Source organism: Pantoea sp. DY-15 (assembly GCF_019795935.1).
In the GTDB taxonomy this organism is placed as follows: domain Bacteria; phylum Pseudomonadota; class Gammaproteobacteria; order Enterobacterales; family Enterobacteriaceae; genus Pantoea; species Pantoea leporis.
Genome location: NZ_JAIMIF010000005.1, coordinates 1 through 57,671, shown reverse-complemented (window position 1 = coordinate 57,671; position 57,671 = coordinate 1). Strand labels below are relative to the sequence as shown.

The following is a 57,671-nucleotide window of genomic DNA, read 5'->3' as shown; positions in this document are numbered from 1 at the left end:
GTCGCCAAGCTTGCGCGCGCCGTCCAGCAGATCAGACACATCAACCACCATGCTGGTAATGATATCGGCCACCGCCAGCGTATCACTCAGCACTTTTTCGTAGTCAACTGCGTCGGTTTTGTAATAGTTAACCAGCTGGAAGTTGTAGAAATCGACGATCTCTTTCAGCTTCACCGCAAAGGTTTCTTTGTTGAAGAGATCGCTCACGCGCAGACCGCGACGTGCCACTTTATCTTCATAGGCAGGACCGATACCGCGACCGGTGGTGCCGATAGCTTTAGCGCCACGCGCTTTTTCGCGCGCCACATCCATTGCTACGTGGTACTGCAGAATCAATGGGCAGGCTTCAGAGATCAACAGACGTTCACGTACCGGCACACCGCGCTCTTCCAGACCTTTCATCTCTTTCATCAGCGCTTCAGGCGACAGGACAACGCCGTTACCAATGATGCTGGTGACGTTTTCACGCAGGATGCCAGATGGAATTAAGTGGAGGACGGTTTTTTCACCGTTGATGACAAGTGTGTGGCCTGCATTATGGCCACCTTGGTAACGCACGACGTAATTCGCGCGCTCTGTCAGAAGGTCTACGATCTTACCTTTACCTTCGTCACCCCATTGGGTGCCCAGTACGACGACGTTCTTACCCATTTTTTCAAAATCACCGATTGCTTAAAAATGGATTCTACCACCTGACTTTTACTCTTTCAGCACTTTTAGCATACGATTGCGCTGTTTTTTGCCTGAGTTTTGCTCAGCTCACAACATGTTGGGGGAACAGCGGCCAACAGACACAATTGAGTCGGGCGGCCTCACATAATTTCAGGCTGATTAACGCGCATGCATGCTGATCATGGCGTAAATCACTACGCCGGCCACCACTAAACCGCCACCAAAACGATGCAAGAGACGATCGGGCAACTGCGTCATCGCCAGAATCATCCGCCGCCACGCACGTGGCATAAACATCGGTCCAAGTCCTTCCAGCACCAAAACCAAAGCCAGCGCCATCCAGATGGTTGAATTCATGATTTTTTCCCAAAAAAAAGGCCGACAACATTGTCGGCCTGGACTTTATATCAGTTCTTAACGCGTGGCGTTAGAGGGCGCTTTCATATAGCGGAAGAAATCGCTATCCGGGCTCAGCACCAGCACATCCTGGTTGTCTGAGAAGCTATTCTCATAGGCGCGCAGGCTGCGGATAAAGGCATAGAAATCCGGATCCTGGCTGAAGGCATCAGCAAACAGTTTTGCCGCTTCACCATCACCTTCACCGCGCGAAATCAGCGCTTCACGCTGTGCTTCTGCCAGCGTGCGCGTAACCTGATAATCGGCCTGTGCACGCAGTTTCTCTGCCTCTTCCTGACCTTGTGAACGCTGACTACGCGCTACCGCTTCACGCTCGGCGCGCATACGGTTGTAGATCGCGTCAGACACTTCAGTCGGCAGGTTGATCTGCTTGATGCGTACGTCGACAACTTCAATACCTAACGCAGCCATGCTGTTCGGGTTTGGTGCCGGCTCACTGCTGTTGGTTTCACGTTCTACACGTGCTGCCGCACTCGCAATCGCATCATCCGCTGCTGGCGTCTGAACGTCATCATCATTGCCAGCGCTGCCGGTGTTCAGGGCATCACGCACGTCGGTGGTTAAACGGCCACGTGAATCAGTCACGATGTCTTTCACATCCAGACGACCCATTTCAGAACGCAGACGGTCACTGAACTTACGTTTCAGCAGCACTTCTGCCTGAGAAACGTCGCCACCACCGGTTGCCAGGTAGTAACGGCTGAAGTCACTGATGCGCCACTTGATGTAAGAATCAACGATCAGGTCTTTCTTCTCTTTGGTAACAAAGCGGTCAGCCTGGTTATCCATGGTCTGAATGCGCGCATCCAGTGATTTCATGGTTTCGATAAACGGAATTTTGAAATGCAGACCCGGTGCGTACACCAGCGGTTTGTTTTCGTCATCACGCAGAACCTTACCAAAGCGCAGCACGATGCCGCGTTGGCCTTCCTGCACCACGAACAGTGACGCGTAAAGCACCACCAGCACTACAATAATTACGGCGATGATTGGCTTACGCATCGATTACTCCCTCCCCTGGCGCTGGGTATCGTTGCGCAGCGCATTGGCGCGACGCTGATCCATGATGCTGTCTGGACTGTAAGATGAAGAATCTCCACGGCTCGCATTACTATCGGACGACGAAGGAGACTTCATTAAATTCGTCATTTTCTGACCGCCTTGGCCAGATGCCTGACCACCGCGCATCAGTTGATCCAATGGCAGGACTGTCAAATTATTACCACGATCGCTGATCAATACCTTGCGGGTATGACTCAGCACACGTTCCATGGTTTCAATATAGAGACGCTCTTTCGTGATTTCTGGTGCAGCTTTATATTCAGGCAGCAAGCGAGCAAAACGCGCCACTTCACCTTGCGCTTCTAACACCGTACGTTCTTTGTAAGCACGCCCCTCTTCGAGGATACGTTGCGCCTGACCATTAGCACGCGGCTGAACTTCGTTCGAATAAGCTTCAGCTTCACGGACGTATTGTTCACGGTTTTCACGTGCGGCAATCGCATCATCAAACGCGGCTTTTACTTCTTCTGGTGGGCGCGCCGCCTGGAAGTTTACGTCCAGCAGGGTAATACCCATGTTGTACGGACGGATAGTCTCGTCAAGCTCACGCTGAGTTTCGCTACGTACCACGGTACGACCTTCCGTCAGGATGCGGTCCATGGTTGAGCGACCAATAACGCCACGCAAGGCGCTGTCGGTGGCCTGACGCAGGCTGTCATCGGCACTGGTCACGGCATACAGATAACGCTCAGGATCGGTCACGCGGTACTGCACGTTCATCTCAACGCGCACTACGTTTTCATCCGACGTCAACATCACGCCAGACGCCGCCAGTTCACGTACGGCTTCTACGTTTACGGCGCGAACCTGATCGACGAAAGTCGGTTTCCAGTTGAGGCCTGGCTCAACCAGATGGCTAAATTTGCCAAAGCGCGTGACGACGCCACGTTCCGCTTCTTTGATGGTGTAGAAACCGCTAGCCGCCCAGATAACGACTGCCGCTACGGCAACAATGCCAACTACTTTGCCACCGCTACCGCCGCTGCGCTGGCCATTGTCATTCTGTTTGCCACCGCCCAGTCCGCCGAGTTTTTTACTCAACTTTCGGAAGATATCATCCAGATCAGGTGGTCCCTGATCGCGACCTCCTTTATTTCCCCCAGAGTTGCCGCCTTGATTATTGCTGCTTCCCCACGGGTCGCGGTCCTGTCCGTTATTTCCGGGCTGATTCCACGCCATGTTTCTACTCCATTTATTGTATTTACGTTTTTTACCCTTCATCTTTCGGATTGCAGCTTCGTTGGCTGCCTTCGTTCACCCCAGTCACTTACTGATGTAAGCTCCTGGGGATTCACTCAGTTGCCGCCTTGCTGGAATCCGAAATATTCGGGTAAATCCTGCACATACGGCCTGCAACGATAATGACGACAATCTAAAAGATATTGAGTAAAGGCGTTTGGGCAATTTCAAACAATATAACTGGCTAGCGACGGCTCTTGTTTACACAGACGACGCCAATCAACTATCGGCATACGCACGTGCAAACTCACACAGCCATCATCTTCATTCCATTCTTTTTCTATAGCATGCAACTGATAAAAACGACTGCGCAAACGGCCCGCTTCCGGCGGCAGACGTAAATCGTACTGCGCGATTTCACCGGCTAAACGCTCAGAGAGCGCCTGCCACAGCAACGGCAGACCCACGCCGCTCTGTGCAGATAACCACACACGAATCGGCTGGTTCTCTTCGTTGCGATCGATACGCGGCACAAAGTCCTCCAGCATATCGATTTTGTTCATGATCAACAGCGCCGGAATTTCGTCAGCTTCAATCTCTTCCAGAACTTCATTTACTGCATCAATGTTGTCATTCACACGCAAATCGGCGGCGTCAATCACATGCAGCAGCAATGTCGCCTGACGCGTTTCCTGCAGCGTGGCTTTAAACGCCGCGACTAAGTCGTGCGGCAAATGACGGATAAAACCAACGGTGTCTGCTAAAACCACTTCACCCACATCCGCCACATTCAAACGACGCAATGTCGGATCAAGTGTCGCGAACAGTTGATCCGCTACGTACACATCCGCAGAGGTAATCGCGTTGAACAGGGTGGATTTACCGGCGTTGGTGTAACCCACCAGCGAAACGGTTGGCACGTCAGCTTTGGCACGCGCTTGTCTGCCCTGATCGCGCTGTTTTTCGACGCGTTCAAGACGGGAGAGAATCTGACTGATACGGCCACGCAGCAAGCGTCGGTCCGTTTCCAGCTGAGTTTCACCCGGACCACGTAAACCGATACCGCCTTTCTGGCGTTCAAGGTGTGTCCATCCGCGAACCAAACGGGTTGCTAAATGGCGTAGTTGTGCCAGCTCGACCTGCAATTTACCCTCATGGGTGCGGGCGCGCTGGGCGAATATATCGAGAATTAAGCCGGTGCGATCGATTACGCGACATTCGCACAGCCGTTCAAGATTACGTTCCTGAGCAGGAGTTAAGGCATGATCGAATAAAACGACCGATGCTCCACTCGCTTTTACCGCATCGGCAATTTCAACTGCCTTTCCTTCACCGACAAAATATTTGGGATGTGGCGCTTTACGGCTGCCCGTAATGACTTGCAGCGCTTCAACGCCCGCAGAAGAGACAAGAGTTTCAAACTCCTGCAAATCTTCCAGCTCTTTGTCTTGGGAGAACCAGATGTGTACCAGTACGGCCTGCTCACCGGCATCATAACGGTCAAACAAGCTATAACCTCGCTAAAATAAAATAACCAGGACAGGAAAACGTGCTCGTTCTCCAGCCCTGGCTTTACGGCAGCGCAAAATTATTCTGCGTTATCGCCGTCTTGTTGTGGCTGCGACTGAGCGCTTTGATTGCTTCCGCTGTGATGATAGTTGCTGCTACCACCGCTGCCGCCCGCGTTATTGCTATGGTGCGACACTGGACGAGAAGGAACCACTGTAGAGATGGCGTGTTTATACACCATCTGGCTGACCGTGTTTTTTAACAGAATGACGAACTGATCAAAGGATTCAATTTGCCCTTGCAGCTTAATACCATTCACCAAATAGATCGAAACCGGTACACGTTCACGACGCAATGCGTTCAAAAACGGGTCTTGTAAAGATTGCCCCTTAGCCATTCTATCTTTTCCTTATATGCTTGTTGTTTGTTACTTTAAGAACCGTGGTTCAGAAAAACTGCGTAAAAATTTGCGCACGATAACGGACCAATTGTACACAATCATCCCTGCTACGCACTAACTACCTTAAGCACCGCATTACGCGCTAACTCTGGCTCATCACTGTTTAACCAGTGTACTTCAGGCCAGCCACGTAACCAGGTCATCTGGCGTTTAGCGAGCTGCCGAGTGGCGCAAATTCCCCGATAAACCATTTCGTCGTAATCGATTTCACCTGACAAATAAGACCACATCTGGCGATAACCGACACAACGAATGGAAGGCATGTCCGTATGCAAATCACCTCGCGCAAACAGTGCACGAGCCTCCGCTTCAAATCCTGACGCTAGCATCTGGTCGTAACGCAACGCAATGCGTTGATGTATCAGTTCACGACTCGCAGGTGCGATAGCAAACTGGTACACGTCGTAGGGTAACGCTTCGCCGGAGGTTTTTGTCAGTTCCGTTAAAGTTTTACCCGAAATAAAAAAAACTTCCAGTGCTCGCGAAAGTCTCTGCGGATCATTCGGATGAATACGACTACCGGCGACCGGATCGATTTCACACAGCTGACGGTGCAAGGCTTCCCACCCTTTCTCCGCCGCCATTTGCTCTATTCGCTGACGCACCTCGGGATCGGCCGAGGGCAACGGCGACAATCCTTCAAGTAACGCCTTGAAGTAGAGCATGGTTCCACCAACAAGCAACGGAATCTTCCCCTTCCGGGTGATCTCCGCCATTTCTGCCAACGCATCGCGACGAAACTCTGCGGCGGAATACGCTTCCGCCGGATCGCGAATGTCCAGCAAACGATGGGGCGCCAGTGCTAACTCTTCTGCCGACGGTTTCGCCGTGCCAATATCCATCCCGCGATAGATTAAGGCAGAGTCAACGCTAATAAGTTCCACCGGAAGTTGCTGACGCAGCGAAATCGCTAACGCCGTCTTACCGGAGGCGGTAGGCCCCATCAAAAAAATTGCCTTTGGCCGGCTAGCCTGGTTTAGTTCACTCATGCTTCAACGCGTTTAGCGCGCTCTCAATCTCAATGGTCTGTAACAGACCTGAAGGCGGCGACTTCAGCAGTTGCGGACAAAGCCTTTCCAGCTCTGCCAGCAGTGCAATCGCCTGCGAGTGATTCCAGTGAGCGTCTTCTGCATCATCTCGACGCGCCAGCCATTGGGCCAACGTGGATGCAGAAACCTCTTGCTGCCGGGCCAGGTAGCCTAACAGTTCTGGAATCAAGATTTGTAAATTTTGTGTTCGTAACGGTAAAGGCACCGCGTGCAACGTCACGTGTTGCCCTTCTCGTTGTAAATCAATGCCCATCTGGCTCAGCAGCGCGGCATGATCGGCGATGGCAGCCAGCTCGGGCGCAGCAATTTTCAGGCGCACCGGGATCAGCAGCGGCTGCGGTTTTAAACCTTCTTCCCCTGGTTCAAGCTGGGCCTGTTTTAGCCAGCGCGCTGCCACGGCCAGCGATAACAATTGCAATGCGCTACCACGTTCCAGCAGCGCATAACGATCCTGCAAAACGCTTAACACGCGGCCGAAGCTTTGCGCATGGGCGGCCAGCGGCGCTTCAAGCTTTTCCGGCAGACGTACCGGAGCCGCGGCAGGAACTGGCGCAGCGCGCGGCGTTTCTACCATCGGCGTTTTCATCAACTGCTTATAGGCATTACCTTCACGCGCACTGTAAACCGGCTCTTTGTTCTGCCAGTTCGCACTCGCGGCCGCAGAAGCGCCGCCGCTGCGTGGCGTGTTGCTGGGTTGTGCAAAGTGGTTCGCGCCTGCCGCCTGACGGTTTTCTGGCTGCCACTTTGGCGCTGGTTCTTCGGCATGGGCGATGGGCAATTCCGGCGCGCGGCTGGCTTGCAGCGCACTCATCACGCCTTGCCAGATAAAATCATGTACCAGACGGGACTGATGAAAACGCACCTCGTGTTTAGCCGGATGGACGTTGACATCCACCTGATGCGGGTCGATCTCCAGATAGAGCACGTAAGCCGGCTGCTGATCGTCACCAAGCTGCGTTTGATAAGCCTGACGAATCGCGTGATTGATGAGCTTGTCGCGCATCATGCGTCCGTTGACGTAGCAATATTGCAGATCGGTAACCTGGCGCGAACCGTGAGGATCGGCGACCCAACCGCGCAGCGCTAAATCATCGTGCTGCCACTCAATGCGTAAAGCGTGCTGCATAAACGTGGTGCCGCAAATGGCCCCTAAACGCCGCTCCCGCTGCGCATCTTCACTGACCGCGCGATACTGACGCATTAACTTACCGTTGTGGCTAAGCGAAATAGCGACGTCAAAGCGTGCCAGCGCAATACGACGAATCACCTCATCGATATGGGTAAACTCGGTCTTTTCAGTGCGCATGAATTTGCGGCGAGCGGGCGTGTTATAGAACAGGTCGAGCACTTCCAGCGAGGTGCCCACCGGATGCGCAGCCGGTTTCACCGTCACATCCATGTCGCGCCCTTCCGCGTAGGCTTGCCAGGCTTCGCTTTGGTCGGCGGTGCGTGAAGTCAGCGTTAAACGAGAAACGGAACTGATACTAGCGAGCGCTTCGCCACGAAAGCCGAGGCTCATGATCGCCTCAAGGTCATCAAGCGAAGCAATTTTGCTGGTCGCATGCCGCGCCAATGCCATTGCAAGCTCGGCTTTGGCGATACCGCAGCCGTTGTCGCGAATGCGGATGAGCTTCGCGCCACCTTTCTCAATATCGACGTCAATGCGCGTGGCGCCGGCATCAAGGCTGTTTTCCACCAGCTCTTTTACGACCGACGCCGGGCGCTCAACCACTTCGCCTGCGGCAATCTGGTTCGCCAGCTGCGGCGGTAAAATCTGTATTGGCATGGTGGTGATCCTTCTGGCTGGTTGGCTCACGGGGAGCCAACAATCAGGATTGCGGAATTTTTAAGTTTTGCCCCAGCATCACATTGCTCGACTTCATATTATTCGCCTGCATGATGGCTTTTGAGCTCACGCCATAGTGCGCGGCAATCGCCGTGAGGGAATCACCGCGCACCACTTTATGCCGGGTTGGACGACTCGCCGCCACGCTGACGCTGGATTTCGCGGGCACCTTCAGGCGCTGTCCCACCCAAACCACATCGCGCTTCAGGCTATTCATCTCACGTAACGTCGCCATGCTCACGCCATATTTTGCCGCGATGCCCGACAGCGTTTCGCCACGCGTGACGGTATGACGCTGCGTTGCGCCGGTATATTGCACCGTACCGGTCGCCGGGTTGCTGGCGACGCTAACCGCTGGTGCGCTGTCCAGCGGCCGGTTTTCCTCCTTTGGGATCGATTGCAGCGGATGCGTAAGGAAATAATTGCGCAGGCCTTTATAAATCGACTGAGCAATCTTCTCCTGATACGCGCTGCTGCCAAGCAGCCGCTCCTCCGCGGCATTACTAATAAAGCCGGTTTCGACCAGTAAAGAGGGAATATCCGGGGAACGTAAAACGCCAAGGCTGGCATGTTCCGGCAGACGCTTATGCAGTGGCGTAATACCGCGCAACTGCTGCAGGACTTTGACGGCGACGTCATAACCTACACGTTGTGAATGACCAAACTGCAAATCCAGCACTGCCTGGCTAAGATAGGGATCGGCCTGGCTGTTCGCCAGCAGATCCCCTGCGCCGCCCAGCAGCTCAGATTGTTTCTCTTTCTGTTCCAGCCAGTTCGCCATTTCGTTATTGGCGCGGCGGTTAGACAGCACCCAAACCGATGCGCCGGTGGCTGAGTGATTTGGCGCGGCGTCGGCGTGAATGGATACCAGCAGGTTCGCGTTCTCTTTACGCGCCACTTCTGAGCGGCCCATTACCGAGATGAAATAGTCGCCGTTACGCGTCAGCACCGGTTTGAACATCGGATCCTGATCCATCAGCGCTTTCAACTTACGCGCAATTGAGATGGTGACATTTTTCTCGTGCAAACCGTGCTGGCCGGATGCGCCGGGATCCTGACCGCCGTGTCCGGCGTCAATCGCCACAATGACCACATCGTTGCGGCTAACCGCGCTGCCAGGACGCACGGTGGTATTGCTGCTGGTCACCGCAGTCACCTGATTGGCGTTGAACGGATTGCCCTGGCTGCTGCTCTGCGGCAGGCTTTCATGCGCCGTGGTAACAGGTGCGGCAGCGGCCGGGCGCTTCGCTGGCTGCGTCCCACGAATGGTGAACACCACGCGATAATTACTGCCATCGCGCTGCGTGCTGGCGCGCGTCTGCGCGGGCTGCGTCAGTTCGAACACCAGACGCAGGCTTTGCTTATCCTTCGGCTGGCTATGGCGAATGCGCTGCACAATATTTTCGCCGCTAAAATTGAGCGGCAATCCTTTAATCGCGCCGCTTTGACGAATATCCAGCACCACACGATTGGGATTGTGCAGCGGAAAAAAGCCATATACGGGCTGACCGTTAAAGCTCAGCGTGACGGTAGCCTGGCTATCGCCATTTTCGACTTTGATATCCGATAACGTGGCAGACAACGCCGAGGCAGAAAACAGGCACAGCAAGCCCAGTACAATGATTTTCATCCGTGACATCATGCCGGATCCCTGCCTTGCTGGAATTGGGTTAACAGCGCTTCGCCCGTGGCGGAAATCGCGCTTATTTCGGCTTCACGCGCCGCATCCACGTAGCGCAACGTCAGCGCTAAATCGGGCTCAGGCAGCACGCCGGTGCCCCTCTGCGGCCACTCCACCAGACAGAGCGCATCGCCGGCGAAATAGTCGCGGATGCCCATGAACTCTAGCTCTTCGGGATCGGCAAGACGATAGAGATCGAAATGGTATAGCGTGCGAGAGCCGAGCTCGTAGGGCTCGACCAGCGTATACGTTGGGCTTTTTACATTGCCTTGATGGCCGAGCGCCTGCAGAAAACCACGGCTAAAGGTGGTCTTACCGGCACCCAAATCGCCATAAAGATAGATCACCAGCGCGCTGTTGCAGACGCGCGCCAATTGCGCACCCAGATTCAGGGTTGCCGCCTCATCGGGCAAAGGGATAACACAGGTCTTCATGCTTTATTGTTGGATCATCTCTGGATTAACAAACTGCCACAGCAGCTCGAACAAATCAGTGGCTAACATGCCGCGAGTACCGCGCTGACGCGCGACGGCATCGGCTGTTGCCCCATGCGCGACACAGCCTGCGCAGGCTGCATCAAGTAATGTAAGTTTCTGGCCGAGCAGAGCGGCAATAATCCCGCTCAGCACATCGCCCATGCCGCCAGACGCCATGCCCGCGTTGCCCACATCGGCAATGGCGATGTCACCCGCCGCGCTGGCAATCACCGTGCCCGCGCCTTTCAGAACCACCACGCCGCCGTAGCGTTTCGCCAAGGCGCGCGCAGCGTGTAAGCGGTCACTCTCAATCTCGCTAGTTTTCACCCCCAGCAAGCGCGCAGCTTCGCCGGGATGCGGCGTAATGATGCGATTCTGACGGTTATCCTGCTTGATTGCCAGCAGGTTAAGCGCATCCGCATCCCAAAGCATCGGCTTTTCACTGACCGCGATCTTTTTCAGTGCCTTCTGAGCCCAATCGCGCTGGCCGAGCCCCGGTCCAACGGCGATCACATCCGCCCACTCCAGCGCCTGATCCAGCCGTTCATCGCTCAGCGCATCAACCATTAACTCCGGTCGCGCGGTGAGAATCGGGCCAATATTATCTTCATGTGTCAGCACGCGCACAAGTCCGGCGCCGGTTCGCAGGGCGGCTTCACCGGTCATGCGAATCGCGCCCGCCGTGCCGCTGTCGCCGCCGACCACCAATAGCCGCCCCTGATCACCTTTATGAGAGGTAGCGCGACGTGGTTTCAGCCAGCACGTTAAATCCCCGGCGTCATAGCGTGAAATCGGTGCCTGCTCAGCGGCAAGATATGCCGACAAGCCCAACTCATGGTTGTGCAGAACGCCAACGTAATCGCGCGCCTTGCCGGTCAGTTGGCCGGGTTTCAGCGTAATCATGCTCAACGTGTGATCGGCGATGACCGTTTTGCCCGGCGCCGTGCCATTAGCCGCCAGCAAACCAGAGGGAATATCGATCGCCAGCACCGGTGCGGCATGCGCGTTGATGAGTGTGATCAGGCGATCGTAAGGATCGGCGGGCGCGCGATTCAGGCCGGTGCCGAGCAGCGCATCAACAATCACATCAACCTGCTCCGGCCAGGGCGCATCCGCCGCGTGAATCACACCGCCCGCCGCCAGCCATGCGTCCTGCGCCTGCTGCGCCTCTTCTGGCAACGCTTTACTGCCTGTGCACGCCAGCAGCGTCACGTTCAATCCTGCTGCCTGCGCCAGTCGCGCCACCACATAACCATCGCCGCCATTGTTGCCGTGCCCGCACAGGACCAACCAATGTTGCGCCTGCGGCCACAGCTGGCGGATTAATTCATAGCTGGCCTGGCCAGCACGTTGCATCAGCTCAAACAGCGTTAAGCCCAGGCTATCGGCGGCATCGCGTTCCAGTTGCGCCATCGCCTGCGCAGGCCAGACAGAGTGTGTTAAACTGCGCGCGTTTGCTTCAATTGCCTGGTTTCTCATGTCATATCCTCTCGATCTTCAACAGCTCGCTGAACAAATTAAACAGTGGGGACGCGACCTCGGCTTCCAGCAGGTGGGTATTTGCGATACCGATCTGAGCGCCGAAGAGCCCAAACTGCAGGCGTGGCTGGATAAGCAATATCACGGCGAGATGGATTGGATGGCGCGCCACGGCATGATGCGTGCGCGGCCGCATGAGCTGCTGCCCGGCACGCTGCGCGTGATTAGCGTACGCATGAACTACCTTCCAGCTAAAGCCGCCTTTGCCAGCACCTTGAAAAATCCGCAGCTGGGCTATGTAAGCCGCTATGCGCTGGGCCGCGACTACCACAAAGTATTGCGCAATCGACTGAAAAAGCTTGGAGAAATGATTCAGGCGCACTGTGGCGAACGCAATTTTCGCCCGTTCGTCGATTCCGCACCGATTCTCGAACGCCCGATTGCCGCTAAAGCCGGTTTAGGCTGGACCGGCAAACATTCGTTGATCCTGAACCGTGAAGCGGGTTCGTGGTTCTTCCTTGGCGAACTGCTGATTGATCTGCCGTTACCGGTCGATCAGCCCCAGGAAGAGCAGTGTGGACGCTGTGTCGCCTGTATCACTATCTGCCCCACTTCCGCTATCGTCGAACCTTACGTGGTCGATGCGCGTCGCTGCATCTCCTATCTCACCATCGAGTTGGAAGGCGCAATTCCTGAAGAGTTCCGTCCGCTGATTGGTAATCGAATTTATGGCTGCGATGATTGCCAGCTGATCTGCCCGTGGAATCGTTACGGCCAGTTAACCGATGAAGATGATTTCTCGCCGCGCGCGGTGCTGCATGCGCCGCCGCTCACCGATCTGTTCAAATGGGATGAAGCCAAATTTCTGCGTATCACCGAAGGTTCAGCGATTCGGCGTATTGGGCATTTGCGCTGGTTGCGAAATATTGCGGTGGCATTGGGCAATGCGCCCTGGGCAGAAGAAAATATGGCGGCATTAGCATTGCGCAGCGGCGAACATCCCCTGCTTGATGAGCATATTGAATGGGCGATTGCACAGCAGTTGCAGAAACGCGCGGCGCAAGCGGTAGAAGTGCAGCCAGCGAAGAAACAGCGGCTGGTGCGCGCGGTCGAAAAAGGCCTGCCACGTGATGCGTGATTGAGCAGTCGCACAGGATAAAACGCTTTTCCACATGCTGTGAATAAAATTATCCCACTGAATCGTGACGGAGATCGTAATTTCGTCTTAAGGGCAAGATCACAGTCTGAAATAGTTATAACCATTTACAAATCAATCAATTAAGCGATTATTGTAAATATTCACGTCGTATTTAGCGCGCAGGGGTTTGTCCAGAGCTTGTGGATAACTCTGTTCAAAACAGTTTTAAACAACGGGGAAAACGCCGTCAGAAGCTTGCAGGCACATTGTGGATAACCTGTAAGATAACTGCATCAGACAACAAGCATTATCGCTGCTAGCGAGGCGTGCAAAATTTCCAGAAAAAAACGGTGTCGCATGCGATCAAAAAGATCTGCAGCAGTTTTAATTCTGATTGCGCCTAAGGGCAAATAACATTAGTGAATATGAAAATCTGGAGCGGGAAACGAGACTCGAACTCGCGACCCCGACCTTGGCAAGGTCGTGCTCTACCAACTGAGCTATTCCCGCATAATCTTCGTATTTTAGTCTGCTACTGCGTTGGCTGCCTTCACTCACCCAGGTCACTTACTCATGTAAGCTCCCAGGGATTCGTTCAGTTGCCGCCTTGTTGCAAACTAAAATACTCGATTCTGACTCTTCGTATTTTTGTCACAACAATCACGCTAACGACTAAATCCGTGATTTGGATGGTTTACTACAAACTCTGGAGCGGGAAACGAGACTCGAACTCGCGACCCCGACCTTGGCAAGGTCGTGCTCTACCAACTGAGCTATTCCCGCATTAGAGGTTTACTACTCAACGAAAGTTTGGAGCGGGAAACGAGACTCGAACTCGCGACCCCGACCTTGGCAAGGTCGTGCTCTACCAACTGAGCTATTCCCGCATAATCATCGTATTTGTGTTGGTTACTGCGTTGGCTGCCTTTACTCAATCAGGTCACTTACTGAAGTAAGCTCCCAGATATTCGCTCAGTTGCCGCCTTGTACCCAACTCAACTACTCGATTCTGAACTTCGCCGTACTACTTTACTTCTCCGTTCCGCATGAAATTCTTCACCGGTACGGGGTGCGCATTATACGAGAAATCCTTTCAGTCGCAAGAGTCTAAAAGCAAAATTTTGCGCTTTCCGCGCGTTCGCTGCTTTTATCGACAACCTGATGATTTCCTGCGCACCCGCGATGTTTAAAGCTGCAGGAAGTGCTCGCGATAATACGCAAGCTCGGCGACGGACTCGCGAATGTCATCTAACGCTTGATGGCTACCTGACTTTTTGAAGCCTGGCAAGATATCCGGTTTCCAGCGGCGAGCCAGCTCTTTCAGCGTGCTGACGTCAAGATAGCGATAGTGGAAATAGGCTTCCAGTTCAGGCATGTACTTAAAAAGGAAGCGACGATCCTGACCAATACTGTTGCCGCAAATCGGCGAGGTGTTCGCCGGCACCCACTGTTTCAGGAACTCGATGGTGGCCAGTTCCGCCGCACGGTCATCGTGCTCGCTGGCTTTGACGCGCGCCACCAATCCGCTATTGGTGTGCGTGCGCACGTTCCAGTCATCCATCAACGCCAACTGATCGTCAGATTGATGCACCGCGAACACCGGGCCTTCTGCCAGGATGTTAAGGTTGGCATCGGTCACGATGGTAGCGATCTCAATAATGCGATCGCGTTCCGGATCCAATCCGGTCATTTCGAGGTCGATCCAAATCAGGTTGTTTTCATTTCCAGCTGTCATGCGTTTCCCGCCTGTTGCCAAAGTCGTCATTAAACTCATTTCAGGTGTATCATAGACGTTTTGCCCAGCAGGGCGAAACCTGGCGAAAGCCGTGAGAGGATGCGTGAGTAAAAACAAACTGTCGAAAGGTCAACAACGTCGCGTAAGCGCCAACCATCAGCGTCGTCTGCAGCAACGGAGCGATAAGCCGGAGCCGGATGATAGTCTGTTTGGAGAAGCGGCTGATGGCGTGGTGATCAGCCGTTTCGGCATGCACGCAGACGTGGAAGATAGCGAAGGCGTTGTGCATCGCTGTAACATCCGCCGCACTATTCGCTCGCTGGTCACCGGCGATCGCGTTTTATGGCGCGCTGCCATTGGCGGCGGCAAAGGGATCGTCGAAGCGGTACACGAACGTAAGACGGTGCTTACGCGCCCAGACTTCTATGACGGCGTGAAACCGATCGCCGCCAACATCGATCAGATCATTATCGTTTCGGCGATCCTGCCAGAGCTGTCACTCAACATCATTGATCGTTACCTGGTCGCCAGCGAAACTCTTGGCGTGGAACCGCTGCTGGTGCTCAACAAAACCGACCTTTTAGATGCCGAAGGCCGCGCGTTTGTTGATGAGCAGATGGAGATCTATCGCAACATTGGTTATCGCGTTTTGATGGTTTCCAGCCACGCCAAAGATGGCCTGGTTGAACTGGAAAGCGCCTTAACCGGCCGCGTCAGCATCTTTGCCGGCCAATCTGGCGTGGGTAAATCGAGCCTGCTGAATAACCTGCTTGGTCTGGAGGTAGCGGCTGAAATTCTGACCAACGATGTGTCGAACGTTTCTGGATTAGGTCAGCACACCACCACCGCGTCACGCCTTTACCACTTCCCGGCGGGCGGCGATGTGATCGATTCACCGGGGGTGCGTGAGTTTGGTTTATGGCATCTGGAGCCGGAACAAGTGACGCGCGGCTTTGTCGAATTCCGTGAATTCCTTGGCGGTTGCCGTTTCCGCGACTGTAAGCACGATACCGATCCTGGCTGTGCCATTCGCGAAGCGGTAGAAGAGGGCAAGATTGATATCTCCCGCTTCGATAACTACCACCGAATTCTGGAAAGTATGGCGCAGGTAAAGACGCGTAAAAACTTTTCCTCTGACGCAGATTAAGCAGTACAACGGCACATTCGCCAACGCGCTGGGGCGCTGCTACAATCCGCCCCCTTTTTTGTTAACGACACGTAATTAAGCCAGGAGGCAACGGTGTTTGATCGTTTTAAACTCGGCCTGAATCATATTTTGCCTAAAAAAGGGCTCACCGAGCTCGCCGGTTGGGGTGCCAGCCGCCGTGGTGGCTGGCTCACTAAAGCGGTCATCGACCTATTTGTCTGGTACTACAAAGTGGATATGGCGGAAGCCAGCAAGCCACATACCGGCAGCTACCGCACCTTCAATGATTTCTTCGTGCGTCCGTTAAAAGAGGGCGCGCGTCCGATCGATACTGATGCCTCTTTACTGGCGCTGCCCGCCGATGGCGCGATCAGCCAGCTGGGCCGCATTGCCGGCGATCAGATCTTCCAGGCCAAAGGCCACACTTACAGCCTGCAGGCGTTGCTGGCTGGTAACGACGATCTGGCGGATCAGTTTCATGACGGCGAGTTTGTTACCACTTATCTCGCCCCGCGCGATTATCACCGCGTGCATATGCCGTGTAACGGCATCCTGCGCGAAATGATCTATGTGCCGGGCGATCTCTACTCCGTCAACCCGCTGACCGCACGTAACATCCCGAATCTGTTTGCGCGTAACGAGCGCGTGATCTGCGTATTCGATACCGATCATGGCCCGATGGTGCAGATCCTTGTCGGTGCCACCATTGTGGGTAGCATCGAAACCGTGTGGGCGGGCACCATTACGCCACCGCGCGAAGGTGTGATTAAACGCTGGCGCTATCCGTCTGCCGATCATGATGGTGCGGTGGTGCTGCTGAAAGGCCAGGAAATGGGTCGCTTCAAGTTGGGTTCAACGGTGATCAACCTGTTCGCGCCAAATCGCGTGAAGCTGGCAGAAAGCCTTGAAGCCGAAAGCAAAACCCGCCTCGGTCAGCCGCTGGCCATCGCCCTGCCTCAGCCTGGCGACAGCGTCTCACTTAGCAAATAACCCGGAATCTCTCCCGTGCGTGTTTTCCTTTCCCTGCTGCTGAGCCTTGTGCTCAGCAGTTCTGTATTTGCAGCGACCGTTCCGCAATCCAGCCAGCTTAAGCAGGAACTGGATGCGGCTAAATCCGCGAAAAGCTCACCCGCGCAAACCGAACAGGTGCAGGCGCTCGAATCAGCGATCAATTTCCTCAACGAGCGCGATGAGTCGCTGGAGCGCGCGAAGCAGTATCAGCAGGTGATTGATGATTTCCCGCGGCTGGCGCGCGAATTACGTCAGCAGATCGCCACGCTGACGGACAGCAGCAAGGCGGTGCGCAGCAATATGAGCAGCGCCGAGCTGGATCAGGAGCTGTTACAGGTCAGCAGCCAGCTGCTGGAGGAAGGCCGTCAGGCGCAGCAGGAGCAGGATCGCGCCCGTGAGATCAGCGATTCACTGTCGCAGCTGCCGCAGCAGCAAACCGATGCACGCCGGGCGATGACCGAAAGCGATCGTCGCGCGCAGAGCGCTTCGACGGCGACTACGCCGCTGGCGCAGGCGCAGATTTACGCGCGTCAGGCGGAAAACGCCGCCAACAAAGCGCGCGTGGACGAGTTAGAGCTGGCGCAGCTTTCGGCGAATAACCGTCAGGAACTGGCGCGTATGCGCGCCGAAGTGCATCAGCGCAAAGCGACTCAACTGGATAACTATCTGCAGGCGCTGCGCAATCAGCTCAACAATCAGCGCCAGCGCGAAGCTGAACTGGCGCTGGAGCGCACCGAGCAGCTGGCGGAAAACAGCGGCGATCTGCCGAGTTCGATCAGCGATCAGTTCCGCGTTAACCGCGAACTCTCCGCAGACCTCAATCAGCAAGCGCAGCGCATGGATTTAGTCGCTTCGCAGCAGCGTCTGGCCACCAATCAGACCTTGCAGGTGCGTCAGGCGCTGAGCACGCTGCGTGAGCAGTCGCAATGGCTGGGGGCGTCCAATCTGTTGGGCGAAGCCTTGCGTGCGCAGGTTGCCCGTCTGCCAGAAATGCCGAAATCTCAGCAGATCGACAGCGAAATGGGCCAGCTGCGGGTGCAGCGTCTGCATTATGAGGATCTGCTGGAGCGCCAGCAGGAACTGCGCAAAGCCAAACAGGATGACGGCACGCCGTTCAGCAGCGATCAGGTACGCATCCTCGAAGCGCAACTTAAAACCCAGCGCGAACTGCTGAACTCACTGATTTCCGGTTGCGATACGCTGATTCTGGAAATCACCAAGCTCAAAGTTTCCAATACGCAGCTGCAGGATGCCTTAGCCGAAGTTAAAGATGCGACGCATCGCTATCTGTTCTGGACCGCTGACGTTAATACCATCGGCCTGAATTTCCCGGTGGAGATGGCGCAGGATCTCAAGCGTCTGTTGTCGCTGGATACCGCCGGCCAACTCGGCAAAGCGCTGGCGATGATGTTTACCAATCGCGAAACCGTGTTGCCGATAATTGGTGCGATTCTGCTGGTTGGCTTCAGCATCAGCTCACGTCGTCACTACAACGCCTTTATGGAGCGCTCCGCCAGCCGCGTCGGTAAAGTGACGCAGGATCGCTTCAGCCTGACGCTGCGCACGGTATTTTGGTCGATTCTGGTGGCGGTGCCGCTACCGGTATTGTGGGCCGCGCTCGGTTACGGTTTACAGCATGCCTGGCCTTATCCGTTCGCCGTGGCGATTGGCGATGGCATCACCGCCACGCTGCCGCTGCTGTGGGCCTTTATGATCAGCGCCGCGTTTGCGCGTCCCGATGGCTTGTTTGTGGTGCATTTCCGCTGGCCGCAAGCGCGCGTGGCGCGTGCCATGCGCTATTACTCGCTATCGGTAGGGCTGATTGTGCCGCTGATCATGCTGCTGATCGCCTTTGCCAATCTCGACGATCCGCAATTCTCCGGCACGCTGGGACGCGTGTGCTTCATCCTGATTTGTGGCGCGCTAAGTATCGTTACCGTTAGCCTGAAACGCGCCGGTATTCCGCTCTATCTGGATAAAGAGGGCAACGGCGATAACTTCGTGAACCGCATTTTGTGGAACCTGATGATCGCCCTGCCGCTGGTGGCTGCCCTCGCCTCCTGCATCGGTTATCTCGCCACCGCGCAGGCGCTGCTGGCGCGTCTGGAAACCTCGGTGGGCATCTGGTTCTTCCTGCTGGTGGTGTATCACATCATCCGCCGCTGGATGCTGATTCAGCGCCGCCGCATCGCCTTTGACCGTGCACGTCAGCGTCGTGCCGATATGCTGGCCAACCGCGCGCGCAGTGAAGAAGAGAAAGAGCAATCAACGCCAGCGAATGCCGACACCATCGAAATCGATGAGCCAAGCATTGATCTCGATGAGATCAGCGCACAGTCGCTGCGTCTGGTGCGTTCAATCCTGACGCTGATTGCGCTGGTTTCGGTGATTGTGCTGTGGTCAGAAATCCACTCGGCGTTTAGCTTCCTTGATAACATTCCGCTGTGGAATGCCAGCACTACCATTCAGGGCGTGGACAGCGTGCAGGCGATTACGCTGGGTGCGGTGTTGATTGCGATTCTGGTGCTGATCATCACCACGCAGCTGGTGCGTAACATGCCGGCGCTGCTGGAGCTGGCGCTGTTGCAGCATCTCAGTTTGGCGCCGGGCACCGGCTACGCCATTACCACTTTGACCAAGTATGCTTTGATGCTGATTGGCGGCTTGATTGGCTTCTCAATGATGGGCATTGAGTGGTCGAAGCTGCAGTGGCTGGTTGCGGCGTTGGGTCTGGGGTTGGGCTTTGGGATGCAGGAGATTTTCGCTAACTTTATCTCCGGCCTGATTATCCTGTTTGAGAAACCGATCCGTATTGGCGATACCGTGACCATTCGCGACCTGACGGGCAGCATCACGCGCATCAACACGCGTGCCACCACCATCACCGATTGGGACCGCAAAGAGATCATCGTGCCGAACAAGGCTTTCATCACTGAGCAGTTCGTGAACTGGTCGCTGTCGGATTCAGTGACGCGTGTGGTGCTGACGATTCCAGCGCCCGCCAGAGTCAACAGTGATGAAGTGACCAAAATTCTTAAGCAGGCAGCCGATCGCTGCACCTACGTGCTCGATATGCCAGCGCCGGATGTGTTCCTTGTCGATCTGCAGCAAGGTATTCAGCTGTTTGAACTGCGCGTGCATGCAGCGGAGATGGGGCATCGCATGCCGCTGCGCCATGAACTGCATCAGCTGATTCTGCGCGGCTTTGAGGAGCATGGCATTGAGATGCCGTTCCCGCCGTTCCAGGTGCGCATGGAGACGTTAGGAAAGCAAAACCCCGCGACTAACGGTGCGCCCGCCAACAAGACCTTCAAATCTGGCGGATTATAGAAACAAAACGCCCGGCAGTTGCCGGGCGTTTTTTATTGCCGCTCAGAGTGCATCACTTCACAAACTCTTCGCCCTGCGCGATATCTTTCTTCAGCGTTTCCAGCATGCCGTTCAACGCCTGCTGTTCGAAGGCACTCAGCGTGCCCAGCGGACGGCGTTCAACGATGCCGTTTTTGCCCAGCAGCAGCGGCTGCGAGAAGAAGCGGGCATATTCACCATCGCCTTCCACATATGCGCACTCAACTACGTTGGCTTCGCCTTGCAGGGCGCGAATCAATGAAAGGCCAAAACGGGCCGCCGCTTGTCCCATCGACAGCGTCGCCGATCCGCCACCGGCTTTGGCTTCCACCACTTCGGTGCCCGCGTTCTGAATACGTTTGGTGAGATCAGCCACTTCCTGATCGCTGAAGCTCACGCCTTTCACCTGCGACAGCAGCGGCAGAATCGTTACGCCTGAATGTCCGCCCACCACCGGCACTTCAATCTCGTTAGGCTGCTTGCCTTTCAGCGTCGCGACAAAGGTATTGGCGCGAATGATATCGAGGGTGGAAACGCCAAACAGGCGATTCTTGTCATACACGCCGGCTTTTTTCAGCACTTCGGCCGCAATCGCCACCGTGGTATTCACCGGATTGGTGATGACGCCAATCAGCGCTTTTGGCGCGGTGCTGGCAACCTGTTCGATCAGGTTACGCACGATACCGGCGTTAACGTTAAACAGGTCGGCGCGATCCATGCCCGGCTTACGCGCCACACCCGCGGAAATCAGCACTACATCAGCACCATGCAGCGCAGGCGTAGCATCTTCACCGCTAAACCCTTCCACGGTGACTGCCGTTGGGATGTGACTGAGATCTACCGCCACACCGGGCGTTACCGGGGCGATATCGTAAAGTGAGAGAGCTGAGCCTGCGGGTAATTGCGTTTTGAGCAGCAGTGCGAGCGCCTGGCCAATACCACCAGCGGCACCGAGAACGGCAACTTTCATCCTGAACTCCTTATTAAGGTGGGGCAGAGATATGCCGAAAATCCATCAGGTTACGAGTTTAATCAACTTCTCAGGCGATAGCGACTAAACCTGTCGCGCACTAAACACTACGCCGCAATCGGCTCCCGAGACATCTCCACTTCAGAAGTCGCCTGAATGATTCATTCGCAGCCAGAAGACAATGGACGGCAATGATCATCGATATTGTTGTTACCACTTCAATAATATAACAACTTCGCAACCTTCGCTTTGCGCGTCCACCCGCGATTTTGGTGCAACATCATATTCTGTTATGATGCCCGCCCCGCAGGTCATTACCGCGATTCTCTTACCAGACTTATTGCATAAAAATTCATCTAAATGCATAATAATTTATCTGCCGTGGGCCTGTTGCCCTCTGCAACCCTCTTTTAATTGGTAGCTTATGCGAAACCCATCGAAACAAGACGACTTGATCAAGGCGTTTAAAGCCTTATTAAAGGAAGAGAAATTCAGCTCCCAGGGCGAAATCGTGCAGGCGCTGCAGGAAGACGGCTTCGAGAATATCAATCAGTCCAAAGTTTCTCGCATGCTGACCAAGTTCGGCGCGGTGCGCACGCGCAACGCCAAAATGGAGATGGTTTACTGCCTGCCTGCTGAACTTGGCGTACCCACCACCACCAGCCCGCTGAAGAATCTGGTGCTGGATATCGATTACAACGATGCGTTAGTGGTGATTCACACCAGTCCGGGCGCGGCGCAGCTGATTGCGCGCCTGCTGGATTCGCTGGGCAAAGCGGAAGGCATTCTCGGCACCATTGCTGGTGATGACACCATCTTTATTACCCCCGCGCGCACCTTCTCGGTAAAACAGCTGTACGACGCGATCCTGGTTTTATTCGAACAAGAGCTATAAAACCCTGCTGCATACCGGCAGTTCCTCTGCCGGTTAATTTACCCTTTGCGCTTCATTCGTAACCATTCTGCTACAAATCCCTTTGTAAATAATAAGTTATCCATATGCCCAGCGGTTCTTTTCAGCCGCTATCATTGGTACGACCTTTATGCCTTTTTAACCTTATGCGCTATTTTACGCTGCTTTACACATTGTGCTCAGTGTCTTTCCCTTCTCTATGTGTATCAGCCAGCGAGATCAACCACGATCTTTCGCACTAAAAGATAATTTGATGTAGATCATTGTTTTTACGGTGAAATAACCACCTATGGTTAAGATCCAGGCGTTTTTTATAACTTCAGGTTCTAAAAAAGTGCCATAAGGATAAAGAATTACAACCAAACATTATTAGCTCGGTATTAATTTCATGGGTGATTAGATCTATACTTGTTTTCGTGATGCAAATCACACGAAAGAAAAAGATAAAAATAGACGACGAGGAAAATTATCATGAACGTTAAAACTACTATCGCGACTTTAAGTGTTCTCTCTGCCCTGTCATTTGGTGCTTTTGCAGCAGATTCTATTAATGCCGAACAGGCAGCGAATCTGCAACCTGCGGGCACCATTAGCGTCAGCGGCGTGGGCGGTTCTCCAATGGAGATCCGTCAGCAGTTAAACGATAAAGCCGACCAGCAAGGTGCGAAAGCCTATCGCGTGGTTGAGGCGAATACCGGTGACAGCTACCACGCAACCGCTGAGCTGTACAAATAAGTTATTGACTTAAAAGCAATGTGAACGGCGACCCGTTTGAGACGCTCTTGCGTCTCAGGTTGCCGGCCCCCATTTCAGGAGAGTGAATCATGAAAACCAAATTAGCTATCGCAGTACTGGGCCTGGCTTCTGTTCTTTCTTTTGGCGCGAGCGCCGCCAGCCTGGTTTCAAACCAACAAGCTGAACAGTTGCAATCTCTGAACCAAACCATCAGCGTGAGCGGTGTTGACGGCGACCAAACCAACGTTCGTCAGGAACTGTCACAGAAAGCCGATGCGCAGGGTGCCAGCCATTACCGCATCATCGAAAGCAACCGTGGCGATACTTTCCACGTAACTGCTGAACTGTACAAATAATCACTAATTGAACGTCCGGTGTCTTGATGGCGCCAGGCAATAGATCGACGACCCGCCACCCCTTTTCTGCCGCAGGTTGTTGATTAAACGAGGAGAAAATTATGAAAATCAAAACAACCATCGCAACTGCTACCCTGCTTTCCCTGTTCGCCTTTGGTGCTTCTGCAGCACAACTGGTCACCGAACAACAGGCGCAGAATCTGCAACCTACCGGCAGCACCATTTCAATCAGCGGAACCGGCGGTTCGCCAATGGATTATCGCGCCGAGCTTTCTCAGAAAGCGGATGAGCAAGGTGCCAGCGCTTACAAAGTGATTGAAGCGAAAACCGGCGACAGCTACCACGTGACAGCTGAGCTGTATAAGTAATTCCTCGTCAATTAAGACGAACCCTTTGGCCCCGCTCGCCGGGGCCCTTTTTACTTTATATTGAAGCGGAGCTGGCCTTCCAGCTCCTCTTCTGCTTCATCAAATAGCAGGATCAATGCGCCATACCGGCGTTTCTGCCCTTTCCCCAGATTTACAAATTCAATCTCCAGCGGCAACGGCAGTTGCTCACCGACAATCGCATCCCAAAGATCGTCAAGATCGTTGATGGCGAGATCGGCTAGCGCAAAACGATCGCTAAACTGTCGATAAAAATGGGCTTGATCGACAATCTCGTCGAAATCGAAACGCTCGGTTCTCATCATGACGCCCTCTTGGTTGTTGCGGCTAGCTGAGTCCGCCGAGGTGCAACGCTTTAACTTCCAGATACTCTTCCATCCCCAACACCGATCCTTCACGTCCCAGTCCAGACTCTTTCACGCCGCCAAACGGTGCCAGCTCAGTGGATACCGCGCATTCGTTAATGCCGATCATGCCCGCTTCCAGCGCCGCTGAGACGCGGAACACCCGTTGCAGATTCTGCGTGTAGAAGTAAGCCGCCAGGCCAAATTCGGTATTGTTGGCACGCGCAATCACCTCAACTTCGTCGTCAAAGCGGAAGCAGGCCGCAACCGGACCAAACGTCTCTTCCTGCGCCAGCTTCATCTCTTCATGCGCTTCGCCAATCACCGTTGGTTGCCAGAAGTTGCCGCCAAGAGGATGACGTTCGCCGCCGACCAGCAATTTGCCGCCTTTACTCAATGCATCTTTGACGTGCTCTTCCACTTTCTCCAGCGCGGACGGCTCAATCAGCGGGCCAACGATCACGCCTTCTTCCACGCCATTTCCGACTTTTAGTTTGCCCACCGCATCGGCCAATTGATTAACGAAGCGATCGTAGACCGCGTTATGCACATAGAAACGGTTGACGCTGACGCACACCTGCCCGGCGTTGCGGAATTTGTTGGCAATCGCGCCCTGCACCGCCGCATCAATATCGGCATCATCAAACACGATGTAAGGCGCGTTGCCGCCTAACTCCATCGAGACTTTTTTCATGGTTTCAGCCGCATTACGCATCAGCGTTTTGCCTACCGCGGTGGAACCAGTAAAGGAGATTTTGCGCACCGCCTTGCTGGCCATAATCGCGTCGCTGATGGCATGCGTATCGCCCGCCACCGCATTGAGTACGCCATCAGGCACACCGGCTTTCTGCGCCAGCGCCAGCAACGCGAAGGCGCTCAGCGGTGTGTTGTTAGCGGGTTTGATGATGCCGGTACAGCCTGCGGCCAATGCGGGGCCAAGTTTGCGCGTCAGCATCGCCATCGGGAAATTCCACGGCGTGATCGCCGCGACCACACCAATTGGTTCGCGCGTCGCCAGAATGCGCGAGCCTGGTTTAGCCGGCGGGATGATTTCACCGTTGGCGCGTTTCGCCTGCTCGGCAAACCACTGAATAAAGCTGGCGGCGTATTCCACTTCACCTTCGGCTTCTTTAAGCGGTTTACCCTGCTCGGCGGTCATCAACTGGCCGAGCCAGCTTTTGTTCTCGATGATCAGCTGATACCAGCGATAGAGGATTTCGGCACGCGCCTTGGCGGTTTTATCGCGCCAGGCGGGAAAGGCACGCTGCGCGGCGGCAATCGCCTGTTCGGTTTCTTGCTGGCCGGCTTTCGCCACGTTAGCGATAACTTCGCCGGTGGCAGGATTGGTCACCTCAAAGGTGGCGCTGGCGTTATGCCACTGACCATCCGCGAAATAGCCGGTCTTGAAAAATTCGTGTTGTTGCAGGGAAGTGGACATCTGTTTTCTCCTGTCAGTTTGCGTCCTGTCAGGAAAGTATAGATGCCAATATCAGAGGTTTTTGTGTCAGCGTGGGATCTAAAAGGCCGCTGCAGGTTGCAGCGGCCAGTTTCAGATTTGTATTAAGGTGTTCTGATACTTATCCAGCATCAGTGCCAGCCGTTTCACCGGCTCGGTGACGTTATCAGGCGCAGCATAGTGCTGCAGCTTCTCCTGATACACATCCAGCTCCTTCAGCAGCCGCTCGAAGTAATAGCGCCGCTTATCATCGCTGGTCGCGGAGATAATGCGGTCGGCGGTGTAGCGCAGCTGGCGGTGATAGGCCGAGAGATCTGCATTCACCGGCACTTCGGCATTGCGCAGGCGTTGATGGCCGATAATCAGCGTCAGCGCGATCCGGTATTTATCGATATCGCCGGGGAACAGGTTGAGCAGCAAAAACAGTTGCTGATACAGCGCCGGCAAGTGGTTTTCACGACGACGCGCCTGATTAGTGGTCAGCGCAGCAACTGCGGCATACATAAAGCGATTCAGCAGTTTACGTCCGGTACGCTCTTTGGATTTATCGCGAATCAGCAGAATCACCATCATCGCTACAAAGCAGCCAATCACCTGGCCCAGCACGTTATCGAGGAATACGTTGAACTCGAACTTCATCGGGTTATCCAGCACCAGCACGTTGATGGTACCAATCAACGCACCCAGCGTACCCAACTGACGACGCTGCACGAAGATGCCGCCGATAAAACCCAGCGCGCCGATGGCGATACACAACAGCAGCGCACTTTGCTGGGTCGCGGGCAGAATAAAGATGAAGTAGAGCGCGCCGAGCGGCACCGCAACCGTCATGCCGTAAAGGAAGTCTTTCGCCATCATTAACGGATTCGGCATACGCATCGCCAGCGCGGTAATCACCGCCAGCATCACCATGCAGCCGCTGCCTGATGTCCAGCCGGTATACAGCCAGAACAGCGATCCCAGCGCGGTGGCGACGAAGGTACGTATACCGTTGATCATCGCGTGATGGGTTTCCGCAGAGCGCGCCTGAATCACTACCTCACGCTGCAGAATGCTCTCTTCCAGCGTGGTGATACGGCTATTACTTTTAATGCCGTTAATCAGCAGCAGATATTCAGTGGCCGCGCCGACCCAACTCGCCAGCGTCACCGGCACGGTTTTGCTGCTCACGCCAATCAGGCGACGCATCACCTTCATGCGCTTATGCACATCATTGACGCTGTTGACCTCTTTTTCGATCAGCAAACGATAGTGCGGCGGAATGAATTCCGGGCGCGAGTTTTGAATCAGGAAAGTTTCGGCGGCCTGCGTGATCAGCGTCAGCGATAAGGTGTTGAGCATTTGCAGGCGGCGGCTGGAGTTTTTCCAGCGTGAGGATTCCATCATCAGCTGGCCGCGCATGCCGTTGAGTGCCGTGGTGCGACGCACTAACGCGCTCCAGGCTTTATCCACTTCCTCTTTGTCTTCATGCGCGACGCACAGCTGCAGCAATTTGTAGTGCGCCACCAGCAGCGCGTCCACTTCCTGCTCAATCACTTTCTTGATCGAACGCGGCGAGAACAGCATGTCGGCGAGGATGGCACACAGAATACCGATGACGATTTCACTGCAGCGCTCAACCGCGTACTGCGGAGCCAGCGTTAAGCCGCCGCTAGCATCCGCCGTCACCACGATGATCAGCGCGGTGTAACCGGCAAGACCCAACGCATAGGAGTTTTCGACTTTGATCAGCGAAGAGAGCCACACGCACATGCCGGCCCACATACAGCACAGCAGCAGCATCACCACCGGCGCGCGCACCGTGGCAATCATGATGGTGAGCGCGGCGATACAGCCAATAAAAGTACCGATGATGCGCAGAATGCCGCGATAGCGCAGCGCGCCCGAATAGGGATCGCCCCCCGCAGCAAAGGCGGTACCACCGGCCACGATGCCGGCGGTCATTACCGCCCAACGCGGCGTTTCCAGATTGAAGTGAAAGCCAATCATCAACGCCGCAACCAGCGCGAAGGTGAGCTTCACCGGGAAACGCAAAAACTCAATCATATCGCCCTCGCTTAACCAAACTCACGCAGGCGATTGAACAACTGTGCCAGCGGCGAGACTTTGGTTTCGCGATCCTGCGCACCGGTGATCACCACCGTCGCCGTGGTCCCCGCCGGGAAGCGGTTGCCCGGTTGCTCGTCGAGACGAATACGCACCGGCACACGCTGCGCCAGACGCACCCACTCCAGATTCGAGTCGATGGTCGCCATGCCTTTGCTGTCGCTAGTGCTGCTGCTGTTGGTTACGCCCGCCGCGATGCTGTCAACGGTGCCGCGCAGTACCGCGTTGCTCCCCAACGGCGTGATTTGCGCGCGGAAGTCCGGACGCACGCCATCCAGCTTGGTCTCTTCCATATAGGCCAGCACATAGAAGGAGTGCTGTTGCACCAGCGCCACGGCTACCGAGCCGCGCGTGATGAATTCGCCCTGATAGACATTGAGGTTGGTGACCCAGCCGTCAGATGGCGCTTTGATAGTGGTGCGATCGAGGTCGATCACCGCCAGGTCGCGCGTGGCCACAGACTTCGCCAGCTGATGCTCGCTGGTTTGCAGATCGTTGTTGGATTGCTCAATCGCTTCACGCGACATGGCGCTGGTACCCAACTGATTGCGGCGACTGGCTTCACGGCGTTTTTCACTCACTAACGCCTGGTAATACTCGACATCCGCCTGGGCTTCGTCCAGCGCTTTTTGGTAGCGCGGACGGTCAACCACAAACAGCGTGTCGCCTTTTTTCACCAGCTGGTTGTCGTGCACCGGCACGTCAGTGATGATGCCGGTGACGTCAGGCGAGATCGCCACCACATCGGCAGAGAATTTGGCATCACGCGTCCACGGTGATTCGGTGTAGAACACCCAGGCGCGGAAGATGATCACGATGGCGATGACAACCAGCAGGAGTGTAATCGCGTATCGCGCGATTTTTCTTATTAGCGCTTTCACTTAAAAAACCTCAGACGAATAAACGGGATACAAGGTAAAACACGCAGCAATACAGCGCAGTGTTAAACAGTGCCGGATGCCAAACCAGATCGTAGATCCCGCTAGGCGTTAGCACGCGTTTCACCAGCCAGAACAGCGCCAGTGAAACCAGTAGTTCAATGAAGATGGGCGGAAAACTCAGCCCGAATACGACAAATACCGGAAGCACACTCATTTCGGATCCTTAGTTCGACCTTGCCGGATTGCACCGATACCTGCCCACGTGCCGTGTAGCACGTTGGGTTTACGATCAGGGGATGACGGATAAACTGATGGCAACATTCAGGCCGCGTTGAGCTAATCATAGCGTATCATCGGGCTAACACAGCCGTGTTCAGGTGCAGTGAAGAGACCCAGCGCGCGTATAGTAACGCGCTTGACTATACGTTTTCTACATATTGTGAGCTAAATCACTTTTTAGCCAGAGTAAACAATGGATCGACTTAAAAGCATGTCCATTTTCGCCAAAGTGGTTGAATTAGGTTCATTTACCGCCGCGGCGCGCCAGCTACAGCTTAGCGTTTCGTCTATCAGCCAGATTGTCGCCAAACTGGAAGATGAGTTACAGGTTAAATTGCTTAATCGCAGCACGCGCAGCATTGGCCTGACTGAAGCCGGAAAGATCTATTTTCAGGGCTGTCGCCGCATGCTGGCGGAGGCGTCGCAGGTACACGAGCAGCTGTACGCCTTTAACAACACGCCGATCGGTATTCTACGGATCGGCTGCTCATCGACGATGGCGCAGAATGTGTTATCAGCGATGACCAGCGAAATGTTACGCGAATATCCGGGATTGAGCGTCAATCTGGTGACGGGCATTCCCGCACCCGATCTGATCGCCAACGGTTTGGATTTGGTGGTGCGCGTGGGCGCGCTGCAGGATTCGAACTTGTTCTCGCGTCGGCTGGGTGCAATGCCGATGGTGGTGTGCGCGGCGAAGAGCTATCTGGCACAGCATGGCACGCCGGAAAAACCCAGCGAGATCGATAATTTTTCGTGGCTGGAATATAGCGTGCGGCCGGATAACACTTTTGAACTGGTTGCGCCGGAAGGATTGGTTACCCGCCTTACGCCGCAGGGCCGTTTCGTCACCAACGATTCGCAGACGCTGATTCGCTGGCTTAAAGCAGGTTGCGGTATCGCCTATGTGCCGTTGATGTGGGTGATTGATGAGATCAATGCGGGGGAGATCGATATTCTGTTCCCGCAATATCACTCGGAGCCGCGCCCGGTCTATGCGCTCTATACTGAGAAAGACAAGCTGCCGCTGAAAGTGCAGGTGTGCATTGATTATCTGACTGAGTATTTCAGGCAGGTAGCGCAGCAGTATCAGCAGCATCGGAAAGGTTGAGGGCAGATGTTCAGGTCGCCATACATGGCGACCTGACAACGTTAGGCGGTACCACCTACGGTGATTTTATCCAGCTTCAGCGTTGGCTGACCCACGCCAACCGGTACGCTTTGTCCCTCTTTACCGCATACGCCGACGCCTTTATCCAGCGCCAGATCGTTGCCGACCATCGAGATCTGCTGCATCGCTTCGATGCCGGAGCCAATCAGCGTGGCGCCTTTCACGGGCGTCGTCACTTTACCGTTCTCAATCAGATAAGCTTCTGAGGTGGAGAACACGAACTTACCGGACGTGATATCAACCTGGCCGCCGCCGAAGTTTGGCGCGTAAATGCCGTACTCCACGCTTTCGATGATATCTTGCGGCGTCGATTTGCCTGCCAGCATGTAAGTATTGGTCATGCGCGGCATTGGCAGGTGCGCGTAAGATTCACGGCGACCATTGCCAGTTGGGTTGACGCCCATCAGGCGCGCATTCAGCTTGTCCTGCATGTAGCCTTTCAGCACGCCATTTTCGATCAGCATGTTGTACTGGCCCGGCACGCCTTCATCATCGACCGCCAGCGAACCGCGCAGACCTTCAATGGTGCCATCGTCAACCACGGTACACAGCTCTGAAGCCACCAGCTGGCCCATTTTGCCGCTGAATACCGATGTCGCACGACGGTTGAAGTCACCTTCCAGACCATGTCCAACTGCTTCGTGCAGCAGCACACCCGGCCAACCTGCGCCCAGCACCACCGGCAACATGCCAGCGGGTGCCGCCACGGCGGAGAGATTGACCAGCGCCATGCGCACCGCTTCGCGCGCCCAGACATCGGCACGCACATCACCGCTCTCATCGGCGAGGAAGAATTCATAACCGGTACGCGCGCCGCCGCCGCTTGAGCCACGTTCGCGTTTACCCTGATCTTCCACTTGCACGCTGATGGAAAGACGCACCAGCGGACGAATATCTGCGGCCAGCGTACCGTCAGTTGCGGCGACCAGCACCTGTTCGTAGACGCCACTCAGGCTGGCATTCACTTCCTGCACACGTGGATCGGCAGCACGCGCCACTTTATCGACGCGATGCAGCAGGGCAATTTTGTCTTCGCGCGTCAGGCTATCCAGCGGATTAACGGGCGCATACAACGAACGGTTCAGCACCGCCGATAAGGTATGCGCTTTGCCGTTGCCTTGTTCACGCACGATGCTGCGCGCCGCTTCAGACGACTGACGCAGTGCATTCAGGGAAATCTGGTCAGCGTAGGCGAAACCGGTTTTCTCGCCGCTCACGGCGCGGACGCCCACGCCCTGATCGATATGGTAAGAACCATCTTTGATAATTTTGTCTTCCAGCACCCAGGATTCGTGGAAACTGGACTGGAAATAGAGATCGGCATAATCCAGACGACGTTCTGAAAGCTGCCCTAACAGGGAATAAAGGTCCTGCTGATTAATGCTGTTCGCAGTTAGCAACTGCTCACTTACCAGATTCAGAGTCATCGTTTCTCACTCATTATGTGCTCGGATAGTCATAGCCTGCGGCAATTACCCGACGGCGTCAAATTCACTTCTTCTCGTCTTCGCGCGGTTTGCGCAGTACTTCATTGATTTCCGGCTTATCCAGCGGTCCGCTGATGTGGTAACGCAACAGTGAAATCTTATTCCACAGCGGTCCCAGCACTTTGCTGGCGGCGAAGACTGCAGCACCGACCACCGGATTGATGACGAATGCAGTGGCAACGCCGACCGACGCGGAGATTTCCGGGGCGACCACCGCTTCCATGTCGATCTGACGCTTCACCAAATCGATGTTGCCCTTCATGGCGATATCCGCTTCCAGGCCATCCACCAGCAGGTTATCGGTACGCATCACACCGTTTTCAATCCACGCGGTGCCGTTGATCGAATCGAAATAGAAACCATCACTAAAGGTGTCGCTGAAATCGAAGCGCATCTTGCGTAGCAAGGCATCAAAGCTAAACAGGCGCAGTAACTGCCCGGCGCGACCGGTATTCACATCGGCGATCTGACCTTTGCCAAAGTGGGTTTTCAGCGTACCGCTTAGCGTCTCTTCCGATGGCTGCCACGGCGCAGAACGCCAGTGCAGATCGTAATCGAGTTTAAACGGTGCATCGCGCAGCGGCGTGTTCATACCAAACCAGTTAGCCGCGTCATTGATGTTGTCGCCGCTCAGGCTGCCCTTTAGCGAAGTGCGCTGATCGCCGGGTTTATTCACCCATTCACCCGTCACGTGCAATTTTGAGCTGCCAGAATCAATCGAGGCGTTAGTGAGTGCTAACGTATCGCCTTGCGGCTGTAGCTTCGCCTGCATATGGCCAAACTTCTGCCCGCGAATCCAGCATTCATCACAGTTGAGCTGCAACGCTGGCCAGCTGCTGAAGTTGATGTTGCTGCTGTTGCCGCCAAACGGCGATGATTTTCCATCGCTTTTCTCAGCCCATTCAGGATTGTAGTAAAGATAGCTCAGGTTGATCTGCCACGGAGAGCGCTGCGCCGTCTGCAAACTGCCTCGTGCTTCACGGCTCTCCAGCTGCAAGTGGGTGTTGCCGGCTGGCCCCTGCGTAACGGTAGCGTTAACGTCGTGCCATTGCTGACCACCAAGCGTCAGCGCCGGTGTGCGCAGAATAAAGTCGCCCGGCAGCGCCGCGCCGCCCACTTCCGGCTCGCCCTGAGCGTTACGCGAACTCCCCGCGCCAGCCATCATTCCCATCCAGGCTTCGCCATCCAGCGGCGGGAGATTGAGCTCCATGCCGCGCTTCTCGGGCAGCTTCGGTGTGCTTTTCGCATCATTCAGCCAGATCCCGCGATCAACGCGCAGCTGCGGCTCCAGAATCCAGCGGCTATTGAAACGATGGCGCTCGCGCACGCTGCCGCTCAAGGTAAAGCCTTTCAGATCGCCATCCGCGTTGATGGTAATCGGCATCGCTTCACCAGCCGCTTTATCCAGCGGTGCTGGTAAGTGACTGCTTACTGCTTTGCCCTCGCCTTGCAGTGCCACTTTGTAGGTTGCGCCGCCTTTATGCGGCAGCGTGATATCCACATTGCCCTGCCACGGTAAAAAACCGTCTAACTGACGCGTGATGGCATCCGGCAGCACCTTGAGTTTACCTGGCTGCCAATCGCCCAGCAGTTTGACGTTCACGCCAAAATCGTTGGGATTCTCTTTCGTGCTGAAACTCACGCCGGTTGGCTGCCCGAACCAGTTGGCCTGCAGCTCTTCACTCTCCAGATTGCCGTTGTTGTAACGGAAGCGGCCGGTGAGATTGTTCAGCGTGGTATTTAACGGCTTGATATGCAGGCTGTTGTTGTTCAGCACCACATTGCCGCTGGCGTGCACCTGCTCGCCATCCAGTGGAATATCAAGATTCAACGTGCCGCGCACATTGCCGCCAATCTGTAGCTCCTGCAGCGCCGCGCCGAGCGTCGGTTTCAGCGGCGTTTGCTCGAAATAGTCAGCGATTTTTTTGCCTTCGCCGCTGATGTCACCATCGATGATCAACTTCTCTTTCAGGTAATCCGGAATCACCGCGCTGACATTGCGCGCATCAACCTCGCCGAGCCTGGTTTTATCGGCTTTCATCCACAAACCGTTGTTGAGGAAGTCGAGATTGATGTCGAGGTTTTCCAGCGCAGGCCAGCCTGGCTGGAACTGGAAGGTGGCATTGCGCAGCGGAACCCAAACTTCAAACATGCCGTCATTGTGTTTGAACGGGAACAGCGAGGGATCGCCAGCAAACAGCAGCGTGGCGTTATCCACCTGCCCGCCTTTAATCGCGTCACTGAGATAGTGAGTAAGATCGTGGCCCATCAGCTGCTGCGGGAAATAACGCCACGCATCGCCAGCATCGGTAACGCGAATTCCGGCGAGAATATCGAGGCGCGGCGCGCTACCCAAATTCTGCTGGTAGCGGAAATCGCCGCGTGCCCACAGCGAACGGGCCTGCACATCCAGCTGATGTCCATCCAGCGTTAAGCCGTTAGCATCGCGCAGCCAGTTGAGCTGGCCAGTGATCTGTTTAATCTGCAGCGGAGCCTGGAACATATCGCCGTACGGTACTTCCGCCTGGCCCATCGCCACATCCAGCAAGCCGTTGTTTAAGCTGCCGCTGGCGCTCCCGCTGAGATTGCTGATACCCGGCAGTAATTCCCACTGTTGCCAGGCGAGATCGCGCCATTTCACCTGCAAACGCGTTTGCTCAGGCTGCTGCAGCGGAATATCCAGCGCCAGCGCATCAATGTGGCCACGCGGCTGCAGCGCACGCCAGTTATCCAGCAAGGTTGGGGAAAGCGGTGCAAACAGCGGAACGATGGGCGCCAGACGTTCTAAATCCAGCTGCGTGGCACGCACGCGCATCTCCGGCGCACTGTTGGCGCCGAGCATCTGCTTATCTTCCGGCTTCCACAGCAGGGAAAAATGTCCTGGCGCCCATGCGATGCCATCCGTTCTCAAGCGGGTTTGCGGTACCGAAAGGCTCCAGCCATTCTGGTAGCGCGACAAGTGCGCGGTTAAGCCATCAACCTCTAATTGATGATCGCCCTGCTCGCCGCGCCAGCGCGCGCCACCTTTGCTCAACAGCAAATCACCGGCGTAGAGATCGCCATCGCGCAAATTCGCCCACGCGGCCAGACTGAAGCGCGCGCTTTCAAGGCTGGTGTTATCACGCAGCCACGGACCAATCCACGGTCGCACATCCACATCATCGGCCTGCATCCAGATGCGGCCATCGCTGAGTAAACCGTTGCTGTCGTTGAGATCGAGCCTCACCTGCACCACGCCATGCTGGCCGGTAAAACTGGAGAGGCTCACTTCGCCCTCGGCGCGGTGACGGGTATTTTCGTTCAGCCAGGTAAGGCGTGGAATCGCCAGTTCAGCATGCTGGCCGGACGGCGTCAGAAAACGGATGCTGCTGTCGCGCAGATCGAAGTGATCGAACTGACGCAAAAACAGATCGTTAATTTGCGCCGGTTTGAAGCTGTTCTTCTGTTCGTCACTGGTGAACAGCGGGTGATTGGTTTCGAGATGCAGCTGCCAGAAGGTGAGATCGCGGAATTGCCAGCGCCAGTGCAGCAGCGATTGCCACACGTTGAGCGCCAGATTGACGCGGCCGATGGTCAATTGCCCATCTTCCTGCATCGCGACGTTGAGATTGCGCATCTGCAGCGTCGGGCCAAAATTCTCCCATTTGCCCTGCAGTTCGCTGGCCGTCACCGTGACGCCGCTGACGCGTGAGATCGTCTGCAGAATATCGCTGCGATAACTGTTGAGGTGCGGCATCACGAGGCGCAACCCGCTGACCAGCAGCGCCACAATTACGATGATTGCGGCGAGCAGCAGTAACAAAATCCTCGGCAACCGCCTCACACACCTCTCCTTGCTGTCCGTTGGCTTGCGGAACTCAACCTCAATATCACATCATGACGACATCAAACTGCTCTTGGGTATAGAGCGGTTCAACATGAACTTTGACCTGTTTACCGACGAAGATCTCCACTTCCGCCAGCGCGTGTGACTCTTCGCCCTTTAACGCGTCGCCGACCGCCGGGGAAACGTACACCAGGAAACGGTCGGAATCGTAGGCGTGATGCACGCGCACAATTTCACGCATGATCTCATAGCAGACGGTTTCCACCGTTTTCAAGGTGCCGCGCCCTTTACACACCGGGCAATCGGCGCACAGCACATGTTCAATACTTTCACGCGTGCGTTTACGCGTCATCTCCACCAAACCGAGCGCCGAGAAACCATTGATGCCGGTTTTCACCCGATCTTTGCTCAGCGCGCTCTCCAGCGAATGCAGCACACGGCGGCGATGCTCGTCGTTACTCATGTCGATGAAATCGATAATGATGATGCCGCCGAGGTTGCGCAGTCGCAGCTGACGCGCGATCGCTTGCGTCGCTTCAATGTTGGTGTTGAAGATGGTCTCGTCGAGATTGCGGTGTCCGACAAACGCGCCGGTGTTGATATCCACCGTGGTCATGGCTTCGGTTTGATCGATAATCAGATAGCCGCCGGATTTTAGCTCGACCTTACGCTCCAGCGAACGCTGGATTTCGTTCTCAACGTCAAACAGATCAAAAATCGGCTGTTTGCCGCTGTAAAGCTCCAGCTTGCTGGCCATTTCCGGAATATATTCGCTGGTAAATTCCACCAGCAAATCGCAGGTCAAACGTGAGTCCACGCGAATGCGATCCAGCGCGGCACCGGCGAAATCACGCAGCACGCGCTGCGCTAACGCCAGCTCACCGTAGAGCAGGCAGCGCGTCTGATTACGCTTTTTACGCTCGCTGACTTTGGTCCACAAACGTTTCAGGAAAGCGGCATCCTGCGACAACTCTTCTGAACCAATGCCTTCCGCAGCGGTACGAATAATAAAGCCGCCGAGATCGTCACAGTGCGCTGCAACCACCGTTTTCAGTCGTTCACGCTCGGCCTCGCTCTCAATACGCTGCGAGACGCCGACGTGTGACGCGCCAGGCATAAACACCAGATAGCGCGAAGGCAAAGTAATGTCGGTGGTGAGGCGCGCACCTTTGGTGCCCAGCGGATCTTTCACCACCTGCACCATCAGATCCTGGCCGGGACGCACCAGCTCGCCAATGTCGCGCACCACAAAATTTTTCTTCTCATCACCCGCCACGCATTCGGTGTGCGGCATGATGTCGGAAGCGTGCAGAAAGGCGGCTTTTTCCATGCCGATATCGACAAAGGCCGCCTGCATGCCAGGTAAGACGCGACTGACGCGTCCTTTATAGATGTTGCCCACGATGCCACGTCGTGCTTCACGCTCAATGTGGATTTCCTGCAGAATGCCGCCATCAATGTAGGCAACACGGGTTTCTGAAGGTGTCACATTTACCAGCAGTTCAGCCGTCATCTTGTCCCCTTAACGCCCGCAGTGACTGAAAATAGCTCAGCAGCTCACCGGTCTCGACCAGCGGCAATCCCACCACGGCGTGATAACTTCCATTAATCTTGCGGACAAAATTGCCGCCAAGGCCCTGAATTCCGTACGCGCCGGCTTTATCCATCGGCTCGCCACTGGCGATATAGTGCGAAATTTCCTCCGCCGTCATCGTGCGGAAGGTCACGTCCGTGGTCACCAGACAATCCAGCTCACGCTGCGTATCGGCCAGCGCCACCGCGGTCATCACCTTATGAGTTTGTCCCGACAGCTTGCTCAGCATCGCGGCGGCGTGCGCGGCATCCTGCGGTTTTTCCAGTACTTCACCGTTCAGCACCACGATGGTATCAGCACCCAGCACCGGCAGATCCTGCGGTGCCACCGCGACGCCCGCGCGCGCCTTATCCGACGCCAGACGACGCACGTAAGCGTCAGCCGCTTCTTCAGGCTGACGCTGCTCTTCTACGTGGGTAATCAGGCGTTCAAATTGCAGACCAAGCTGCGTTAACAGCTCACGTCGACGCGGTGAACCGGATGCGAGGTACAGGCTTATCATAGTATTCCTTACTGAACAGCGAATTGACGGCGAATCTTTCTCATCAATAAGAATAGCCAGGGCCACAGGACGCCGTCGACCACGCTACTCCAGAAGATTTCCGGACGGAAAGAAACGTTGATCACCAGGAATTCTGCCCAGAAAACAATCACATCCACCGCAAGGGACAGCACCATAACCATTAATGCCTGCTGCCACAACGCTAAGTTTCGGAATAACTGAAATTTAAAGGCCACCAGATACGCGATGATGCTAAAGGCTAATGCGCGCACGCCAAGTGTTGAACCGGCCACCAGATCCATGATCGCACCGAGACAAAAACCGGTGCCGACATTCACCCGATGCGGCAACGCCAGCACCCAGTAAATGAGGATCAGTAATAGCCATGAAGGCCGGAACATATAGATCTGTTCCGGCCACGGCATGATTTGCAGGATAAGGGCAATCAGAAAGGACAGCCAGATAACCCATCGGCCCTGGCTGCGATATCGACTCAAGGCTGGCCTCCGCGTGTGTTCGCAGAATTCCCTTGCGAACGACTGCCATTAGCGGGTTGCGGTGGCCCCATTTGCTGCGACGACTGCAAGGTATCCGGTGCCGGAGGGCCCATTTCGCCTGCTGGCGGCAGAACCTGCGGCATCATCTGCATTAAACGTTCGTTGGCCACGCGATGCACTTCGTCCGGTGCCATTGGTGCCACGCCGTTGCGATCCGCGCCCCACAGCAGTAACAGATAGCGCAAACGCTGCAAGCCAGCTGCTGGACGCGCCTGAATCACCGTGTAAGCACGCTGTGTATCGACTTTCACCGAGGAGACAACGCCAACCGGATAACCTTCCGGGAAGCGGCCGCCCAGGCCAGACGTGACCAGCACATCGCCGACGCGAATATCGGTGTTGCCCGGCAGATGCTCCAGCTGCAGATCTTCGCTGCAGCCATTACCGGCAGCAATCACGCGAATATCGTTACGCAACACCTGAATCGGCAATGCATGCGAGGCATCGCAAATCAGTAATACGCGACTGGTAACCTGACCGACCGCGACCACCTGACCGACCACACCTTTATCACTGATCACCGGCTGGCCTTCGTAAACACCGTTTACGCTGCCTTTGTCGATAACCACCTGATCGGTATAAGGATCGGTGCCGGTGGAGATCACCTGCGTCACCATCTTATGCTCATCCTGGCGCAGCGGCGAGCCAAGCAGTTCGCGCAGACGCGCGTTTTCCTGCTTATATTGCCCCAGCATCAGCAAGTCACTGTTTTTCAGGAAGAGCTCACGGCGCAGTGCTTTATTTTCCAGCTCCAATTGCTGACGGGACGCCAGCGTTTCGGAAACGCCATCAAGAAGTTGTCTTGGCCCGTTGGCCAAAAAATAAAATGGACTGACCGACGTGTCCAGGTAGTTGCGGATCTGGGAAAAGGAGCTCACGCGGCTATCGGCGATAATAATCGCGATAGCCACAATGACTGCCAGAAAGAGACGCAACTGCAGGGAAGGTCCCCTGCTAAAAATCGGCTTCATAAATTCTGCGTGTTCCTCGACATCAGGGAAGAAGCGTTAGCCTAATAGCCAACGCCTCCAGAGCTAGACGCATCTCGCCGTCGTGCGTTGCAGCAGCAGCGTCAGCATAGGCGCTATTCCCTGCGCAATTTGACCAGGGCCTCAGCCGTTGAGGAATTACTCCTCGCTGAACAAATCGCCGCCATGCATGTCGATCATTTCCAGCGCTTTACCACCACCGCGTGCTACGCAGGTCAGCGGATCTTCTGCCACGACCACCGGAATACCGGTCTCTTCCATCAGCAGGCGATCGAGGTTACGCAGCAATGCGCCACCGCCGGTCAGCACCATACCGCGCTCGGAGATGTCAGAAGCCAGCTCTGGCGGGCACTGTTCCAGCGCAACCATCACCGCGCTCACGATACCGGTCAGCGGTTCCTGCAGCGCTTCAAGAATCTCGTTCGAGTTCAGGGTAAAGCCGCGTGGCACGCCTTCTGCCAGGTTACGGCCGCGTACTTCAATCTCGTGCACTTCATCGCCCGGATAAGCAGAACCGATACCGTGCTTGATGCGCTCCGCAGTGGCTTCACCGATCAGTGAACCGTAGTTGCGGCGGACATAATTAATGATAGCTTCATCGAAGCGGTCACCACCAATACGCACAGAAGAGGAGTAAACCACGCCGTTCAACGAGATCACCGCCACTTCAGTGGTACCACCACCGATATCAACCACCATGGAACCGGTTGCTTCAGAAACCGGCAGGCCTGCACCAATCGCCGCAGCCATTGGCTCTTCAATCAGGAACACTTCGCGTGCGCCTGCACCCTGTGCAGATTCACGGATGGCGCGACGCTCAACCTGGGTCGCACCCACCGGTACGCAGACCAGCACACGCGGGCTTGGACGCATAAAGCTATTGCTATGCACTTGCTTAATGAAGTGCTGCAGCATTTTTTCGGTAACGAAGAAGTCGGCGATCACGCCATCTTTCATAGGACGGATAGCAGCGATGTTGCCCGGCGTACGGCCCAGCATCTGCTTAGCGTCATGACCGACAGCCGCTACGCTCTTTGGGGAGCCGGCACGATCCTGACGAATGGCAACCACAGAAGGCTCGTTTAACACGATGCCTTGTCCTTTCACGTAAATCAGGGTATTCGCGGTACCCAGGTCAATGGACAAGTCATTGGAAAACATGCCACGAAATTTTTTAAACATACTAAGGGATAATCCTGCAAGCTGGGGGCGGAAAATAAAATCCGCCTACTTTACCAACCACGCGAAGCCGCTACAAGGCGCAAAAACGTTCGGCTTCGGTGAAAAAATACGCTGAATACTTTTTTGGCCTGATCGTAGGGTCTTTTGCCGCAGTTAAATGGCGTTAACACGCCGTTTTAACCTAAATTGCCCCGGCGCTAGCCGGCGAATTTCGACATAAAATCTAACATTTCCAGCCGCCAGCATCGCGCGCTCCGGCACTAATAAGCGATAAAAACAGCCATCAGCCTGCACTTCGCGCGCTGAAGGTCTAAATTCGATAACGTTGCGAATGTTTCTTTACATTACTGTTGACCGGCAACGAAGGCGCAAAGAAATCGCCCTGCCCGCCCGAAACACCTAATCCCGACAGCGTTTGCCACTCCGCGCGTGTTCGCACACCCGCGGCGAAAACTTGAGTTGGCGATGACTTACACACTTCCAGCAAGCTCTGCACAAACAGCTGGTTCTCGGTGCGTCGTTCAATATTGCGTACCAAACCCGGCGCAAGTTTAATCACTTCTATCGGGAATTGTTTGATATAAGCGCTGCTCACCACCGTCAAACCGGCCTGATCCACCGCAATGCGACAGCCAAATGCGGTTAACATGTGAAAAACCGGCACTAAACGGCTGATGTGTTGACAAACGTCGGCCTCAGCAAGTTCAAATAAAAAACGTTTTCTTTGCGATTTGCTGCACTGCAGCAGCAGTTTTTGCAGCCAGCGCTGAAAAGGTCGCTGCAACAGCGAATCAATATTCACGGGTAGTGCCAGAGTTTCGTCCGGCCACACTTCCGAGAGCGCCGCGATGCGCGTCACCAGTTGACGATCCCAGCTGTCAGTCATACCCAGTTGCAATACCAGCGGCATAAACTCAGCCGAAACCACTTCTTTGTCGCCATCAAACACACGCGTCAGTAATTCACGATGATGGACTTTTCCATCCAGTAACACCGCCGGCTTTTGGTACAAACGCGGGCCACCACGATTGAGCGTGTTCTCCAGCAAGGTCCGCCAGCGCACACTGCCGCGCCCCATATCCAGCGTATTGCCTTCGCCAACCGACCAGCTATTACCGCCTTGCAATGCCGCACGCCGCGTAGCCATCTCCACATTTTCCATCACCTGCGACACGCTCTGACCGCTGCGCCACGCGCTGATGCCGATGTGGATCAAATCATCACGATCGACCATACGCATCGGCGGTAGTGAATCGACGGCGTTAATCAGTTGATCGGCAATGCTGTTGGCTTCTTTTAAAGTGCGATGCGGCAGCAAGACGGCGAAGTCACTGCGGAAATATCGCGCCAGCAGCGCGCCCGGATAGCGCAGCACAAAGGTCGACAGCATATTAATCAAATCAAACAGATACTCTTCCACCAGCGTTGGGCCGAGGGTTTCGTGCAGCATATCAAGGTCCGGCAGACGCACCATCATCACCACACCGTGCGTGCCGACATCTTCCTGATCTTCCAGCAATGTCGCCAATTGGTTATCAAAGAACAAACGATTGTTTAGGCCGGTACGCGGATCCTGCGCCGCAAAGGTGCGAATTAAGGTGTCGATGCGTAAACGCTGCTCGCCCGCCTCCTGCAAATCGCCCAGCAGCGCATCGATGGCGCGACTGGCTTTCGGCGGCCATTCCGCCGCATGGTCCTCCTGCGAACGACGTTCACCGGCCAGAATGCGATCGGCGCGCGCTTCTAATTGCTCCATATCCTGCCAGCGCCGCTTGAGCCAGCGGTTGGTCATGACCAGCAGCACGCACATAATGGCGACGACCGTAAACAGGACCACCAGCGTATAAGTGCCGGTAAAGGAGCGAAACAGCGTTTTGGCCGGATCCAGCACCACCACGCGCAGTTCGAGGCCCGGCGAATGCGTCAGGGGCAAATCGAACTGCACAAAGCGATTAGGCTCATCTTCTAACATCGGATTTTCATGGCGGGCTAAACTGAACACTAACGTATCGCCGTTCAGCAGTTGCACCTGTTCGGCATTGACCACCGGCATCATGCGCGTCAGCCACTGCGTGATTTCCTGCGGCGATTGTGAAGCCAGTGCTTTATCCACTTCAGTCGCCAGCGTTTGCATCCGCGTTTCCACGCGCTGCTGCGATAGCCAGATAAAACTAAAAGCGCAGCCCACCAGCATCAATATCATCGCTAGTAAACTTAATAAGGTAATAAACGCAGAAAATTTAGTTGTTAATCGCATCCCTGTGCCTGCATCACTGCGGTTATGAACGGTGTTAATCCGTCGGCGCCACGCTTACCCCTGGCGCAAACCTGAGCAAAATAGCACAAATCAAGGTGTGATTCAGCGCCAGACTGGCATCAAAATCGCACATAACACAGCATGATAAGCGCTACGGCGCGAGTATAGCGTTAAACCGTGATGGCCTGACTTTGCTATGGGCTTTTTCGTCCTATTCTCAAAGAGGGCGATGCGCCAGGAAATTTCACATTTTTCCCCGCAAGTTCGCGCCTGACGCTGAAGTTGAGCATGCTGGTTATAACTTACTATTCACAGGAGAACGTCATGAACCTGAAGCACTTGCTCACAGAAGCCGACGTCACGCCAGAAAGCGTCTTTAATATGCGCCGCCGTCAGGTGCTGAAAGCGTTGGGATTAGGCGCAGCAGCAGCCAGTTTACCCGGCACCGCGCAAGCCGATGTGCTGAGTTGGTTTAAAGGCAATGATCGTCCGCCCGCGCCCGCTGGCCGTGATTTAGATTTTACTAAACCGGCTGAATGGCAAGCCGATTTGCCGCTCACGCCGTTTGATAAGGTGTCAGGTTATAACAACTTCTATGAATTTGGCCTTGATAAAGCCGATCCTGCTGCCAACGCTGGCACGCTGAAAACCGATCCGTGGAAGCTGCGTATCGAAGGCGAAGTTGCCAAACCTATCACGCTGGATATGGATGACATCTTCAAGCGTTTCGCCATGGAACAGCGCATCTACCGCATGCGCTGTGTCGAAGCCTGGTCGATGGTGATTCCGTGGGTCGGTTTTGAACTCAACAAGCTGCTCAAACTGGCTGAACCCACCAGCAATGCGCGCTTTGTGGCGTTTGAAACGCTGTACGCACCTGACCAAATGCCGGGTCAGAAAGATCGCTTTATCGGCGGCGGGCTGGATTATCCCTATGTGGAAGGCTTGCGTCTTGATGAAGCGATGCATCCGCTGACGCTGCTGAGTACCGGCGTGTATGGCAAAGCGCTGCCGCCGCAGAATGGCGCACCGATTCGCCTGACGGTGCCGTGGAAATATGGCTTCAAAGGGATTAAATCGATTGTGAAGATTACGCTGACGCACGATCGCCCGCCAACGACCTGGAGCCAGATCGCCGCCAATGAGTATGGTTTCTACGCCAATGTGAACCCGCATGTGAATCATCCGCGCTGGTCGCAGGCAACCGAGCGCTTTATCGGCGCGGGCGGCATTCTGAAGGTTGATCGCCAACCTACGCTGCTGTTCAACGGCTACGCGAAAGAGGTGGCGTCGCTGTATCGCGGCCTGGATTTACGGGAGAACTATTGAGTGCGCCTCTCTTTACGTCACATCACCGCGTTAAAAGTCGTGCTGCATCTGGCGGCTTTTCTGCCGTTTGTGTATCTGTTTATGGCAGCGAGTCAGGGCTGGCTGAGCGCTGATCCGGCGAAAGATATCCAGCATTTTACCGGCAGAATGGCGCTTAAGTTGCTGCTCGCCACGCTGCTGGTCAGCCCACTGACACGCTACCTGAAACAGCCGCTGCTGATTCGCACTCGCCGCCTGCTTGGCGTGTGGTGTTTCGCCTGGGCCAGTTTGCACCTTACCAGCTACTACCTGCTGGAACTTGGCTACGATCATCTGCGTTTACTCGGCAGCGAGCTGGTTTCGCGTCCTTATTTGTTACTGGGGATGATCAGCTGGATTATTCTCTTCGCCCTCGCCATCACCTCATTCCAGCGCATGCAGCGCAAACTGGGGCGTCGCTGGCAAACGCTGCATAACGGCGTCTATCTGGTCGCGATCCTCGTGCCGATTCACTATATCTGGTCAGTGAAAGTGCTCTCCCCGCAGCCGGTGATCTACGCCGTGCTGGCCATTGCGCTGTTAGCGTGGCGTTACAATAAGTTGCGTAAACTTCTTCCCAGATAATCCCCGCACGGTTGTGTTACTCCCGCGAGATCTGTTAAAAAGTGTGGCCTTCGGGCCGCATTCGATCAACTTCGCAGATAAGACCAGTATTTTGCTGCGAATGTCGACGAAACGGATATAATGCCCGGCTTTATTGCAAGCGAAGTCTGGTTTTTCATCCACAAGGGTGACAAACGCAAGATGTCGCGGTATTTTACGCGATGCCTTACTGATTGCAGGAGATAGCAGCAAGATGGCGCACAAATTTCACATACTGCTTTTGAACGGTCCCAACTTGAATCTACTGGGAACGCGCGAGCCTGATAAGTATGGTCACACCACGCTGGCGCAAATCGTCGGCGATCTGACGCAACAGGCCGATCAGCACCATGTGAAATTGAGTCATTTGCAATCGAACGCAGAGTTTCAGTTGATTGACCGTATTCACGAAGCCCGCGGCAACGTGGATTACATCATCATCAATCCTGCTGCGTTCACGCATACCAGCGTTGCACTGCGTGATGCCCTGTTGGCGGTTAGCATTCCTTTTATTGAGGTGCATCTCTCGAACGTACATGCACGCGAACCGTTCCGACATCACTCCTATCTTTCCGATGTATCTGCCGGCGTCATCTGTGGACTTGGCGCTGATGGATACGCATGGGCTTTACAAACGGCAGTAAAACGCCTGTCACATTCCAATTAAACAGAGTACGGAACCACACTCATGGATATTCGTAAAATTAAGAAACTGATCGAACTGGTTGAAGAGTCTGGCATCTCCGAGCTGGAAATCTCCGAGGGCGAAGAGTCCGTTCGTATCAGCCGTTCACCTGCAAATGCCGGCTACCCAATGATGCAGCAGGCTTATGCTGCGCCAATGATGCAGCAGCAGCCTGCGCTGTCTACCGCGGTGGCGCCTGCCGCACCGGTTGCAGCAGAAGCCGCTAAACCAGAAATCAGTGGCCACATCGTGCGTTCACCAATGGTCGGCACTTTCTATCGCACGCCAAGCCCAGACGCGAAAGCTTTCGTTGAAGTTGGCCAGAAAGTGAATGCCGGCGACACTCTGTGCATCGTTGAAGCGATGAAAATGATGAACCAGATCGAAGCCGACAAATCCGGCGTTGTGAAGGCGATTCTGGTCGAAAGCGGCCAACCGGTTGAATTTGACGAGCCGCTGGTCATCATCGAATAACGAGGCGAAGCATGCTGGATAAAATTGTCATTGCTAACCGTGGTGAGATCGCGCTGCGCATTCTGCGTGCCTGCAAAGAGCTGGGCATTAAGACTGTTGCCGTGCACTCCACCGCGGACCGTGACCTGAAGCACGTGCTGCTGGCAGACGAAACCGTCTGCATCGGCCCGCCACCTTCAGTCAAAAGCTACCTGAACATCCCGGCACTGATCTCCGCCGCTGAAATTACCGGCGCGGTCGCGATCCACCCGGGTTACGGCTTCCTCTCTGAGAACGCCGATTTCGCCGAGCAGGTTGAACGTTCAGGCTTTATCTTCATTGGCCCGAAAGCCGACACCATTCGCCTGATGGGCGACAAAGTGTCTGCCATAACCGCCATGAAGAAAGCGGGCGTGCCCACAGTGCCAGGTTCTGATGGCTCGCTGACCGACGACATGGAAAAAAACCGTGCCTTCGCTAAGCGCATCGGTTATCCGGTGATCATCAAAGCCTCCGGCGGCGGCGGCGGTCGCGGTATGCGCGTAGTGCGCAGCGACAAGGATCTTGAGCAATCCATCAACATGACGAAAGCGGAAGCCAAAGCGGCTTTCAACAACGACATGGTGTACATGGAGAAGTACCTCGAGAATCCACGCCACATTGAGATTCAGGTGCTGGCCGACGGCCAGGGTAACGCTATCTATCTGGCGGAACGTGACTGCTCAATGCAGCGTCGTCACCAGAAAGTCGTCGAAGAAGCCCCAGCGCCAGGCATCACGCCGGAACTGCGTCGCTACATCGGCGAGCGCTGCTCTAAAGCCTGTATCGATATCGGCTATCGCGGTGCAGGTACCTTCGAGTTCCTGTACGAAAACGGTGAGTTCTACTTCATCGAGATGAACACCCGTATTCAGGTGGAGCATCCGGTGACTGAGATGATCACCGGCGTCGATCTGATCAAAGAGCAGTTGCGTATTGCTGCTGGTCAGCCGCTGTCGATCAAACAGGAAGACGTGGTGATTCGCGGTCATGCGGTTGAATGCCGTATCAACGCCGAAGATCCAAACACCTTCCTGCCAAGCCCAGGCAAGATCACCCGTTTCCACGCGCCGGGCGGCTTTGGTGTACGTTGGGAATCGCATATCTATGCCGGTTACAGTGTGCCACCGTACTACGATTCCATGATTGGTAAGCTGATTACCTACGGTGAAAACCGTGACGTGGCAATCTCGCGCATGAAGAATGCGCTGGCGGAACTGATCATCGACGGCATCAAGACCAACATTGAGCTGCAGATGAAAATCATGTCCGACGAAAACTTCCAGCAGGGTGGCACCAACATCCACTATCTGGAGAAAAAACTCGGCCTGCAAGAGAAGTAATTGCAGTGCAGAGCAAAGCAGAGGCCGGTTAACTCCGGCCTTTTTCATTTTTGTCGCCTTTGAGGTTACATAATGGATTGGCGTTTTTTACAAGCGAACAAAGAGGCGCGCTGGTCACTTTATCTGACGCTGGCCTACCTTGCCGTTTGGGGACTTTCTGCCTGGCTGGGCGGCAATGAGATCGGCGTCTTAGGCTTACCAAGGTGGTTCGAGCTTTCGTGTCTGTTCGCCCCGCTGCTGTTTATTGTGTTGTGCTGGCTGATGGTGCGCGTGCTGTTCCGCGACATGTCGCTGGAGGATAACGATGGACTCTGAAATCATTCTTCCGCTGTTGGCCTATCTGGTGCTGATCGCCGCGCTGTCGGTGTTTGCCATGCGCAAGCAGCGTCAGGGCAACTTCCTGAGCGAATACTTCCTCGGCAGCCGTTCGATGGGCGGTTTTGTGCTGGCCATGACCATCACCACCACATATATCAGCGCCAGCTCGTTCATTGGCGGCCCCGGCGCAGCCTATAAATATGGCCTTGGCTGGGTGCTGCTGGCGATGATTCAGGTGCCTGCCGTCTGGCTTTCGCTTGGCGTGTTAGGCAAGAAATTCGCCATTCTGGCGCGTCGCTACAACGCCGTAACGCTCAACGACATGTTGTATGGCCGCTACGGCAGCACGCTGCTTATTTGGCTCTCCAGCATCAGTTTGTTGGTGGCGTTTATCGGCGCAATGACCGTGCAGTTCATTGGCGGTGCGCGCCTGCTGGAAACAGCGGCCGGCATTCCTTATGACACCGGCCTGCTGATCTTCGGCGGCACCATCGCGCTCTACACCGCTTTCGGTGGCTTCCGCGCCAGCGTGCTGAACGATGCGATGCAAGGTTTGGTAATGCTGATCGGCACCTTCCTGCTGCTGTTTGCAGTGATTCACCACGCTGGCGGATTAGCCTCCGCAGTGACCAAACTGCATGATATCGATCCGCAGCTGACCTCACCGGAAGGCGTGGGCAATGTCATCAACCCAACCTTCCTCAGCTCGTTTGCCGTGCTGGTGTGTTTCGGGGTGATTGGCCTGCCCCACACCGCGGTGCGCTGTATTTCGTATAAAGATAGCAAAGCCATGCATCGTGGCATTGTACTCGGCACCATTGTAGTGGTGATCCTAATGCTTGGTATGCATCTGGCCGGCGCGCTGGGGCGCGTAATTTTGCCCGATCTCACCATTCCCGATCGAGTGATTCCTACGCTGATGATTACCGTATTACCGCCCATGGCGGCGGGCGTATTTCTTGCGGCGCCGATGGCGGCCATTATGTCGACCATCAACGCGCAGCTGCTGCAATCCTCCGCTACGCTGATCAAAGATCTCTATTTGCGCATTGCCCCGCAGCACAGTGAAAATGAAGCGCGCCTGCGCATGCTGTCAGGCACCATCACTTTTGTGCTCGGTGTGCTGCTATTGCTGGCAGCGTGGAATCCGCCCGATATGATTATCTGGCTGAATCTGCTGGCATTTGGTGGCCTTGAAGCGGTATTTCTATGGCCGCTGGTGCTGGGTTTGTACTGGGAGCGCGCCAACTCCACCGGTGCGATCAGCGGCATGCTGGTCGGCGCGGGATGCTATACGCTGCTTGCCAGCCTGAATATTGAGTGGTGGGGCTTCCACCCGATCGTTCCGTCATTGACCTTAAGCCTGCTGGCCTTCCTGGTGGGCAATCTGTTTGGCCGCACGCCTGCAACGCATGCCGCGGCACTGGAATAAAGAGAAACGCTATGCCTTGGATTCAAATCAAAATTAACAGCACCGGCGAAAACGCCGAAACCCTGAGCGATGCGCTGATGGAGGTTGGCGCGGTGTCGGTCACTTTCCAGGACACGCACGACAATCCAGTGTACGAGCCGCTGCCGGGCGAAACGCTGCTGTGGGGCGATACCGATGTCATCGGCCTGTTCGACGCTGAAACCGAGATGAGCGATGTGGTGGCCGAGTTAAGCCAGCATCCGCTGCTGGGATCCGCGTTTCGCCATAAGATCGAGCAGATCGAAGACAAGGACTGGGAGCGCGAATGGATGGATAACTTCCACCCGATGCGTTTCGGTGAGCGTCTGTGGATCTGCCCAAGCTGGCGCGATGTGCCGGATCCAAATGCCGTCAATGTGATGCTGGATCCGGGTCTCGCCTTTGGTACCGGCACGCATCCTACCACATCGATGTGTTTGACCTGGCTTGATGGCCTGGATCTGCAGGGCAAAACGGTGATCGACTTTGGCTGTGGCTCCGGCATTCTCGCTATCGCTGCACTAAAATTGGGCGCGGCGCAGGCGATCGGCATTGATATCGATCCGCAGGCGATTCAGGCCAGCCGTGATAACGCCGAGCGTAATGGCGTCTCTGAGCGTCTGGCGCTCTATCTGCCCCACCAGCAGCCGGAAAACTTGCAGGCTGACGTGGTGGTCGCCAACATCCTCGCGGGTCCGCTGCGTGAGCTGGCACCGCTGATTAGCGTGCTGCCGAAAGCCGGCGGTCATCTTGGATTGTCCGGCGTGTTAGCGAGCCAGGCTGAAAGCGTGTGTGAAGCCTACGCCGAGCGTTTTGAGCTCGACGCGGTTGCAGAGAAAGAAGAGTGGTGCCGCATCACCGGCGTACGCCGCTAACCTGCCCGCTTGCCAGTCGGGCTAACTGACTGGCAAGCCGTACTATTTTTCTGAGACCAGTCTCAAAGCGCCAGCCCTTCTCAACCCTTGCCGTTTCTTTACATTTCAGTCATTACAATCCTGCTCCAGGCGATAGCGCTATCCCTGCTGGCAATGCCTTTGATGGCATTTCACTTCGATAAATCGCTGAAAGTAATGGATGATGAAAAAGAAACTTTGTTTATTCGCTCTGCTGACAAGCATGGCATCGTATGCGCACGCACACAGCTCAAACTGGTCTTATGAAGCGCCGGATGAATGGGGCAATCTGCACGCCGATTATTACACCTGTAAAAGCGGTGTGAACCAGTCGCCTGTCGATATCCGCAAGGTGGTGAATGGACAATTGCCGCCGCTAACGTTGAGCTATCAAGCCAAACAAAAATCCATCATCAATAACGGTCACACCATCCAGATCAACGTCAAAGATGGCGATGCGCTCGCGCTGGATGGCGAAGCTTATACGCTGCGTCAGTTCCACTTCCATACGCCGAGCGAAAATCTGATTGATGGCAAACGCTTTCCGCTGGCCGCGCATTTCGTCCATGCCAGCGAAGAGGGACATCTGGCGGTGGTTGGCGTGATGTTTGAAGCCGGGGCAGAAAACCCTGCGCTGGCGGAGATCCTGCGTGAGCTGCCACCTGAAGTTAACAAAGAGGCGGCGCTGCAACAGCCACTCAATCTCAGTGCTTTGATTCCGGGTCAAAAGAACTACTATCGCTTTAGCGGTTCGTTGACGACGCCACCTTGTACTGAAGGTGTGCGCTGGTTTGTGATGAAACAAACTGTTTCGGCATCGGCTGAACAGCTCAAAATGTTCACTACTCTTTTAGGCCAGCATGGCAACAGTCGTCCTGTACAGCCGCTTAATGGTCGTGTGATCGTCGAATGACCCAAGCCTTGTCTGGTTCTACCCTGTGAAGCTGCTTGCAGGGTAGTCATTTTCCCATCGCCACGTATTATTTGCGGCACGCCGCTTGCCGGTATTCTTATTACTGAGATTGAAAATGAAACCCTCCCTTTTACTTAGCTTAATGTTGGCTTACAGCATTAGCGCGCATGCTTCTTCCCCTTCCGCACCACACTGGAGCTATGAAGGCAGCGCTGGCCCAGAGCACTGGGCCGAACTTTCTGCTGATTTTCAAACCTGCCATAACGGCAAGTTTCAGTCGCCAATTGATATTCGCCATACCATAGATGGTCAACTGCCGCCCCTTAAGCTGGAGTTTCACGCCGCAGCAGAAAACCTGACCAACAACGGGCACACACTGCAAGTGAACGTGGATGATGAAGATGACTTTATGCTGGATGGCGAAACCTTCCGCCTTAAGCAATATCATTTCCATACGCCGAGTGAGAATCAAATCGACGGGCACTCTTATCCGCTCGAAGCACATTTCGTTCACGCAAACGCCGATGGGGAAATAGCGGTCATTGCCGTGATGTTCGAGGTTGGCAAAGAAAACACCGCTCTTAATCCGATTATTACCGCAATGCCTAAGCAGATAAATCATGAGGTGGTGGTGAAACAGCGTATGGATTTAGAACCCCTCTTCCCGGAGGATCGCCATTATTATCGTTTTAGTGGATCGCTGACTACTCCACCTTGCACCGAGGGTTTACGCTGGCTGATCATGAAGCATCCCGTCACGCTCTCCCAATCACAGTTGCACCATTTCCAACTGGCGCTGAAACACAGTAATAATCGTCCCCTGCAACCATTACATGGTCGACTGATTGTCGAATGATGAACTGGCAATCCCTACGCTAATAAATTAGTACAATTAATAATCACATTGCCGTCATTTCTATGGCTAATTACCGGAAGTGACGGTTTTTATGTTGTGATTTCGGTCATGTTTTGAGAAAAATTTTTGTACACAATTTCATCATATTTTTTTAATCGTATGAATTATAATGATTAATGCTTATCTTTGTGTCTGATAAGTTAATTTCCCTGCTCTCTCACGGCGAATTGTTCAAAGTTTGGCCTTTCATCTTCTTTAAAAAATGCGTAATATACGCCGCCTTGCGAACAGTTAGGGTCACTTCTTTTTCATGCGCATTGGACAACATCAGCTACGTAATCGACTCATTGCTGCGCCTATGGCCGGAGTATCCGATAAGCCATTTCGCACCCTGTGTTATGAGAACGGCGCCGGTATGACTGTCTCCGAGATGCTGTCGTCGAACCCGGAAGTTTGGGCCAGTGACAAATCCCGTTTGCGTATGGTGCATAGTGACGAGCCTGGTATCCGCGCCGTGCAAATTGCCGGTTGCGATCCTGATGAGATGGCTGCTGCCGCGCGCATTAATGTGGCGTCTGGCGCGCAAGTTATCGATATCAACATGGGCTGCCCGGCCAAAAAAGTGAATCGTAAGATGGCAGGTTCAGCGCTGCTGCAACATCCGCAACTGGTGGAGTCGATTCTCCGTGCGGTCGTCAATGCAGTGGATGTACCGGTTACGCTGAAGATTCGCACCGGCTGGGACAAAGAAAATCGTAATTGTGTAGAGATTGCCCAATTGGCTGAACGCTGTGGCATTCAGGCTCTCACCATTCATGGCCGCACGCGCGCCTGTTTGTTTGAGGGATTTGCTGAATACGACAGCATTCGGACAGTTAAGCAGAGCGTTTCCATTCCGATTATCGCGAATGGCGACATTACTGACCCGCATAAAGCCAGAGCGGTGCTCGACTATACCGGAGCCGATGCTCTTATGGTTGGCCGTGCCGCTCAGGGAAGACCGTGGATCTTCCGGGAAATCCAGCATTATCTGGACACAGGGGAGCTGCTGGCACCGAAGCCGCTGGCTGAAGTGAAGCAAATGCTGATTGGACATATACGGGAGCTGCACGACTTTTACGGTCAGCGCAAAGGATACCGTATTGCCCGAAAACACGTATCCTGGTATTTGCAGGAAAGTGCTCCTGATGACCAGTTTCGGCGCACATTCAACGCCATAGAGGATGCCAGCGAACAGCTGGAGGCGTTGGAGGCATACTTCGAAAATCTTGCGTAAACGAAATAAAGAGCTGAAAGAACTATGTTCGAACAACGCGTAAATTCTGACGTACTCACCGTTTCTACCGTTAACTCTCAGGATCAGGTGACCCAAAAGCCACTGCGTGATTCGGTTAAACAGTCACTGAAGAACTATTTTGCTCAACTGAACGGTCAGGATGTAAGTGACCTGTATGAGCTGGTATTGGCAGAAGTCGAGCAGCCTCTGTTGGACATGGTGATGCAGTACACCCGTGGCAACCAGACCCGTGCAGCTCTGATGATGGGTATCAACCGCGGTACCCTGCGTAAGAAGCTGAAAAAATACGGCATGAACTAATCTGTTCGTTGCTGCGATAACGCCAGCCTTGCGGCTGGCGTTTTTGTTTCTGATGCCGGGTAATTTCCGGACGTTAACAACGCATGAAACAATTGGCGCGATAATGGTAACGATAGTTGCAATTGCAGCAGTGATATCCCGCCCCTCTTAGCAACGCATTTCCCTTCTCTTTATTACGCGCTCATTTATCCTCGCATCACCCTTCAGCCCGCTTTCTCTGTGATCATCAACCGCTTCAGCCGTAAGCGTGCAAACTCATACATCTACTCCTGAGCGTTAGCTCACACTGCTTCCATATAGTGAAACTTTTTGCACTATTTGTGATCGTGTCGTCTCGTCACGCTGCCTTTTGGTGCGCCATATTAGCCAGAATCTTCTGAGTGCTTCAGTTTATTAAAAGATCTTTCCAGAGAATTCAGGATTCTGCAAACCTGGCATCAGGTTTGCAGAGTTGTGGATGGCTAACCACCACAGACAGAAAAAAGCGCACATTAAAGTGCGCGCAAACATAACAACACACGATATCGCCACACAGGATGCTTTATGAAAAAGATGATGCTTTCCACTCTGGTCGCTGCAGCCTCGCTGTTAGCCGTTGCTCAACAAGCGCACGCTGGCACCACGCTGGATGCCATTAAGAAGAAAGGTTTTGTACAGTGCGGCATCAGTGACGGCCTGCCAGGCTTCTCTTATGCTGACTCTAACGGCAAATTCACCGGTATTGACGTGGATGTGTGCCGTGCAGCCGCTGCCGCTGTATTTGGCGACGCAACCAAAGTGAAATACACCCCGCTGACCGCGAAAGAGCGCTTCACCGCACTGCAGTCTGGCGAAGTGGACATCTTGTCTCGTAACACCACATGGACCTCATCGCGCGATGGCGGCATGGGCTTCCTGTTTGCAGGCGTGAACTATTACGATGGTATCGGCTTCCTGACGCACCAGAAAGCCGGTCTGAAAAGTGCTAAAGAGTTGGATGGCGCTACCGTGTGTATTCAGGCCGGTACTGATACCGAGCTGAACGTGGCTGACTACTTCAAAACCCACAAAATGCAGTACACGCCAGTCACCTTCGACCGCTCTGACGAATCCGCTAAAGCGCTCGACAGCGGCCGTTGCGACACCCTCGCGTCTGACCAATCTCAGCTGTATGCGCTGCGTATCAAACTTGGCAAGCCAGACGAGTTTATCGTACTGCCAGAAGTGATCTCCAAAGAGCCGCTGGGCCCCGTTGTGCGTCGCGGTGATGACGATTGGTTCACCATCGTTAAATGGTCGCTGTATGCCATGCTGAACGCGGAAGAGATGGGGATCAGCTCTAAAAATGTCGATGACATGGTAGCGAAACCGACTACGCCGGATATGGCACATCTGCTGGGCGCGGAAGGTGACTTCGGTAAAGACCTGAAGCTCGATAACAAGTGGGCTTACAACATCATCAAACAAGTGGGTAATTATCAGGAAGTGTTCGACCGTAACGTCGGTAAAGACAGCGCACTGAAAATCAAGCGCGGCCAGAATGCGCTGTGGAATCAGGGCGGCATCCAGTACGCTCCGCCAGTTCGTTAATTCCGTCCTGCCAGTCGGGCACCGCATCCTGCGGTGCCCACGCGTAATCTTCACTGAGGTTTTAACATGTCGCAACGCCCAACCGTAAAAAGGGATTTTTCGTTCGGTAATCCTACGGTTCGCGCCTGGCTTTACCAGATCGTCGCGATTGTTGCCGTGCTTGCTGTGGTGGGATATTTAATCCACAACACCGTAATCAACCTGGCCAATCGTGGCATCACTTCCGGATTCGGGTTTCTGGATCGCAGTGCCGGCTTCGGCATTGTCCAGCACCTGATCGATTACACCGAAGGCGACACTTACGCGCGCGTGTTTATGGTGGGGTTGACCAATACCCTGCTGGTTTCCGCGCTCTGTATTGTTTTCGCTTCGATCCTTGGCTTTGCCGTTGGCCTGGCTCGCTTGTCTGAGAACTGGCTGCTGCGCAAGCTTTCAACTATATATATCGAGACCTTCCGTAATATCCCGCCGCTGCTGCAGATCTTTTTCTGGTACTTCGCGGTACTGCGTAACCTGCCCGGCCCGCGTCAGGCACTCAACGCTTTTGATTTGGCATTCGTCAGCAATCGCGGTTTGTATATTCCGTGGCCCGAGTACGCGCCTGGCACCTGGCCATTCCTGATCGCGCTGGCGTTAGCGGTGCTGGGTTGCGTGGCGCTGTTCCGCTACAACCGCAAGCATCAGTTAAAAACCGGCCAACTGCGTCGCACCTGGCCGGCTGCGGTTGGGCTGCTGGTTTTGCTGCCGCTGATTGCTCATACCTTGTTTGGCGTGGCCATGCATTGGGATGTGCCGGAACTGCGTGGATTTAACTTCCGCGGCGGTTTCGTGATGATCCCTGAGCTCGCCGCGTTGACTCTCGCGCTGTCGGTTTATACCTCGTCGTTCATCGCCGAAGTGATTCGCTCCGGTATTCAGTCGGTACCACATGGTCAAAGTGAAGCTGCACGTTCGCTGGGTTTGCCTAATCCAGTGACCATGCGTCAGGTGATTATCCCGCAGGCAATGCGTGTGATTATCCCGCCACTGACCAGCCAGTACCTCAATATCGTGAAAAACTCATCGCTGGCGGCCGCGATCGGCTATCCAGACATGGTTTCGCTGTTTGCCGGTACCGTGCTGAACCAAACCGGTCAAGCGATTGAAACTATCGCGATTACCATGGCGGTTTACCTGATTATCAGCCTGATCATTTCACTGCTGATGAACCTCTACAATCGCAAAATTGCGCTGGTTGAGCGTTAAGAGAACGGGATCATTATGTCTGTTACTACACATGAAACACCGCCGATTCCGACCCATCCACTCAGCAAGGCTTGGCTCTGGGCACGCAAAAATCTGTTCTCCAGCTGGCTGAATACGCTGCTGACATTGTTCAGCATCTGGCTTATTTGGAACGTGATTCCTCCGGCACTGAATTGGCTGGTATTTCAGGCTAACTGGATTGGTGAGACGCGCGCAGACTGCACCAAAGAAGGCGCATGTTGGGTGTTTATCCATGCACGCTTTGGCCAGTTTATGTATGGCCTCTATCCGCATGAACTGCGCTGGCGCATCAATCTATCTCTGGTTATCGGCTTGCTCTCGATTATTCCGATGTTCATCAAATCAATGCCGCGTCGTGGTCGCTATATCGCCTGTTGGGCGGTGGTCTATCCGATTGTGGTTTGGTTCCTGATGTATGGCGGCTATTTCGGTTTAGAGCGCGTAGAGACTCGCCAGTGGGGCGGCCTGACATTGACGCTGATTATCGCTTCAGTGGGGATTGCCGGCGCGCTGCCGTTGGGGATTTTACTGGCGCTGGGACGCCGCTCAGAAATGCCGGTGGTGCGTACACTTTCGATCATCTTCATTGAGTTTTGGCGTGGTGTACCGCTGATCACCGTGCTGTTTATGTCGTCGGTGATGCTGCCGCTGTTTATGGCGGAAGGCACTACCATCGACAAACTGGTGCGTGCGTTGGTTGGCGTGATCTTGTTCCAGTCTGCGTATGTTGCGGAAGTGGTGCGCGGCGGTTTGCAGGCGCTACCGAAAGGCCAATATGAAGCCGCTGAATCGCTGTCGCTGGGCTACTGGAAAACCCAGATGCTGGTAATTTTACCGCAGGCGCTCAAGATGACCATTCCCGGTCTGGTGAATACCATCATTGCGCTGTTTAAAGATACCAGCCTGGTGATCATCATCGGCCTATTCGATCTCTTCAGTAGCGTGCAGCAAGCCACCGTCGACCCAACCTGGTTGGGGATGTCGACGGAAGGCTATGTGTTTGCTGCCATGGTTTACTGGATTTTCTGTTTTAGCATGTCGCGCTATAGCCAGTATCTGGAGAAGCGTTTTCACACCGGGCGTGCATCGCACTGAGGTTTAACATGACACAAACTATGACTAATGCGGCTGATGCCATGATGATTACACTCGAAAAAGTTAACAAATGGTACGGTCAGTTCCATGTACTGAAAGACATCAATTTAAAAGTAAAACCACGCGAACGTATCGTACTGTGCGGACCTTCCGGTTCGGGTAAATCGACCACTATTCGCTGCATCAATCACCTCGAAGAACATCAGCAAGGACGCATCGTGGTGGATGGCATCCATCTCAATCACGATGTGCGCAATATTGAACGTGTTCGTACCGAAGTCGGCATGGTTTTCCAGCATTTTAATCTTTTTCCGCATCTTACCGTCTTGCAAAACTGTACGCTGGCACCGATTTGGGTGCGCAAAATGCCGAAGAAAGAAGCGGAAGAGCTGGCCATGCATTACCTTCAGCGTGTACGTATTGCTGAGCATGCACATAAATTTCCTGGCCAGCTTTCGGGTGGTCAGCAGCAGCGCGTAGCGATCGCTCGCTCACTCTGTATGAAGCCGAAAATTATGCTGTTTGATGAGCCCACTTCAGCGCTCGATCCAGAGATGGTTAAAGAAGTACTCGATACGATGATTGGCCTGGCAGAAGATGGCATGACCATGTTGTGCGTTACCCATGAGATGGGATTTGCGCGTACGGTGGCGGATCGTGTGATCTTCATGGATCGGGGTGAAATTGTCGAAGAAGCCCCGCCTCAGGAGTTCTTTGCCAATCCGAAATCAGAACGTACACGTGCGTTTCTTTCGCAGGTTATTCACTGATATTCAGCGAGTTAAATTAAGAAGCGCCTCTGCTGAAAAGCAGGGGCTTTTTTATAACTACAATTTGAATCGGGGCGTTTTTGGGTGGCATTGAAGCTTTTATCGCATACAAAAAAGCCCTGAACTTTCGTTCAGGGCTTCTGTGTTTGATGCCTGGCAGTTCCCTACTCTCGCATGGGGAGACCCCACACTACCATCGGCGCTACGGCGTTTCACTTCTGAGTTCGGCATGGGGTCAGGTGGGACCACCGCGCTAAAGCCGCCAGGCAAATTC

At 54.6% G+C, this 57,671-nt stretch carries 51 protein-coding genes, 3 tRNA genes and 1 rRNA gene (1 of these 55 running past the window's edge); 25 read left to right on the top strand and 30 right to left on the bottom strand.

From position 1 onward, the window contains the following. The 11 genes from K5Y32_RS18030 to nnr all read right to left on the bottom strand — a co-directional run. Positions 1-651: the 5' portion of an adenylosuccinate synthase gene (locus K5Y32_RS18030; protein ID WP_222185336.1), read on the bottom strand. 648 nt of this gene lie to the left of the window's left edge; 651 of the gene's 1,299 nt are visible here — the first part of the coding sequence; it begins with the start codon at positions 649-651; the stop codon falls past the left edge of the window. Positions 652-831: 180 nt separating this feature from the next. After that, a complete protein-coding gene (locus K5Y32_RS18025; RefSeq protein WP_008103612.1) occupies positions 832-1,029 on the bottom strand; it encodes a DUF2065 family protein in 198 nt (65 codons plus the stop codon). A gap of 57 nt (positions 1,030-1,086) precedes the next feature. Then, complete coding sequence (gene hflC, locus K5Y32_RS18020; RefSeq protein ID WP_101762865.1) at positions 1,087-2,091, bottom strand: protease modulator HflC; 1,005 nt, start codon at positions 2,089-2,091, stop codon at positions 1,087-1,089. A 3-nt stretch (positions 2,092-2,094) separates the two neighbouring features. Beyond that, complete coding sequence (hflK, locus tag K5Y32_RS18015) at positions 2,095-3,330, bottom strand: FtsH protease activity modulator HflK (RefSeq protein ID WP_101762864.1); 1,236 nt, start codon at positions 3,328-3,330, stop codon at positions 2,095-2,097. A 227-nt stretch (positions 3,331-3,557) separates the two neighbouring features. Then, positions 3,558-4,838, bottom strand: coding sequence for a ribosome rescue GTPase HflX (gene hflX, locus K5Y32_RS18010; RefSeq protein ID WP_007892011.1), 1,281 nt, complete (start codon positions 4,836-4,838; stop codon positions 3,558-3,560). Positions 4,839-4,918: 80 nt separating this feature from the next. Continuing rightward, a complete protein-coding gene (gene hfq, locus K5Y32_RS18005; protein ID WP_101762863.1) occupies positions 4,919-5,236 on the bottom strand; it encodes an RNA chaperone Hfq in 318 nt (105 codons plus the stop codon). A 110-nt stretch (positions 5,237-5,346) separates the two neighbouring features. Continuing rightward, positions 5,347-6,288, bottom strand: coding sequence for a tRNA (adenosine(37)-N6)-dimethylallyltransferase MiaA (miaA, locus tag K5Y32_RS18000; protein WP_036648157.1), 942 nt, complete (start codon positions 6,286-6,288; stop codon positions 5,347-5,349). Then, complete coding sequence (gene mutL / locus K5Y32_RS17995) at positions 6,281-8,134, bottom strand: DNA mismatch repair endonuclease MutL (protein WP_222185335.1); 1,854 nt, start codon at positions 8,132-8,134, stop codon at positions 6,281-6,283. The genes miaA and mutL overlap by 8 nt, the downstream gene beginning before the upstream one ends. Before the next feature lie 43 nt (positions 8,135-8,177). Beyond that, a complete protein-coding gene (gene amiB / locus K5Y32_RS17990) occupies positions 8,178-9,836 on the bottom strand; it encodes an N-acetylmuramoyl-L-alanine amidase AmiB (protein WP_222185334.1) in 1,659 nt (552 codons plus the stop codon). After that, entirely contained in the window at positions 9,833-10,309 is a 477-nt protein-coding gene (gene tsaE / locus K5Y32_RS17985; RefSeq protein ID WP_222185333.1) for a tRNA (adenosine(37)-N6)-threonylcarbamoyltransferase complex ATPase subunit type 1 TsaE, read from the bottom strand. The genes amiB and tsaE overlap by 4 nt, the downstream gene beginning before the upstream one ends. A 3-nt stretch (positions 10,310-10,312) precedes the next feature. Further along, positions 10,313-11,830, bottom strand: a complete 1,518-nt coding sequence (gene nnr, locus K5Y32_RS17980) for a bifunctional ADP-dependent NAD(P)H-hydrate dehydratase/NAD(P)H-hydrate epimerase (protein ID WP_222185332.1) — start codon at positions 11,828-11,830, stop codon at positions 10,313-10,315. On the opposite strand from nnr, the gene queG reads away from it, so the two are divergent. Then, entirely contained in the window at positions 11,829-12,968 is a 1,140-nt protein-coding gene (queG, locus tag K5Y32_RS17975; protein ID WP_101762857.1) for a tRNA epoxyqueuosine(34) reductase QueG, read from the top strand. The two genes, nnr and queG, sit on opposite strands and share 2 nt — an antisense overlap. A 434-nt stretch (positions 12,969-13,402) precedes the next feature. On the opposite strand, the gene K5Y32_RS17970 is transcribed toward queG, so the two are convergent. From K5Y32_RS17970 to orn, 4 genes are all read right to left on the bottom strand, one after another. Beyond that, positions 13,403-13,478: transfer RNA gene (locus tag K5Y32_RS17970), tRNA-Gly, on the bottom strand. 197 nt (positions 13,479-13,675) lie between these two features. Continuing rightward, positions 13,676-13,751 (bottom strand) — tRNA-Gly (locus tag K5Y32_RS17965). Between the two features lie 28 nt (positions 13,752-13,779). Beyond that, positions 13,780-13,855: transfer RNA gene (locus K5Y32_RS17960), tRNA-Gly, on the bottom strand. A gap of 299 nt (positions 13,856-14,154) precedes the next feature. Then, a complete protein-coding gene (orn, locus tag K5Y32_RS17955) occupies positions 14,155-14,703 on the bottom strand; it encodes an oligoribonuclease (protein WP_101762856.1) in 549 nt (182 codons plus the stop codon). Between the two features lie 103 nt (positions 14,704-14,806). Between orn and rsgA the strand changes: the two genes are divergently transcribed. The 3 genes from rsgA to mscM all read left to right on the top strand — a co-directional run bounded on the left by rsgA (position 14,807) and on the right by mscM (position 20,191). Continuing rightward, positions 14,807-15,850: a small ribosomal subunit biogenesis GTPase RsgA gene (gene rsgA, locus K5Y32_RS17950; protein WP_101762855.1), complete on the top strand. Its 1,044-nt coding sequence runs from the start codon at positions 14,807-14,809 to the stop codon at positions 15,848-15,850. A 93-nt stretch (positions 15,851-15,943) separates the two neighbouring features. Next, positions 15,944-16,840 carry an archaetidylserine decarboxylase gene (gene asd / locus K5Y32_RS17945; RefSeq protein ID WP_101762854.1) on the top strand — a complete coding sequence of 299 codons (897 nt, stop codon included), beginning with the start codon at positions 15,944-15,946 and terminating at the stop codon, positions 16,838-16,840. 15 nt (positions 16,841-16,855) lie between these two features. Then, entirely contained in the window at positions 16,856-20,191 is a 3,336-nt protein-coding gene (gene mscM, locus K5Y32_RS17940) for a miniconductance mechanosensitive channel MscM (RefSeq protein ID WP_222185331.1), read from the top strand. 52 nt (positions 20,192-20,243) lie between these two features. Here mscM and mdh read toward each other — a convergent pair whose 3' ends face one another. Further along, positions 20,244-21,179, bottom strand: coding sequence for a malate dehydrogenase (gene mdh, locus K5Y32_RS17935; RefSeq protein WP_222185330.1), 936 nt, complete (start codon positions 21,177-21,179; stop codon positions 20,244-20,246). A gap of 424 nt (positions 21,180-21,603) precedes the next feature. Here mdh and argR point away from each other — a divergent pair, with 424 nt between their 5' ends. The 4 genes from argR (at position 21,604) to yhcN (K5Y32_RS17915) (ending at position 23,551) form a co-directional block, all read left to right on the top strand. Further along, on the top strand, positions 21,604-22,074 hold the full coding sequence (gene argR / locus K5Y32_RS17930; protein WP_008101964.1) for a transcriptional regulator ArgR: 471 nt from the start codon (positions 21,604-21,606) through the stop codon (positions 22,072-22,074). A 489-nt stretch (positions 22,075-22,563) separates the two neighbouring features. Beyond that, positions 22,564-22,827 carry a peroxide/acid stress response protein YhcN gene (gene yhcN, locus K5Y32_RS17925; protein ID WP_222185329.1) on the top strand — a complete coding sequence of 88 codons (264 nt, stop codon included), beginning with the start codon at positions 22,564-22,566 and terminating at the stop codon, positions 22,825-22,827. Positions 22,828-22,916: 89 nt separating this feature from the next. Next, positions 22,917-23,183, top strand: a complete 267-nt coding sequence (locus K5Y32_RS17920; protein ID WP_007891990.1) for a YdgH/BhsA/McbA-like domain containing protein — start codon at positions 22,917-22,919, stop codon at positions 23,181-23,183. 101 nt (positions 23,184-23,284) lie between these two features. After that, entirely contained in the window at positions 23,285-23,551 is a 267-nt protein-coding gene (yhcN, locus tag K5Y32_RS17915) for a peroxide/acid stress response protein YhcN (RefSeq protein WP_008101968.1), read from the top strand. A gap of 50 nt (positions 23,552-23,601) precedes the next feature. Here yhcN (K5Y32_RS17915) and K5Y32_RS17910 read toward each other — a convergent pair whose 3' ends face one another. The 5 genes from K5Y32_RS17910 to aaeX form a co-directional block, all read right to left on the bottom strand. Then, positions 23,602-23,871: a hypothetical protein gene (locus K5Y32_RS17910; protein WP_036647722.1), complete on the bottom strand. Its 270-nt coding sequence runs from the start codon at positions 23,869-23,871 to the stop codon at positions 23,602-23,604. 25 nt (positions 23,872-23,896) lie between these two features. Beyond that, positions 23,897-25,351: an NAD-dependent succinate-semialdehyde dehydrogenase gene (locus K5Y32_RS17905; protein ID WP_222185328.1), complete on the bottom strand. Its 1,455-nt coding sequence runs from the start codon at positions 25,349-25,351 to the stop codon at positions 23,897-23,899. Between the two features lie 111 nt (positions 25,352-25,462). Next, positions 25,463-27,415, bottom strand: a complete 1,953-nt coding sequence (gene aaeB, locus K5Y32_RS17900; RefSeq protein ID WP_222185327.1) for a p-hydroxybenzoic acid efflux pump subunit AaeB — start codon at positions 27,413-27,415, stop codon at positions 25,463-25,465. A gap of 11 nt (positions 27,416-27,426) precedes the next feature. Next, complete coding sequence (gene aaeA / locus K5Y32_RS17895; protein WP_222185326.1) at positions 27,427-28,356, bottom strand: p-hydroxybenzoic acid efflux pump subunit AaeA; 930 nt, start codon at positions 28,354-28,356, stop codon at positions 27,427-27,429. Between the two features lie 10 nt (positions 28,357-28,366). Further along, positions 28,367-28,570 carry a p-hydroxybenzoic acid efflux pump operon protein AaeX gene (gene aaeX, locus K5Y32_RS17890; protein ID WP_021508145.1) on the bottom strand — a complete coding sequence of 68 codons (204 nt, stop codon included), beginning with the start codon at positions 28,568-28,570 and terminating at the stop codon, positions 28,367-28,369. Between the two features lie 258 nt (positions 28,571-28,828). Between aaeX and aaeR the strand changes: the two genes are divergently transcribed. Continuing rightward, positions 28,829-29,746 (top strand): HTH-type transcriptional activator AaeR, encoded by a 918-nt coding sequence (aaeR, locus tag K5Y32_RS17885; RefSeq protein WP_222185325.1) that lies wholly within the window; start codon positions 28,829-28,831, stop codon positions 29,744-29,746. Between the two features lie 41 nt (positions 29,747-29,787). Here aaeR and tldD read toward each other — a convergent pair whose 3' ends face one another. The 8 genes from tldD to csrD all read right to left on the bottom strand — a co-directional run bounded on the left by tldD (position 29,788) and on the right by csrD (position 42,200). After that, positions 29,788-31,233 (bottom strand): metalloprotease TldD, encoded by a 1,446-nt coding sequence (tldD, locus tag K5Y32_RS17880; RefSeq protein WP_101762843.1) that lies wholly within the window; start codon positions 31,231-31,233, stop codon positions 29,788-29,790. A gap of 64 nt (positions 31,234-31,297) precedes the next feature. Beyond that, on the bottom strand, positions 31,298-35,116 hold the full coding sequence (yhdP, locus tag K5Y32_RS17875; RefSeq protein ID WP_222185324.1) for an AsmA2 domain-containing protein YhdP: 3,819 nt from the start codon (positions 35,114-35,116) through the stop codon (positions 31,298-31,300). A gap of 46 nt (positions 35,117-35,162) precedes the next feature. Then, positions 35,163-36,632, bottom strand: coding sequence for a ribonuclease G (gene rng / locus K5Y32_RS17870; protein WP_101762841.1), 1,470 nt, complete (start codon positions 36,630-36,632; stop codon positions 35,163-35,165). Beyond that, on the bottom strand, positions 36,622-37,215 hold the full coding sequence (locus K5Y32_RS17865) for a nucleoside triphosphate pyrophosphatase (protein ID WP_222185323.1): 594 nt from the start codon (positions 37,213-37,215) through the stop codon (positions 36,622-36,624). The genes rng and K5Y32_RS17865 overlap by 11 nt, the downstream gene beginning before the upstream one ends. 8 nt (positions 37,216-37,223) lie before the next feature. Beyond that, positions 37,224-37,712, bottom strand: a complete 489-nt coding sequence (gene mreD / locus K5Y32_RS17860) for a rod shape-determining protein MreD (protein ID WP_101762839.1) — start codon at positions 37,710-37,712, stop codon at positions 37,224-37,226. Further along, positions 37,709-38,743: a rod shape-determining protein MreC gene (gene mreC, locus K5Y32_RS17855; protein ID WP_222185322.1), complete on the bottom strand. Its 1,035-nt coding sequence runs from the start codon at positions 38,741-38,743 to the stop codon at positions 37,709-37,711. The genes mreD and mreC overlap by 4 nt, the downstream gene beginning before the upstream one ends. A 156-nt stretch (positions 38,744-38,899) precedes the next feature. Further along, positions 38,900-39,943, bottom strand: coding sequence for a rod shape-determining protein MreB (gene mreB, locus K5Y32_RS17850; RefSeq protein ID WP_007891976.1), 1,044 nt, complete (start codon positions 39,941-39,943; stop codon positions 38,900-38,902). A gap of 310 nt (positions 39,944-40,253) precedes the next feature. Then, entirely contained in the window at positions 40,254-42,200 is a 1,947-nt protein-coding gene (gene csrD, locus K5Y32_RS17845) for an RNase E specificity factor CsrD (protein ID WP_222185321.1), read from the bottom strand. 324 nt (positions 42,201-42,524) lie between these two features. Here csrD and msrP point away from each other — a divergent pair, with 324 nt between their 5' ends. The 16 genes from msrP to K5Y32_RS17765 all read left to right on the top strand — a co-directional run bounded on the left by msrP (position 42,525) and on the right by K5Y32_RS17765 (position 57,397). Then, on the top strand, positions 42,525-43,529 hold the full coding sequence (gene msrP / locus K5Y32_RS17840; RefSeq protein ID WP_101762837.1) for a protein-methionine-sulfoxide reductase catalytic subunit MsrP: 1,005 nt from the start codon (positions 42,525-42,527) through the stop codon (positions 43,527-43,529). Next, positions 43,530-44,132: a protein-methionine-sulfoxide reductase heme-binding subunit MsrQ gene (gene msrQ, locus K5Y32_RS17835; protein WP_101762836.1), complete on the top strand. Its 603-nt coding sequence runs from the start codon at positions 43,530-43,532 to the stop codon at positions 44,130-44,132. A gap of 232 nt (positions 44,133-44,364) precedes the next feature. Next, positions 44,365-44,817: a type II 3-dehydroquinate dehydratase gene (gene aroQ / locus K5Y32_RS17830; protein ID WP_101762835.1), complete on the top strand. Its 453-nt coding sequence runs from the start codon at positions 44,365-44,367 to the stop codon at positions 44,815-44,817. Positions 44,818-44,838: 21 nt separating this feature from the next. Next, entirely contained in the window at positions 44,839-45,309 is a 471-nt protein-coding gene (gene accB / locus K5Y32_RS17825; RefSeq protein WP_101762834.1) for an acetyl-CoA carboxylase biotin carboxyl carrier protein, read from the top strand. A gap of 11 nt (positions 45,310-45,320) precedes the next feature. Beyond that, complete coding sequence (accC, locus tag K5Y32_RS17820) at positions 45,321-46,670, top strand: acetyl-CoA carboxylase biotin carboxylase subunit (RefSeq protein ID WP_008101999.1); 1,350 nt, start codon at positions 45,321-45,323, stop codon at positions 46,668-46,670. Between the two features lie 72 nt (positions 46,671-46,742). Beyond that, positions 46,743-46,985: a YhdT family protein gene (locus tag K5Y32_RS17815; RefSeq protein ID WP_222185320.1), complete on the top strand. Its 243-nt coding sequence runs from the start codon at positions 46,743-46,745 to the stop codon at positions 46,983-46,985. Further along, complete coding sequence (gene panF, locus K5Y32_RS17810) at positions 46,975-48,420, top strand: sodium/pantothenate symporter (protein ID WP_101762832.1); 1,446 nt, start codon at positions 46,975-46,977, stop codon at positions 48,418-48,420. Before K5Y32_RS17815 ends, panF begins: the two co-directional genes overlap by 11 nt. Positions 48,421-48,431: 11 nt before the next feature. Further along, positions 48,432-49,313, top strand: coding sequence for a 50S ribosomal protein L11 methyltransferase (gene prmA, locus K5Y32_RS17805; RefSeq protein ID WP_110867451.1), 882 nt, complete (start codon positions 48,432-48,434; stop codon positions 49,311-49,313). A 241-nt stretch (positions 49,314-49,554) separates the two neighbouring features. After that, complete coding sequence (locus K5Y32_RS17800; protein ID WP_255602693.1) at positions 49,555-50,244, top strand: carbonic anhydrase; 690 nt, start codon at positions 49,555-49,557, stop codon at positions 50,242-50,244. Positions 50,245-50,359: 115 nt separating this feature from the next. Beyond that, positions 50,360-51,100, top strand: coding sequence for a carbonic anhydrase (locus K5Y32_RS17795; RefSeq protein WP_222185318.1), 741 nt, complete (start codon positions 50,360-50,362; stop codon positions 51,098-51,100). A 310-nt stretch (positions 51,101-51,410) separates the two neighbouring features. After that, positions 51,411-52,376, top strand: a complete 966-nt coding sequence (dusB, locus tag K5Y32_RS17790; RefSeq protein ID WP_176970593.1) for a tRNA dihydrouridine synthase DusB — start codon at positions 51,411-51,413, stop codon at positions 52,374-52,376. Between the two features lie 24 nt (positions 52,377-52,400). Then, entirely contained in the window at positions 52,401-52,697 is a 297-nt protein-coding gene (gene fis, locus K5Y32_RS17785; RefSeq protein ID WP_007891954.1) for a DNA-binding transcriptional regulator Fis, read from the top strand. Positions 52,698-53,240: 543 nt separating this feature from the next. Next, positions 53,241-54,266, top strand: coding sequence for an amino acid ABC transporter substrate-binding protein (locus K5Y32_RS17780; RefSeq protein ID WP_007891952.1), 1,026 nt, complete (start codon positions 53,241-53,243; stop codon positions 54,264-54,266). A 66-nt stretch (positions 54,267-54,332) separates the two neighbouring features. Next, positions 54,333-55,511 carry an amino acid ABC transporter permease gene (locus K5Y32_RS17775; RefSeq protein ID WP_176970594.1) on the top strand — a complete coding sequence of 393 codons (1,179 nt, stop codon included), beginning with the start codon at positions 54,333-54,335 and terminating at the stop codon, positions 55,509-55,511. Between the two features lie 15 nt (positions 55,512-55,526). After that, on the top strand, positions 55,527-56,627 hold the full coding sequence (locus K5Y32_RS17770; protein ID WP_222185317.1) for an amino acid ABC transporter permease: 1,101 nt from the start codon (positions 55,527-55,529) through the stop codon (positions 56,625-56,627). Between the two features lie 8 nt (positions 56,628-56,635). Beyond that, the gene (locus K5Y32_RS17765; RefSeq protein ID WP_304623900.1) at positions 56,636-57,397 is read left to right on the top strand and encodes an amino acid ABC transporter ATP-binding protein; all 762 of its coding nucleotides are present in this window, start codon (positions 56,636-56,638) and stop codon (positions 57,395-57,397) included. Positions 57,398-57,548: 151 nt separating this feature from the next. Here the strand turns inward: K5Y32_RS17765 and rrf are convergent. After that, positions 57,549-57,664 (bottom strand): 5S ribosomal RNA (rrf, locus tag K5Y32_RS17760). Positions 57,665-57,671: the final 7 nt, after the last annotated feature.

Coding starts and splice junctions, on each gene's coding strand:
- K5Y32_RS18025 (WP_008103612.1), bottom strand. CDS start 1,029: ATGAATTCAACCATCTGGATGGCGCTGGCTTTGGTTTTGGTGCTGGAA.
- hflC (WP_101762865.1), bottom strand. CDS start 2,091: ATGCGTAAGCCAATCATCGCCGTAATTATTGTAGTGCTGGTGGTGCTT.
- hflK (WP_101762864.1), bottom strand. CDS start 3,330: ATGGCGTGGAATCAGCCCGGAAATAACGGACAGGACCGCGACCCGTGG.
- hfq (WP_101762863.1), bottom strand. CDS start 5,236: ATGGCTAAGGGGCAATCTTTACAAGACCCGTTTTTGAACGCATTGCGT.
- miaA (WP_036648157.1), bottom strand. CDS start 6,288: ATGAGTGAACTAAACCAGGCTAGCCGGCCAAAGGCAATTTTTTTGATG.
- mutL (WP_222185335.1), bottom strand. CDS start 8,134: ATGCCAATACAGATTTTACCGCCGCAGCTGGCGAACCAGATTGCCGCA.
- amiB (WP_222185334.1), bottom strand. CDS start 9,836: ATGATGTCACGGATGAAAATCATTGTACTGGGCTTGCTGTGCCTGTTT.
- tsaE (WP_222185333.1), bottom strand. CDS start 10,309: ATGAAGACCTGTGTTATCCCTTTGCCCGATGAGGCGGCAACCCTGAAT.
- queG (WP_101762857.1), top strand. CDS start 11,829: ATGTCATATCCTCTCGATCTTCAACAGCTCGCTGAACAAATTAAACAG.
- nnr (WP_222185332.1), bottom strand. CDS start 11,830: ATGAGAAACCAGGCAATTGAAGCAAACGCGCGCAGTTTAACACACTCT.
- orn (WP_101762856.1), bottom strand. CDS start 14,703: ATGACAGCTGGAAATGAAAACAACCTGATTTGGATCGACCTCGAAATG.
- mdh (WP_222185330.1), bottom strand. CDS start 21,179: ATGAAAGTTGCCGTTCTCGGTGCCGCTGGTGGTATTGGCCAGGCGCTC.
- argR (WP_008101964.1), top strand. CDS start 21,604: ATGCGAAACCCATCGAAACAAGACGACTTGATCAAGGCGTTTAAAGCC.
- yhcN (WP_222185329.1), top strand. CDS start 22,564: ATGAACGTTAAAACTACTATCGCGACTTTAAGTGTTCTCTCTGCCCTG.
- K5Y32_RS17920 (WP_007891990.1), top strand. CDS start 22,917: ATGAAAACCAAATTAGCTATCGCAGTACTGGGCCTGGCTTCTGTTCTT.
- yhcN (WP_008101968.1), top strand. CDS start 23,285: ATGAAAATCAAAACAACCATCGCAACTGCTACCCTGCTTTCCCTGTTC.
- K5Y32_RS17910 (WP_036647722.1), bottom strand. CDS start 23,871: ATGAGAACCGAGCGTTTCGATTTCGACGAGATTGTCGATCAAGCCCAT.
- K5Y32_RS17905 (WP_222185328.1), bottom strand. CDS start 25,351: ATGTCCACTTCCCTGCAACAACACGAATTTTTCAAGACCGGCTATTTC.
- aaeB (WP_222185327.1), bottom strand. CDS start 27,415: ATGATTGAGTTTTTGCGTTTCCCGGTGAAGCTCACCTTCGCGCTGGTT.
- aaeX (WP_021508145.1), bottom strand. CDS start 28,570: ATGAGTGTGCTTCCGGTATTTGTCGTATTCGGGCTGAGTTTTCCGCCC.
- aaeR (WP_222185325.1), top strand. CDS start 28,829: ATGGATCGACTTAAAAGCATGTCCATTTTCGCCAAAGTGGTTGAATTA.
- tldD (WP_101762843.1), bottom strand. CDS start 31,233: ATGACTCTGAATCTGGTAAGTGAGCAGTTGCTAACTGCGAACAGCATT.
- rng (WP_101762841.1), bottom strand. CDS start 36,632: ATGACGGCTGAACTGCTGGTAAATGTGACACCTTCAGAAACCCGTGTT.
- K5Y32_RS17865 (WP_222185323.1), bottom strand. CDS start 37,215: ATGATAAGCCTGTACCTCGCATCCGGTTCACCGCGTCGACGTGAGCTG.
- mreC (WP_222185322.1), bottom strand. CDS start 38,743: ATGAAGCCGATTTTTAGCAGGGGACCTTCCCTGCAGTTGCGTCTCTTT.
- mreB (WP_007891976.1), bottom strand. CDS start 39,943: ATGTTTAAAAAATTTCGTGGCATGTTTTCCAATGACTTGTCCATTGAC.
- csrD (WP_222185321.1), bottom strand. CDS start 42,200: ATGCGATTAACAACTAAATTTTCTGCGTTTATTACCTTATTAAGTTTA.
- msrP (WP_101762837.1), top strand. CDS start 42,525: ATGAACCTGAAGCACTTGCTCACAGAAGCCGACGTCACGCCAGAAAGC.
- aroQ (WP_101762835.1), top strand. CDS start 44,365: ATGGCGCACAAATTTCACATACTGCTTTTGAACGGTCCCAACTTGAAT.
- accB (WP_101762834.1), top strand. CDS start 44,839: ATGGATATTCGTAAAATTAAGAAACTGATCGAACTGGTTGAAGAGTCT.
- accC (WP_008101999.1), top strand. CDS start 45,321: ATGCTGGATAAAATTGTCATTGCTAACCGTGGTGAGATCGCGCTGCGC.
- K5Y32_RS17815 (WP_222185320.1), top strand. CDS start 46,743: ATGGATTGGCGTTTTTTACAAGCGAACAAAGAGGCGCGCTGGTCACTT.
- panF (WP_101762832.1), top strand. CDS start 46,975: ATGGACTCTGAAATCATTCTTCCGCTGTTGGCCTATCTGGTGCTGATC.
- prmA (WP_110867451.1), top strand. CDS start 48,432: ATGCCTTGGATTCAAATCAAAATTAACAGCACCGGCGAAAACGCCGAA.
- K5Y32_RS17800 (WP_255602693.1), top strand. CDS start 49,555: ATGGCATCGTATGCGCACGCACACAGCTCAAACTGGTCTTATGAAGCG.
- K5Y32_RS17795 (WP_222185318.1), top strand. CDS start 50,360: ATGAAACCCTCCCTTTTACTTAGCTTAATGTTGGCTTACAGCATTAGC.
- dusB (WP_176970593.1), top strand. CDS start 51,411: ATGCGCATTGGACAACATCAGCTACGTAATCGACTCATTGCTGCGCCT.
- fis (WP_007891954.1), top strand. CDS start 52,401: ATGTTCGAACAACGCGTAAATTCTGACGTACTCACCGTTTCTACCGTT.
- K5Y32_RS17780 (WP_007891952.1), top strand. CDS start 53,241: ATGAAAAAGATGATGCTTTCCACTCTGGTCGCTGCAGCCTCGCTGTTA.
- K5Y32_RS17775 (WP_176970594.1), top strand. CDS start 54,333: ATGTCGCAACGCCCAACCGTAAAAAGGGATTTTTCGTTCGGTAATCCT.
- K5Y32_RS17770 (WP_222185317.1), top strand. CDS start 55,527: ATGTCTGTTACTACACATGAAACACCGCCGATTCCGACCCATCCACTC.
- K5Y32_RS17765 (WP_304623900.1), top strand. CDS start 56,636: ATGACACAAACTATGACTAATGCGGCTGATGCCATGATGATTACACTC.